The following is a 57671-nucleotide window of genomic DNA, read 5'->3' as shown; positions in this document are numbered from 1 at the left end:
AAAATGCCAGATTCTCTTCTATGTAAGGATTGGGCAGATAACTCACTGCCCCCTGACTGACTGTATAGCTTAATCCATTATAAAAAAGCAGCTGAGCAGTAGGTTTTCCATTCACCTGCGTTACCAGATGACGCTCATCCGGCACACCATCTCTGTGAAGGTCGATCACAACTTCAATGGTGGGATTTTCTTCCAGCACTTTTTCTATGGATGCCCTGGCATAATCATAAGCCTTACTCCTGTCCAGTGTTCCTCCCATCATATCAAAGGCATCTGTTATATGAATGACCTGGTATCCATATGTTTTTTCCAGAAGTTCAGTAAGATGATCTCCCACTCCCACGATGGTGTCCTCAGTCTGTCCTTCCCTTGAATCTGCAAAAGCCTCCTGGGAATGGGTATGATAGATCAGGATCTGGGGTACCGATGAATCCTTTTTAACGGACAGATCCTCCTTCAGAAAACGGGGCGCACTGATCTGCTGTGCATTCGTCTCCGTATTGGAATCTAATATAAAAAACTGGTTCATCACATAGTCAAAATCTGCCAGTTTCGCCTGAGACAAGTCAATCTGCGGATGTGGCAGTGCCACAGTCTCCTGTTCCTTCGCAGTATTTTCACCGGATCGGTTCTCCTCTGACGGAGGAGTCTCCGGTTCTGTGTCCCCCGGCTCCATAGCTTCCTGTTCTGAACCTCCCGGCTCTGTAATTTCTGGCTCAGCAACTTCCTGTTCTGCATTTCCCTTAACAGTCTCCTTTTCATTTTTTTTGCCGTCAGGAGATTTTTTCTCTGCATCTTCCGCTTCTTTCTTTTGAATTTCTTTTTTCTTTTGAAGCTCTTCATTCTTCTGAAGGGCTTCTTTCTTCTGAAGGGCTTCTTTCTTCTCCACTTCTTCCGCCTCGGCCATCAGCAGCGTCTCCTGCTCTTTTCGGTTCTCTGCTTCCACTTCTTCACCCAGATGCTCTGCGTTTTTTTCCTGCAAAAGCATCTCTGTTTCCCGGTCTCTGCCATTTTCCTTCTGCAGAGCTTTCTTTTCCAGAAAGCAATACAGCGGCAGCTGTCTGTAGATCTCACCATGCCTGAAAAAATCTCCCGGAAGGACAGCCACCACGCCCAGGAAGATCAGGCTCAAAACCACGCAGAAAGCCCTCTGGATATTCGTCACCCACGATCACCTCTTATGGTATTTTATGACCTGTCCTCTTCGATTAGACTATCGGAAAAAGCCAGATTCAGTCCCTCGGAAATGGTAAAGCTTAAATATCGTACCGTTTCATCCACATCCTTTGGTGTTACAAACATGGTGTAAAGCTTCGGCGAAATCATTTCTTCCAGAAACTCCTTCTGCTCATCCTCCTCCAGTGCCTCCAGAAGCTCTGCCATGGAATCATGGACAATAGTAGCCGCATCCACCACAGTCGGAACACCGATCCCGATCACACGGACCGAAAGATTTTCTTCATTCAGGCCTTCCCTGTGATTCCCCACGCCGGAGCCCGGACTAATCCCGGTATCCGTGATCTGGATCGTCCGGTTAAGTCTTGTCGTACTTCTGGCCGCCAGCGCATCTACGGCGATCACCAAATCCGGCTTTGTCTCAGAAACAACACCCCGAACAATTTCCAGAGTTTCCATTCCGGTCTGTGCCATCACACCCGGAACGATCCCGCTGATCTGATGCATTTTCATATGTTCATTGCTCTTCAGCCCATATTCCCGGATCACATGCCTTGTCATATGAAGATTGGAAACTGCACGAGGGCCAAGGGAATCCGCAGTAATCTCCTGATTTCCAAGGCCTACCACCAGGATCGACTGCTGCCGTCCGAGATCGATCAGCTCCCTCAAATGATGTGCCACCTCTTCCGAGATCTCCCTGTGATAATCCTCATCCGGAACGGAAAGATCCGGTGCCTCAATGGTAATATAGGTCCCCTGTGGTTTTCCCATGGTCCTGGCTCCGTTTTCCGTTGTGATCCGCACTACGGTAGTCCGAACATCCTTTTCCTCATCGTATCTTTCCCTGATCTCTACTCCACGTACTTCTACGTTTTCCGCCTGAAAGCGTTCCGTTGCTTCCAGCGCCAGGTCTGTTCTGATTCTGCTCCTTCCAGCCATACTCTCATCCTCTTTTTCTGTAAGATTGCAAAGACTTTTCCGCTGCTATCTGCAGCTTTACCGGTGTTTTCCCTTTCATTATTTCCCTTTTTCCCATAAATATGTATCATTTCCCCTTTCCCACACAGCATCTGGTATTTTTTGCATATTTTTTTGGAATTTTTGCAAAAAACATCTTGACATTCCTGTGCACGTATAATAATATATATAAGCATGTTTCATAGGAGCGCCCGTGTCTGTTCCTGTGAATGTAATTTAATATTATATTTTTAAGGAATCGGAGGTGTACGAATTGGCTAACATTAAATCCGCAAAGAAGAGAATCTTAGTTAACAGCACTAAGGCTGCAAGAAACAAAGCAATCCGTTCTGCAGTTAAGACTTCCATCAAGAAAGTTGAGACAGCAGTTGAGAATAAGGATAAGGCAGCTGCAGAGGTTGCTCTTAAGGACGCAATCTCCACAATCAGCAAAGCTACATCCAAGGGCGTTTATCACAAAAATAACTGCGCCAGAAAAATTTCCCGTCTTTCCAAAGCTGTCAACAGCATTGCGTAATAGACCACGGAATATTTTAGTTATAAGCTTATAAGTAAAAGGAAAGACAGTCGAACCGTCAGCGACTGTCTTTTTTGTATATAGATTTCTGCATTGACCAAAAGGAGTTTTTTATGATATCCCATCCCTTTCCCTACCGCATTATCCGCAGCAGTCGGAAAACCCTGGCGATCCAGGTCAGCGTTTCCGGTCAGGTAACTGTCCGCGCTCCACACACAATGCCAGATTCCACCATCCATCGTTTTCTCTCACAGAAAGAAAGCTGGATCCTGGAGCATCTCTCACACGCTGCCACTGATCCGGCACAGCCCCAGGCTGAAAACCCGCCTCTTTCAGAATTCCGCCGCAGTTATTATATGGAATCCGCCAGAAAAATATTCAAAAGAAAAACCGCAGCCTACGCCAGAAAAATGGGCGTAACCTACGGCCGTATCACGATCCGGGAACAAAAAACCCGCTGGGGAAGCTGCACCAGCGAAGGAAACCTGAATTTCAACTGGCGGCTGATCTTCGCCCCGGAAAAAGTCCTGGATTATGTTGTGGTACACGAACTTTCCCACAGAAAAGAAATGAATCATTCCCCTGCCTTTTATGCAGTGGTGGCATCTGTGATGCCGGAGTATAAAGCCTGCGAAAAATGGCTCAGGGACAACGGAGCGACCCTGTGGCAGAACCCGTCTCCGTAAAACTCAGGCTCTCACTGCTCTCGCCGAGCTGTACTTCACGATCAGAAGCTCCACGCTGAGCACATCTCCAAGTGTACCTGTCTTTACCGCCTCTTCCGCATCCACAAAATCCCGCACAGCATTCTCCAGCTCTTCCACAGTGTAGGATCTGGCACAGGATGCCAGATTCCGCACAACAAAAGAGGGTACTCCCAGTTTGGAAGCGATCTCGGTTTGAGAAAGACCCTCCTGTGACATTTTCTTGGTCAGGCAGATCTGACGAAACTGTTTCGCCAAAAGAAACAATATCCGCATCGGCGGTTCCCGAAGAGTCAGAAGGTCATAGTACAGATCCAGGGCCCGCTTCTGGTTCTTCTCCGTCACCGCACGCACCATATCAAAGATCTTATTGGTTGTCTGCGTGGTACAGACAGCCTGGATATCTGCAGCCGTCACAACATCTCTTCCGACCGTATAGGAGATCAGCTTTTCCAGCTCCATCCTTATATTTCCCATATCTGTTCCCGTCATGGTCAGCAGAAGCTCCACATCTCTCTGGGTGATCCTGCGGCCATTTTTTCCAAGGATCCCTGCTGCCCACCGCATAAGAGTCTTTTCATCCTGCTGTTTAAATTCCCCGATGCTGCCGCAGGCTTTTACCGCCTTGTACATACGGCTTCTTTTATCTACTTCAGACTCGCAGAACACCAGATACAGATAATCAGGCAGAGCTTTCATATAATCTGCCAGTTCCTCACATTTGTTCTTAAAGAATCCCGTATCCTCAAGAAGGACTACTCTTCGCTCTGCAAAAAAGGGCATGGTATCACAAAGACTCAAAAGCTCCCGGACATCGATCCCCTTCCCCTCATATCTGGTAAAATTCATGGTATCATCGTCCGGGTTCAGAGCCTTCACCAGATTTCTTTTATATTGTTGTTTCAGATAGGCTTCCTCACCGTAAAGGAGATATGCCTGCTTAAATTTTCCTGTTTTAATATCTTCCTGAATATTCTTCAATCTCTGTACCCCTGTCTGATTTTCTCTGTAATCCAGTTTATACGACAACTGCCGGAAATGCAACACCCAAGCAAAAATTTGACTTTCCACCGGATTCATGCTACTGTAAACAGGTACATATTCCGGCAGATCCGTTCTGTCAGCGAAATATGTGGAAGGGAGTGTTCCATTATGGAAAAAAGAAGAAACAGCAGAACAAGCAACCTGAAGAGCGCAACCACCAAGGCCAAAGCTACCGTGAAATCAACTGTAGAAAAGATTGAAAAAACACCTGCAGCTGAAAAAACCGTTAAAGCAGTCAAAAAGGCAACAGAGACTGTAGCAGCCAAGGCACCAGAAGTAGTAGAAGAAGTTAAGAACACTGTAAAAAATCATAAGATCAGCGGCATCACACTTGAAATTTTTGAGACATCCATCACAGTTGCCGACCTTGAGGCAGCTGTTAAGAAAGATGCAGAAGCAAAGGGCCTGAAAGGCAAAGAGCTCCACATCTATGTAAATGCAGAAGAAAGAGCAGCTTACTACACTGCTGACGGAGAGGGTTCCGACGATTACAGGATCGATCTGACCACTCTGTAAGCTCCGGCGGATCTGTTCCGCGATCGCTTACTATGCCGGTCTGTCTGTGACATTCCGGAAACGCAAAAAAGCCATGCACAGGACATTTTCATCCGGTCCCGCTGCATGACTTTTCTTTTTTATCTTTTACTGGATCTTTTTGATCCAGTCTCTGGAGCAGCCTACTGCAGCTCTCCAGCCTTTTACCATGGCATTTCGCTTCTCGTCATCGATCTCCGTGCGGAAAATACGTTCCACATCACGGCTTTCCAGTACTGCCTCCTTGCTTTCCCAGAATCCCACAGCAAGACCTGCCAGATATGCGGCACCAAGAGCAGTTGTCTCAATACATTCCGGACGTTCTACAGCCACATTACTGATATTGGCCTGGATCTGCAGGAGAAGGTTGTTTGCACTTGCTCCGCCGTCTACACGAAGAACTGCAAGGTCACTTCCTGCATCTTCCTTCATAACCTCCAGCACATCATTGACCTGATATGCAAGTGATTCCAAAGTCGCACGCACAATATGATACTTATTTACACCACGGGTCAGCCCCACGATCGTGCCGCGGGCATACTGATCCCAGTAGGGAGCTCCAAGTCCCGTAAACGCAGGCACGACGTAGCAGCCGTTTGCATCCGGTACCTTTCCCGCAAAATACTCGGTATCCGATGCGGAATCCACCAGATGAAGCTCATCACGAAGCCACTGGATCGCAGCACCAGCCACAAATACGGATCCCTCCAGAACATAAGTGATCTCTCCGTTAAGTCCCCATCCGATGGTCGTAACCAGCCCGTTATTGGAAAATACCGGTTTATCTCCTGCATTCATCAGAAGAAAGCCACCGGTTCCGTATGTATTCTTGGTTTCACCTTTCTCAAAGCAGGCCTGTCCGAACAGCGCCGCCTGCTGGTCCCCGGCAGCACCGGCTACCGGGATCCTTCCACCGAAAAAGGACGGATCTGTCTCACCATAAATCTCACTGGACTCTTTTACCTGCGGGAGCATGCATTTCGGAATATCAAGCTCCTCCAGGATCTCATCATCCCACTCCAGTGTATTGATATTGAACATCATCGTTCTGGATGCATTGGAATAATCTGTTACATGAACAGCTCCCTTGGTCAGCTTCCAGATCAGCCAGGTCTCCACGGTACCAAACAGAAGCTCTCCCTTCTCTGCTCTTTCGCGGGCACCCTCCACATTATCCAGGATCCATTTTACCTTGGTGGCAGAAAAATACGCATCAATAACAAGTCCTGTTTTCTGACGGAATTTTTCTTCCAGTCCCTTTGCTTTCAGACTGTCGCAGTATTCTGAAGTTCTTCTGCACTGCCATACGATGGCATGATAAACCGGCTGTCCCGTATTCTTATCCCAGACAATAGTGGTCTCTCTCTGATTGGTGATACCGATCGCTGCAATATCCTCTGCCGTTGCCTCGATCTGGTTCATAGCCTCTCTGGCAACAGAAAGCTGTGTGGACCAGATCTCACCTGCATCATGCTCTACCCATCCCGGTTTCGGAAAATGCTGGATAAACTCCTTCTGCGCCACACTGCGGATTCTTCCGCTTTCATCAAAAAGAATACAGCGGTTACTGGTCGTTCCGGAATCCAGCGCCATAACATATTTTGCCATATAAAAATCCTCCAATACATTTCTTGGCTGCGGCTCAATGCCTCTGCAGCCTCATAATTCCCATACCTTCTGATTTGTAGTGGAAACCGCTGCTGCTCCCGCACCCAGGGCTCCCATCACATCCTCCTTATCGGAGATCAAACCGCCTGCGATCACAGGCACCTTGCTTGTTTTACATATCTGTTTAAGAATCTTCGGCATCAGCCCCGGCAGAACCTCTACCACATCCGGCAGCTGCTCATGCTGATTTCCCAGATTCTCAATATTCTTGATCGCCATGGAATCAATAAGGAAAAAACGCAGAACTGTATACATTCCAAGCTTCTTCGCCCTGTTGATCATGGATGCTTTTGTTGAAATGATCCCATCTGCATGGATATTTTTACAAATATAATCCACAGAAACCTCTTTTGAGCTTAAACCTGTGATCAGGTCTATATGTGCCATCGCGATCTTCCCCGCCTGGTGGATCCGCTCCACAATTCCCCCAATAGAACGGATATCTCCATACAGGATAAAGATCACGGTAAGCTCCTCCCTGCCCAGACAGTTCTGAAGCCCCTGCTCATCCTTTACAGCCGCTATGATCGGGTTCGCCTCGATCGCGTCCAGAAATTCTTTGTTCATCTTCTCTCTTCCTCCGCAATGTTCACACAATATCATCCTATCTCCGCGCATTATTTGAAGATATTATTCTTATTGTATCAGTTTATTGCTTCAAAGACCAGACGCATTTGCCAAATATATCTGTTTTATTTCCGGCTGTATTACAATTCTCAGACAATCTTCTTCTCTGGCAAAAGAAGGGAAGCCCCTATGGACTTCCCTTCTGCAGATACATTATTTCTCAAACGGGAATTTGAACTGTGTAAGTCCGAATTCATCGCGAAGTCCGATAAACTCTTTCTGAACTGCCTCTGTCACCGGAACTCCCTTATCCTTACGATACATCCATACATCATATTCCTTCTCGCCTGCTGTGTAGATACGTTCCTGTCCAGGAGCCTTCTCGGAGCCTCTCAGGTCTCTCAGGATATCACCGCATGTTTTCTTGAATGCCTCTGCACCCATAAATGCCTCTGTGTCGATAGCAATAAAGAAATGTCCAAGATGATATGGACGGATCTTTCCTTCCTCATCCTTACCATCCAGAGCTTTCAGGAAGAGACCGGACTGAAGAGCAGCGGAAAGGATCTCAACAACAGTAGAGTATCCGTATCCCTTATATCCTCCGGTTGTCTCACCAAATCCACCGAGAGGAGCAAGTGCTGCCTGCTGGCTTCTGATCTTCTTAAGGATCTCTGCACTATCTGTAAGCTCCTCTCCTTCTCTGGAAATAACAAGACCCTTAGGAGTATCATGGTTAATACGTGCGTAGTATTCGATCTTGCCATTCTGGATAACAGATGTTGCACAGTCCAGTGTAAACGGGAACGGCTCATCTGTAGGCATACTAAATGTCAGTGGGTTGGTTCCAAGCATATTCTCAACACCAAATGTCGGTGCAACGGATGGTCTTGCGTTGGTACCGCTGATACCGATCATATTCTCTTTTGCTGCGAGACCTGTCCAATATCCTGCGATTCCATAATGGGAAGAGTTACGGACTGCAACCATACCCATGCCGTATTTATGTGCTTTTTCAATACACATGTCCATAGCCTTCTTGCTGGCTACCATTCCCATACCATCGTTGGCATCGAGAACTGCAGTTGTTGGTGTCTCTTTAAGGATATCGATCTTTGTTACTGGATTTAAGATTCCGGATTTGATACGGTCGATATAGATCGGTTTAAAGCGGTTGCAGCCATGGCTCTCGATTCCACGTCTGTCACTTTCCAGAAGTACATCAGCGCAAAGTCTTGCATCCTCTGTTGGAACTCCCATTTTCTCAAATACTGCAGTCATAAAATCGTCTGCAAGCTGCCAGGAAATAAAAGGTCTTGTTTCTTTCTCCATTGTAAAAATCCTCCATATACATTATTATAGTTTTTTTATTTTGCTTATATAGATCTGCAGCAGGACCCCCTCCTGCCGGAGATTTCAAATTTAGCCTGCCTCCTGTATGTACCTTACAGAAAGCGTCTTTGCATTACAGTTTCAATCCTCGTCTGCCACTGCTCTTCCTCTGTCCGGATAATTGGTGATGATGGAGTTTACTCCCCATTTCTTCATCCTTCTCATATCCTCTTCCTCGTTTACAGTCCAGACATTCACCCCGATCCCGTTCTGGGAACAGCTGCGTACATGTTCTTCCTTCAGGTATTCCAGATTCGGATGATAATACTGCACATCACAGGTTCTTGCATAAACCCCTGCATTATCCACGTATTTATCTACCAGAAAGCCTCCTGCAATAGTCTCATCACTCTGTCTGCACAGTACAATGGATGCGTTATTGAAAGAGGAAAGAATGATCCGATCCTCCAGACCATATTCGCAGATCATATCAATGACCTTCTCTTCCATACCACCATAATAATAAACACTGTTCTTCAGCTCGATGTTTGTGATCAGATCTTCCTCCTCTGCCATCCACTCCAAATACTCTCTCAGAGTCGGAATCTGAAGCCTGCCGAATTTTCCGGCAAACTTATCCGGATAACTGCAATCCAGTTTACACAGCTCAGCATATGTAAGATCATAGATATATCCGTTTCCATCTGTGGTACGGTCAACCTTCTCATCGTGCATGATCACCGGAACCAGATCCTTGGTCAGCTGTACATCAAGCTCGATCCCCTCGCAACCAGCCTCCACAGCTTTCTGAAACGCCAGCATTGTATTCTCCGGATATTCTCCGCTGAAACCACGATGTCCAAATACTTTCATTCTAATCATCCTCCATTCAATGCATCACATCGTTATGAGCATTTTTGCTAATTCATATTTCTGATTATATCATAGCATTTATTTATATTCAACATTTTTTATCGACTTTTGTGCATTTTTTTGTTATTTTTTAATTAATTATTCTTTTAAGCACTAATATTTTTTGTGCATTTTGTATATTTTGTTTCATGGCAAACAAAGCGATAAAAAAGCCTTTTCAGGTTTATTTTATTCGCTTTGTCTGCCGGAGGGCTGACATATTATAAGCATACAGTTTGCCATATATATATCCTTTGCAGATCACTGTATGATCTGCTTCACATTTCCTGTAGCCACGATATCCACGCCTGTGCCTGCTACATTCTCCAGGATCACGTCCCCGATCTGAACCGGCGCTTCCACACATACATCCCGCAGTGCTTCCACACAGTCAAAAATCTTTCCTTTCGGAATATCCTGTGCTGTCTTCACGGACACCACCGGCATACTTCCATTCTTCACACGAACGGTCGTTGTCACGATCCTGGTCGGATCTGTCACTTCCTTCACTGCATATTCCGCACCTTTTTTACAGGTATTTCCTGTGACGGAAATGATTTCTTTTCCATTCATTTCCACCAGAAGGGCGCATCCCATAGGACATCCGATACAAGTAAGATTCCTTTTTTCCATTTTCATCACTCCTCCACCTGGATCACAAGTTCATGTTTATCCTGTTTCTGTTTTCCTTCCAGAATGGAAAGAAGCTGCTCTTTTTTCAATTTGATCTGTTCCATCTCTCCGGGTGCTGCCACCTGTTTTTTTCTGGAAAAGATCCGTTCTCCATCCAGATATGCACGGATGTAACAATTTTTATATACATTTCCCACACGGAAGCGGACCAGCTGCTCCTCCGCCATATGACCGGTACGGATCTCAGACGGCACTGTATAGCGGACACCGTTTTTGGGCGAAAGCGTGATCTTTATCTCTTCCGGTATTTTGTCCTCTCCATTGTTGTTTATATAGAGAGCCGCATTTCTTCCTGCATTGCCGGCTTCCTCCGAAACAAAATCCACCAGGTCATGAACATGAAGAACATTTCCGCAGGCAAAAATACCTTCTACATTTGTCTCCAGACTTTCGTTTACCACCGGTCCGGAAGTCACATTGCTCAGCTTCACACCTGCCTGTCCGGAAAGCTCATTCTCCGGGATCAGACCAACAGAAAGAAGAAGCGTATCGCATTCAAAAAATTCCTCTGTACCGGGAATCGGGCGTCTGTTTTCATCTACCTCTGCAAGAGTGATTCCTTCCACACGCTCTTTTCCTTTTATGTCAACCACTGTATGGCTAAGCTTCAACGGGATCCCAAAGTCGTCCAGACACTGCACGATATTTCGCTTCAGGCCTCCGGAATATGGCATCAGTTCTGCCACTGCCTTAACCTCTGCGCCTTCCAGCGTCATACGTCTGGCCATGATCAGTCCGATATCACCGGATCCCAGGATCACTACTTTTTTTCCCGGCATAAATCCTTCCATGTTTACAAGGCGCTGTGCTGTTCCCGCTGAATAAATGCCTGCCGGTCGATATCCCGGAATGTTCAGTGCACCTCGCGGTCTCTCCCTGCAGCCCATGGCAAGGATCACAGCTTTTGCCCGGATCTGATACATTCCCTCCTGGCGGCTCATGGCAGTGATCACCTTATCCTGGCTGATATCCATGACCATGGTGTTCAGCCGGTACTCGATCTGCTGCTCTTTTACCATCCGGATAAAGCGTGCCGCATATTCCGGTCCTGTCAGCTCCTCCTGAAATGTATGAAGGCCAAATCCATTATGGATACACTGATTCAGGATCCCGCCCAGTTCCTTATCACGTTCCAGGATCAGGATACTCTCTGCTCCCTCTTTCTTTGCAGCCAGGGCTGCTGCCAGTCCTGCAGGGCCTCCGCCTATGATCACGATATCTCTCTTCACCATAATCTTATCACTCATGGTTCTCGCCCTCCTCTGCAATTTTCTTGTTGATTCCTTCGATCAGTCTGGAATCTCCGCCTGTTTTTGTGATCTCCTCCATGGAAATGCCAAGCTCCCGGCTGAGGATCTCCATTGTTCTGGGAGAGCAAAAGCCTGACTGACATCTTCCCATTCCTGCTCTTGTACGACGTTTTACTCCATCCAGAGATTTCGCTCCGAGAGGTCTTCGGATCGAATCCAGAATCTCTCCCTCAGAGATCATCTCACATCTGCAGATGATATTTCCATATTCCGGTGATCTTTTGATCAGCTCATTTCTTTCTTCCAGAGAAAACTCTGACGGATCCAGGATCCCTTTTCTCACCGGATCAAAATCCGGATTTACTTCCGGATGTAATTTTTCTTTTACGATGTCAGCAATCATACAGCCAATGGCCGGTGAGCTAGTAAGTCCCGGTGATGCAATTCCTGCACAATCGATAAATCCGGGTGCATCCTCCACCTCTTTGATCACAAAATCCATACCATCATCGACAGCACGGAGTCCCGCAAAGCTTGTGATCACCTTCCGCAGTGGAATATCCTTTACTGTTTTACCGGATTTGACGCTTACTGTCTCCATACCCTCCGAGGTAGTTGCTGTTTCCTCCCGATCCTCCAGATCCGTAGCTGTAGGTCCGATCAAAAGGTTTCCATGAACAGTCTGTGTTACCAGAACTCCTTTTCCGCTCTTGTTTGGAAGTGCAAAGATCGTATGATTCACATGTGTTCCTGCACTTTTATCAAGAAGCATATACTCACCCTTACGAGGAGTGATATGCATTTTTTTCTCACTTACCATATTATGAAAAACATCCGCATAGACACCGGCAGCATTGACGATACAGCCTGTCTCAAAATCACCCTTTGAGGTTTCCACAACAAAACCTTTTTCCTGTTTTCGAATGTTCTTTACTTCTGTGTCAAATTTAAATTCCACACCATTGTTATATGCATTCTCTGCCATTGCAATGTTCAGCTCAAAGGGACAGACAATTCCGGCTGTCGGTGCATACAGCGCTGCCAGCACCTGATCAGACAGATTCGGCTCCATGGCAAGTGCCTCTTCTCTGTCAAGGATCCTCAGTCCCTCTACTCCGTTTTTCAGTCCTCTTTCACGCAGCTTATGCAGCATGGCGATTCCATTCTCAGTTGTACAGACAGTCAGTGAACCAGTCTGTTTAAAAGGAAAATCCAGTTCCTTCGAAAGCTGTCCCATCATATTGCTGCCCTTCACATTCAGTTCCGCCATAAGGCTTCCCGGTTCTGCATCATAACCGGAATGAACGATTCCGCTGTTTGCCTTGGAAGTTCCACAGCATACATCCTCTTCTCGCTCCAGAACGCAGATTTTCAGCCGATATCTTGAAAGCTCTCTCGCCGCTGCCGCTCCGGAAACTCCTGCTCCGATAATGATCACATCATACATAGATCTGTTTCTCCTTTCCTGTTTGCGGATCTTCTGAACTGTCCCCGGCTTTCTCTGCGCCGGAAACAGCAGAATATCCGTTGCAACACAAGCATTGCCGTCCGCAGGTAAATATTCTGCGAGGAGTACTGCTTACGAACAGCAATCTTTCAAGTGAATATGCCATTATTTTTATGCCGTAACCCTTTGTAACCCTTGTAATCCTTTTGAAACATTAACATTTGCGCATAAAAATAGCCGGCATAAAAACACACTTATCCATGTGTCTTCATGCCGGTCTCTGTTCTCAATGGCATTCTCTGTATTCAGCAAGCTGAATCAGATTCCTTCTTCACTTTGTATTCATTGTATCAGACTATTCTTCATATTTCAAGTGCATTTTTCGTAAAATACATCGTTTTTTCTTTAACATGCTCTTAACTTTCTCAAAAACATGATAAGTTTCATTGTATTCCCGATTCCCGATCATATTTCCTCCACAGAAATAACTCCTTCCTGCTGTCTTACCTCACGAAATACAGTATGGCGTGCTTTCCATTTGGCAGCCTCCATTGTTGCCTGGATCACCACACTCTGTGTTTTGGATCTCTTTTTGATGATAACTACGTTGGAGATCAGGATATCCTCTTCCCGAAGCTTCTTTATGACCATACTCATCTTGTCTTCATTTTCAAACTCCATATATACGTCATAGGTATTGGAATGCTCTTCCACATAAACCTCTATATATTTCGCATATTTGAACACCAGAATAAGTCCCAGCGTGGTAAAAATCGCACCGCTGTAAAAACCGATCCCCACAGCAAGTCCGATGCACGCGGAAGTCCAAAGACTGGCTGCTGTCGTAAGACCGGATACATGTCTCTGTCCGGTCACGATGATGGTTCCCACTCCGAGAAAACCGATTCCGCTGACAACCTGTGCGCCAAGTCGTGCAGTATCTCCGATCCCTGCCCCATTAGAATATACATGGATAAAATCGCCCGTCATCATAACCAGAGTTGCCCCCATACAGACGATCATATGTGTTTTTACACCTGCCACACGCTTCTTCATTCCACGGTCAATACCGATCAGACATCCAAGAAACATCGCAAGAATCAGCCGAAACAGCGTCGATCCCATATTTAAAGTGTGCAAATAATCCGATATTGCATTACATGCTCCGAGAATTCCGCCCATAAATTTGCTCCTTTCCTGTTGTAACATTATTTTCTGCCGGTGATAACGCCAATGGCGCATCACTTCATTTTGCCCTGCACGAACGCCGCAGGCCACACTCACTCCATTCGAAAGCTGTCTAGTCAGCCGGACTCACTCCGTCCGTCTCACTACACAGTTTTTCATATGATCCTATACCCCGGATATACATGATCTGTAGTCTCACAGCATGTAAAACAGCAGGGATACCGGCGCCCGGCGGCGGTATCCCTATCTGTTGCTCTATCTACTGATCAGAGGGCATTCTGATTATTTAATAGACTCGTTATAGTTCTCGATTGCTTTGTTTACAGAAGCTGCAAGCTGATCAACAGCGTCCTGAGTTGTGAGCTTGCCATCATATACCTGCGGCATGATCTCATTGAATGTAAGACGGGCTTCTGTCTGTACGCCGGAGAGAACACCTGCTGTATTGCAGTTTACAGGAGAATCCTTCAGCTGGTTGATAGCTGTCTCGAAATTCGGGTTTTCTTTGAGGTAAGCCTTCATATCATCTGTCTCATAAGCTTTCTCGTTGATTGCAAAGTATCCTGTGCCCATGGACCATTTAGCCTGTACATCAGGAGTTGTGATGTACTCGATGAATTTCCATGCTGCATCTTCGTTAGCTTCGTTACCTGTATCTGTAAGCCACAGGGATCCACCACCGATGATAACACCGCCTTCATCATTCTGCTCGATTCTCGGGAGATATCCTGTACCAACTTCGAACGGAGAAGAATCAACTGCGTTTTTCAGGATAGCAGTAGACTCGATGATCATACCAACCTGTCCGGAGAAGAACGCTGTCTGCGTATCTGCTGTTGTTGTTCCGTAATCTTCGAAATATCCGGAATCATACAGCTTTTTCCACATGTCAAATACTTTCAGACCGCCGCCGTTGGAATCAAAATCAACAGCTGTAACTGCCTCTGTACGTCCATTGTCATTGTTTCCGTATGTTACGCCAAGTCCTGCAAGCTGCTGCTCAAAGAACCATCCGTAAATAGCCTGTGAATAACCAACCGGAGCTGCTCCGCTCTCTACGATCTTCTTGGCATCCTCAAGAACCTCATCATAAGTTGTCGGAGGAGTTTCAGGATCAAGTCCTGCTGCCTCAAATACGTCTTTGTTGTAATACAGCATAGGTGTGGATACGTTAAATGGCATTGCATACTGCTTGCCTTCTACGGTATAGTAGCTGCTGATAACATCCATAACGGAACTCTTATCATAGCCTGTGCTCTCAAATTTGTCTTCTACAGGAATGACAGCACCACTGTCATACATGAACTTTGTTCCTACGTCATACATCTGGCAAACATCCGGAAGACCGGAGTCACTCTGCATAGCAGCTTTCAGTTTTGTGATGGTATCATCATAGGTTCCCTGATACTCAGCTTTAATCTCGATCTCATCCTGGGATGCGTTGAAATCATCCACGATCTGCTGAAGCACCTCACCGTTTGTGCCGCCCATTGCATGCCAGAATGTAAGTGTTGTTTTCTCAGCTGCACTTACTGAGCACGGAGCTGCCAGAGATGCAGCCATGATTCCTCCTAAAAGAATCGCCATCCATTTTTTGTTGTTCATATAAAAACCCTCCTTTTATAATGGTCCGACCCGCCCCAATACAGGTCGGACAAATTAACATTTTTGCTACTTGCTCTTATGTGATTGGATCAACCCTTAACAGCACCTGCTGTCAGACCACTGATCATCTGCTTCTGGCCAATGATAAATACAAGGATCGACGGAATCAGGATAACCATAGCACCGGCCATAACCGGTCGGAAGTCTGTTGCCTCAGCACCCTGGAGCATACCAAGACCGATCTGAACTGTTCTCATATTTACACTGTCAGTTACAAGCAGTGGCCACAGATAGTAGTTCCAGCTCTGAAGGAATACATAGATGATCAGAGCACCCAGTGATGGTTTGATAAGCGGAACACCGATGGTATATAAGAACTTGAAATTTGTACATCCGTCAATCTCTGCCGCCTCATGGATCTCCTTCGGCAGTGTCAGGAATGCCTGACGCATGTTGAATACTGCAAAAGCTGCTGCTGCATTAGGAAGGATCAGCGCTGCGTATGTATTACGGATACCCCAGTCAGCAATAGTCAGGTAGTTTGCGATGATGATCGCCTGGCTCGGGATCATCATGGTTGCCAGCATAATATAGAACAGGACCTTTTTGCCTTTGAACTCCATCATTGCAAAAGCATATGCTGCAAGAGCACCTGTAACGACCTGAGCAAATGTGATAACACCGGATACGATCAGTGAGTTCTTAATGAAGGTAAAGAACGGTGCAAGCTGAAATGCTCTTGTGTAGTTCTCGATAGTCAGATGGGACGGCCAGAACTTTCCGCCGTAGATCTCCTTCAGATCCATCATACTAACATTGAAACAGTAGATAACAGGAACAATAATAATAATTGCAAAAATAATATTCAGCGCATACATCGCCACTTTTACATATGGTTTTTCTTTCATCAGTAGGTCACCTTCTTTTCCAGTCTAAACTGCAGTGCAGTCAGGATGATCAAAATAACAAACAGAATTACGGATTCTGAACAGGCCACACCGAAACGGCTGTTGATAAATGCCTCCTGGTAAATCTCATACACGATAACGTTGGTACTCTCTGCCGGTCCGCCCTGGGTCATCATCTTGAACTCTGCGTATGCCTGTACGGAGTTGATGACATTGATGATGAGAAGGAAGAACAGTGTCGGAGAGATTGACGGAATCGTTACATGACGGTGCTTCTGGAAGAAATTCGCTCCATCCAGGGCAACGCTCTCATAAAGCTCAGCCGGTACACTCTGGATCGCTGCAGTAAGGTAAATGAAATTCATACCGATCGCCATCCATACACTAACGATCGTAACTGCGATCAGTGCATATTTCTTATCTGTCAGCCATCCGATATGAGTTCCGAGCGCCCTGTTCAGGATACCCAGAGAGCTGTGGAAAATAAACATGAACACTACAGATGCCGCTGCTGCGGAAATAGCCATCGGAAGTGCATATACAGTACGGAAAAATCCCTTTGCCCTGATCTTCTCTGTACTGATGATCGCCAGTATAAAACCGAGCACAATAGAAAGGATAACTCGCATAACAGAGAATTTCAGTGTTGTCACCAAACTGTTAAGGAACGTTCCATCTGTAAAAATATTCGTATAGTTGTCAAGTCCTACATACTGTGCCACCTGACCAAGAGGTGTGGTTCTGGCAAAGCTCAGCTGGATCGTCTTAACGAACGGCCAGAATACAAACAGTATAAAAAGGATCATTACAGGAACCAGATAGAGATAGGGCTCCACTGTCCTGAAAAAAGATTTTTTACTTTTCATTGTATATCACCTGCTTTTCATAAATTTACGTACTACCGATCAGCTGCATCATCACGATATCTCTGTCCCCCTGACAGTGCTGATCATGTTGCTCATTACACATTCTGCTGAAAAACATTTCCGTTATATCTTCCAGCAATTACCCCAATACATTAAGCAAAACTCTCATTTACGTTCTGCTGTCAAAAATGCCCTCCCACTACCCTCCTTTGTATTTGCGCGTTTGTTATCTTTACCAACTTTTTACCAAATGATAACATATTTCTTGCATATAATCAACAGTTATTTCTCTATTTTTCAATATTTCTTTATTTATTTTATACAATTATCATTTAATAATAATTATTTTTTTATCTATTTTATACAATTTACCGTGCCTCAATAAGGCAATCCATTCTGATCACCTTCCATAAAAAAATAGATAAAAAAATCGGCAGAAAATAACGCATCCTTCGATGCATATCTTCTGCCGTTCTCTCTTCTCAATGGCATCATCTGTTTTTATACAAAACAGACACAATCTCAACTTGTTAATCCAGATTATACAGTAAAATCCACTATAAATCAAGACCAAACACGTATTTTTTATGCAAATCTTATAAATACTTTTTTCACAAGCAATCCATTTCATTACACGGAAATTGTTTTTAATTCACAGCTGTTGTGGAACAATTACACTTTTTTCTTCCTGTACCAGGATATTAAATACAAAACTATACCAAAAATTATCAAAAATGGAGCAACTGCCACCAAAACAGTTGTTAAAAGTATCACAATTAACGCTGCAATGGCGATCACGATTGCCTTCCCATACCATGTGCTCAGATCCAGTTTAAAGCTTCTTGCCTTTCCGGCACTGCTCTCCGTCCCATTATCCGCATAATCATCTGCACCGTAGCTCTCTTCAGAATAACCAGACTCATCATAAACAGCTGCACTGTCATCTGTATCGATCAAAGTCTTGGCGATCAGCCTGGGATCCCCCAGTTCTGCCAGAACATCTGATTCACTTCGACCGTTCCGGACCTGAGACTGAATGTAATCCTCATAATACCGCACATGAGCCGCAGCTCTCCCCTGGGTCATCTGTCCGGACAGCTGCCCCCGTAAAACCTCAAGAAACTCTCTTCTGCTCATAAATATGTCAAACCTTTCTTATGAAATATAATGAAAAAAACAAAACTCAAAACAACTCCAGAAACCTCACCTTGAAAACTTCTGCAAATTCTTTTTTATTACTCTCTTAAAATTTTTCTCATTATACCATAACCCATAAATTTAAATCAGAAACAAATCATAAAATTTTGATTAAAAAATAAAAAATCATAGTACAGCGCAAAGGGCGATTCATTTCCGGATGCCGCCAAAGCCGCATTCGGAAACGAATCGCCCTCCATGACGTTCGTTATGCCGTCAAAAATTACTCAACATGAACAGCCCCTGTACTCCTGATATTCATCGGATAGACATTTTCCCTTCCAACATACTGAGCCATATAGTCCACATACGCATCTGCGTTCTCGATCGGAAGCACGCACATGATAACTCCTGCAAAACCACCACCATGAACTCTGCAGATACCAGCACCGATCTTATTCAGAAACAGCTTGGTAAGCGCCAGACTCAACGTGATCTTCTGCTCCTTGCAATTCTGCAGAGAATAACAGTTCTGCAGCCACTCCCAGGAAGAATTACCGGACTCCTCAAGAAGACGCAGGAATCCCTCACCGTCTTTATTCTCAACAGCCTTCACAGCATCTGCAACACGTCTGTTCTCTTCATAAAAATGCATCGCACGAAGAACAGCACGGTCATTCGGAATATCCTTCACATGTGCCAGAAGATTCTCCATATTGGACTCACAGAGAAGCTCTACGCCCATAGCCTTCGCAGCCTCACGCATCTCCATAGGAATAGAAGAATATTCCTCACTGAGATCTGCATGGCCCTTACCGGTATTTACGATCACAAGTCTGCAGCCCATATCCTCAAAGGAAAATGCGATCTTCTCACAGCTGATATTCTCTTTATCAGAGAAATCCAGAAGGATCGGACCACCGGCAGCACAAGCCATCTGGTCCATCAGACCGGAAGCCTTTTTCCAGTAAACATTCTCAGCATACTGACCTGCTCTCGCATACTCGCCATACTCCAGCTTACCTTCATTAAAGAAATAATTGGTGATCGCACATACAAGCATCTCAAAGGAAGCAGAGGAGCTTACACCTGCAGCGGCAATAACCTTGGTAGAAACATAAGCGTCAAATCCACCGGTAGCATAGCCTTTTTTCTGCATATACTCCATAATACCTGCAACAAGAGCATCTGTACCTTTTGTATAGGTTTCTGTGCTGAGCTTGTCAAGATCAACAACTACTTCCTGTTTGTAACCCTCACTGATCATATGGATCACATTGGTTCCGTTTGGATAAGCAGCACCGATGGTATCCAGATCGATACTTGCAGCAATGATCTGACCGCCGTTATGATCCACATGGTTGCCAATGATCTCCGTACGGCCCGGAGCAGTAAAAAACTCTGCCTTGTCATGATGATATTTCTTCTCGAAATTTACAGCAAGATTGGTATAACGGGCGCTGCTTTCCTCTGTTTCACCATAGATTTTTTTCAGCACGTCTGCTGCCGGAATTTTAATTGTTCCCATTTTTTCTTCCTCCTGTTATATAGTTTACACCCCAGATCCGGAAGAACCTGAAAAAATCTTCCGCTCTGTCACGCTTCATGGTTACTGTTCACTCCGTTCTCAGCAACACACTTCGCAATGCGCGGAATATTACCAGTGAATAGTAACGCTTCATGTACTTTTATTATAACAGTTCCGTCTTTTCTGTCCATAACAATTTTGTGTAAAAACCGTATTATTTTGTGGTGATCCCGGAATATCCCTTTGCATTTTCTGCCTTTTCTGATAAAATAAATTTCACTATGAAAAGCAGATATACACTTCAGAATCCGCGCACAGAAGGAAGGAGGTAACACCTTGCAGATCATCACAGATCCCGCCGGAAAAGAACTGAAAAAACACGGAGACAGCTCCTTCCCATTCCTGGTAAGCTACGAGCGGCTTTCCGGCTATGAGACTGGTTCCTTTCTGTGGCACTGGCATCCGGAGATCGAGCTTACCTATATCGAAAAAGGCGAAATGCTCTACAAGATCAATCAGAATACCTTTCACCTGAAAGAGGGACAGGCAATCTTTGGCAATGCCAATGCCCTTCATGCCGGATATATGTATCAGGATCAGGACTGTCAGTATATCCCCATAACCTTTGACCCCAAACTGATCTACGGATTTTCGGGAAGCCTTCTTTTCCAGAAATATACAGAACCGATCCTCCGAAGCTTTTCCCTGTCCGCCGTACCGCTTGATCTATCCTGTAAATGGCATTCCGAGGCCATAAAAGATATCCGTGACATCATCGACCTGGACAGTAGCCGGGAACCCATGTATGAATTTGAGATCATCGCCAGACTGCAGCACTTCTGGAAGATCTTGTATGAAAATACGATCTCCCGGACAACTCTTCCATCCGGTCAGGATGAAGAAAACTACCGCCGCATCCGTCAGATCATGTCCTATATCGCAGAACACTACTCTGAAAAGATCCTCCTGAATGATGTTGCAGACCTGATCCACTTAAGTCCCAGCGAATGCAGCCGGCTTTTCAAAAAATGCATGAATATCACTCTCTTCGGATACATCCAGGAATACCGCATTGAACGCAGCCTGGAATATCTGGAAAATCCCTCCTGTTCTATCACAGAATCAGGACTGCTGTCCGGTTTTTCGGACTCTAATTATTACACAAAAGTCTTTACGAAAATCAAGGGCTGTACACCAAGACAGTACAGAAAAAATCAGGAGCTGTGACATGCTCCTGATCTTTAACCGTTCAGTGCTCCATACCTATGAAGCATAACAATATTTATCCGTGAAAATGGCTGTTATCTGAACAACTCTTTCATTGCCGGATACAGTTTGCGGAATTTCCGGTATTTTTCTTCATATTTTGCAACCAGCTCCGGTTCCGGTTCTACCGTATCTACTACCCTGACCAGCTTATTACAGATCGTTTCCACATCCGGGTATTCGCCGCAGCCTACTGCTGCCAGCATTGCACCGCCCATGGACGGGCCTTCCTCATTCTCCGGCACATCCACCTTCAGGTTCATCACATTTGCAATGATCTTTTTCCAGAGAGGGCTCTTAGCTCCGCCGCCGCAGATCTTGGTGCGCTCAATATGGATCCCGAGGCTTCTTGCAACCTCAAGGGAATCTCGAAGTCCGAAAGCAACTCCCTCCAGAACTGCCTGGGTCATATCTGCTCTCGTGGTATCCATGGACATTCCGAAAAATACGCCTCTTGCATCCGGGTTGTTATGCGGAGATCTCTCTCCCATCAAATATGGAAGGAAGAATACCTGATTCTCGCCAAGCTTTTGGATCGGTGCCTGCTCTGCCGCAAAATCCTTTGTCTTAAGGATCTCCTCTGACCACCATTTGTTGCAGGAAGCAGCACTTAACATGCATCCCATCAGATGATAGCTTCCATCTGCATGGTCAAAGGAATGCAGTGCATTGTTTTCATCTACTCCGAAATCTTTGCTGGAAATAAAGATCGTACCGGATGTTCCAAGGGAAATATTGCACTGGCCATCGCCAACCGTTCCTGTTCCCACAGCTGCCGCAGCATTGTCGCCTGCACCTGCTACAACCTTCACATCTTCTGAGAAGCCAAGCTCTTTTGCAACTTCCGCTTTCAGGTTTCCGACTACCTGCCAGCTCTCATACAGCTTCGGAAGCTGTTCCTCTGTGATATGGCAGATTTCAAGCATTTCCTTTGACCAGCAGCGGTTTTTCACATCCAGAAGAAGCATACCGGAAGCATCGGATACATCTGTGCAGAAGGATCCACTCAAGCGATAGGCAAGATAATCCTTCGGAAGCATGATCTTTATCACTTTTTTGAAATTCTCAGGTTCATGCTTCTGCATCCAGAGGATCTTTGGTGCAGTGAAGCCTGCAAATGCAATGTTTGCGGTATACTGAGAAAGTTTTTCCTTTCCGATAACCGTATTAAGATATTCCGTCTCCTCACCGGTACGGCCGTCATTCCAGAGAATCGCCGGACGGATCACATTGTCATCTTTATCCAGAGTTACAAGACCGTGCATCTGGCCGCCAAAACCGATTCCTGCTACTTCTTTGCGGTCAATCCCTTCTGTGAGCTCTTTGATCCCTTCCATGCTCTGGGCGAACCAGTCCTCCGGATTCTGCTCAGACCAGCCCGGATGGGGGAAGAACAGCGGATATTCTTTTGATACGATGTTGCAGATCTTTCCGGATCCTTCCATAAGAAGAAGCTTTACAGCGGAAGTTCCAAGATCAACGCCAATATAATACATAGTGATTTTTCCTCCTGTAAATACAGAAACCGCAGCTCTCAGTTCGCAGCGCCTGCACGCCTGAGAGCCCGCGGTTTCTGAATCATATTTAACCAAATCAAGAACGTCCCCTGCGGGGTTACGAAAAGTAATAAGCAGCGAGTGGGGACTTGCTTGTATCAGGCAGCACGTACGGATGATCTTACCTGCCTGTTTTAATTATCTCCAAGGATTCTCTGTCGGATATCTCACGCCTGCCGGCTGATTGTAACCGATCTCTTCAACCGGTACACCAATGTATTTGAACACCTCGAAGAGAGCTTTTCCGTGATGTCCGAATGCTACAGCACCGTGATGCGGGAATCCTCCCTCGATCAGCACGTGACGGTAGAAACGTCCCATCTCCGGAATTGCAAATACACCGATAGCACCGAAGGAACGTGTTGCAACCGGAAGAACCTCGCCGTGTGCGATATATGCACGAAGCTTGTTGTCCGCTGTACTCTGCAGACGATAGAAGGTGATATCTCCAGGCTTGATATCTCCCTCAAGAGTTCCGTTTGTAACCTCGATCGGAAGGGATCTTGCCATGATCATCTGATATTTCATCTCACAGAAGGACAGCTTGCTGGATGCTGTGTTTCCACAATGGAATCCCATAAAGGTATCCTGAAGTGTATAGTTGAATTTTCCTTCGATAGATTCTTTGTACATATCCTTCGGAACGGAGTTATTGATATCAAGAAGTGTAACGATATCATCACTTACTACCTGTCCGATAAACTCACTTAATGTACCATAGATATCAACCTCACAGGATACCGGAATGCCCTGTGCTGTCAGACGACTGTTTACATAACATGGAACAAATCCAAACTGTGTCTGGAATGCAGGCCAGCATTTTCCTGTCAGTGTTACATATTTACGATATCCTTTGTGATCTCTTACCCAGTCCTTCAGAGTCAGCTCGTACTGTGCAAGCTTCGGAAGAATCTCAGGTTTCTTGTTTCCCGCACCAAGCTCTTCTTCCATCTCTTTTACAATCGCCGGGATCCTTTCATCACCTTCATGCTTGTTGAATGCCTCGAAAAGATCCAGCTCTGAGTTCTCCTCGATCTCAACGCCAAGGTTGTAAAGCTGTTTGATCGGTGCATTGCAGGCAAGGAAGTTTGTAGGACGCGGTCCGAAGCTGATGATCTTCAGGTTGCTCAATCCCTCGATTGCTCTTGCGATAGGAAGGAATTCATGGATCATATCCGCGCAGTCCTCTGCATCACCTACCGGATACTCCGGAATATAGGCTTTTACATTACGAAGCTGCAGGTTGTAGCTTGCATTCAGCATACCGCAGTAAGCATCTCCACGTCCCTGGCAGAGATTATCCTGTGTTTCCTCAGCTGCTGCGATGAACATCTTCGGTCCCTCGAAATGCTTTGCAAGAAGGGTCTCAGAAATCTCCGGTCCGAAGTTTCCAAGATATACACAGAGTGCGTTACAGCCTGCTTTTTTGATATCCTCCAGAGCCTGGACCATATGGATCTCACTCTCTACGATACAGACCGGACATTCGTAGATATCCTTTGCATCGTATTTCTTTGTGTAAGCTTCTACAAGAGCTTTTCTCCTGTTTACGGAAAGACTTTCCGGAAAACAATCTCTGCTGACTGCAACGATTCCGATCTTAACTTCTGGCATGTTGTTCATAATCTTCATTCTCCTTTTTATATCCGGCAGATTTTCCACCGGTGATATTATTGTTCGTTTGTAACTATTCACTTCACCCAAAATCAGTCAAGTGTGATATTTTCACCCTTCAATCCGTTGAATGCGCCTTCGATCTTCGCATCCTCATGAGCGATAAGCCATTTATTTCTGGCTGTCATCAGACCGTCCTCTCCGTCCTCTGACATCGGAAAATCAATCTCTGTGTTGGTTCCTTTCGGAAGAACAACTACACACTGAAATCCACTCTCATTCACATGACACGGTGCATAGTGGAGCGTTGTGGCATAAACCTCGATCCCGGTTCCTGCCGGTACCAGAAATGCCTCCACCTTTGAGGTATCGTATGTAAGATCCTCTTCTATATCCTGCTGATGTCCGATAAGCAGTACAAGATCTGTCACTGCTACATTGATCTCGGAATTCCGATGATATTCCAGGGCATTCAGCTTTTTATTGTGACCATTGCAATATCCAATCTGGACAGGTAATCCACCAAACGCTCTGTTTTTCAGCTCTTTTTCCACATCGAGAGCTTCCAGCTCCTCTGCTGACGGAACATATACCACATCCTCCGGAACCGGTGTATGCTTCATCTCCTTCAGAAGCGGACCGAAATTGTATCCCTCCAGAACCTTTCCGTATCTGCGGAAAGCCGGATCTGTTACTTTCTGAATTTTCACGATTTAACCCTCCTTACAAAATTACTGTTTCACAGCTTCTCTGTATCTTCGTTTTGAACTGAAAAAAGCATACCACATCATGGTATGCTTTTCGCCGCTTTTCTTGACTCATTCATAGCACTTTTTTGACATTTTTATGATTCTGACGCTCCACTCTTCCCGGCAGGATCCCGTAACGCTTTACAAATTCCCTGGAAAAAGCCCTGCTGCTTGCAAACCCGTTGTCAAGTGCGATGGAGCTGATGGTATGATCTGTATTCAAAAGCTCCTTATAGGCGTATGCCATGCGGATATCCTGTAAATATGTCTTAAAATTGACCTTCGCATATTTCCGGAACATCCTTGACAGATATGCATCGGAATATCCGAACATGGCTGCAAGTCCGGAAAGCCTGAGATCCTCCTTGTAATGCTCCCGCATATAAGTGGTTATTTTTGACAAAGCATCCAATCTGCGGCTGATCTTCAGCGCATTCTCCTCCACCTCTGTTTCCCTGTATGCGGAAACCATAAGATAAAGGACTTCATAGAACACTGCCCTGATACGGAATTCGTACCCCGTTTCCCCGGATACGTACACCCGATACATCTCCCGGATCAGAGAAACCATCCGCCTGTCTGTTTCCTCAGACTCTTCGTTTCTGCTCCGAAAACGGATGAACCTCTGAGCGGTAAAATAATCCGAAAACTGCTTCAGCGGGATCTGCAGTACGATGGTCTCATTACGTACTGGCGCCTGAATAGAATGTACTTCATTGGAATTAATGATCAGAAACTCCCCTGCCTTCAGCGGATACTCTTTCTCATCGATATAGAAATAAAGGCTCCCCTCCATCACCGCAAAGATCTCGATCGAAGTATGCCAGTGTTTTTCCCTTACATAATTTCCGTTTCTTCCTTCAAAAAGAAAAAGCTTAAAAGGAAATCCTTCATTGGGAATGATCAATTCATGCTGAAACTCCATGCTCCTTCTCCCTTTCCTGCTGTCCGGTCTGGACCCGGCGCATCATACTTCCGTAAAAAGCCGCCAGGATCTGCTGAAATAACGTTCCGATCATAACCGGAAATAATGTTTCCGCCGGAAAATACGCTCCCGCGATCACCGCACCGGCACTGATGTTCCGCATTCCGGAACCATAGATCATGGAAACCGTTGCCGCTTTATCCTGCCTTGTAAGAATGGCAATGATCCAGCCGATGGCATATCCCCCTGCTGCCAGGACCAGGATCGCTGCTGCTACCTCCAGCCGTTCTCCGTTAAGATGCTTCATATAAGGAGAAACCTTGGAGGAATTGGAAGTTACCACAAAGATCAGGCACATTTTTGAAAAAGGCGCCAGCTTTTTCGGCCAGGTCTCCATAACCTTTCCATGGCTGACTTCATTAAGGCACATGGCAAGGACTGCCGGCAGAGCGATCATGAAAACCAGCTCCTTCATCATTCCCACAGTATCCATTTTTACGCTGGAGCCCACCAGGAGCTTCAATACTGACGGGATCAGAAAGGGAGCCAGGATCGTATCGATCACAACCAGCGAAAGTGACAGCGGACTGTTTCCATTATAAATGGACACCCACATCAAACTGATCACCGCTGCAGGTACGGAAAATTCCAGCACCATTCCTGTGATATAATTCATATTGCCCGGGAACAGAAGATGTCCCAGACCGCAGGCGGCCACCGGTCCCAGCACATGAAGGACCAGCAGCATCAGGATCAGCGGAAGCGGCCGCTTAAACACATCTGCCACATCACGGAATCTGGATTTCAGTGCGCCGATAAAGGTCATAAACGCAAAAGCATACGTCACATAGGGTACGCCATGCTTCGCAATATCCGGAAACAGTACCCCCGTAAGCAGACAAGCCGGCGTCACAAAAGCCATCCACTTCTCCATAAAGCTGTTAAATTTTTCCAGCATATCACACCTCTTGTTTATCTTTTTTTCTGTCTTTTTTTACAGTTTATCACAAAAAAACAGCGGTGCAAGAAAAAAATCCCCTGTTTTATAGCCGATTCCGGACAAATATGATATGATAGTATCCATCCAAAAGCAACCTGAAACCAGGGCGGACTACAGATAACCGCCAAAATGATCATTTTTTATGATCTGGAAAACGAGGCAAAAAATGATTTCTTTAATTATACCATGCTTCAATGAGGAAGAATCTCTTCCGCTTTTTTACCCGGAAGCCACTTCTGTCCTCAGGCAAATGAACTGTGATTATGAGCTGATCTTTGTGAATGACGGTTCCAGAGACAGAACCCTTGAGATTTTAAAAGAGCTTTCCGAAAAGGATCCTCATGTGATCTATCTTTCTTTTTCCAGAAACTTTGGAAAGGAAGCTGCCATGTATGCAGGCTTCTGCAATGCCGGCGGCGATTATGTAGCAGTGATGGACGCTGATCTTCAGGATCCGCCGTCCCTTCTTCCGGAAATGCTGGAGAAGCTGGAATCCGGAGAATATGACAGCGTTGCCACCAGACGTGTCAGCCGTGACGGAGAGCCACCTATCCGGAGCTTTTTTGCCCGGAAATTTTATCAGCTGATCAATAAGATCTCGGATGCAGATATTGTGGACGGTGCCAGAGACTTCCGTCTGATGAAACGCAGTATGGTGGATGCCATTGTCTCCATGAGTGAGTACAACCGCTTTTCCAAGGGAATATTCGGCTGGATCGGTTTCCGCACCTGCTGGCTCCCCTACAAAAATATCGAACGCGTAGCCGGTGAAACCAAATGGAACTTCTGGAAGCTGTTTAAATACGCAGTCAGCGGCATCATCAATTTCTCTCAGGTACCGCTGACCATCGCCTCCTGGTTCGGAACGACCATGACCGGTTTTTCCTTTCTGGTCCTGGTAGCCATCATCGTCCGAAAGCTGATCTTCGATGATCCGGTCCCAGGCTGGGCTTCCACCATCTGTGTCATCATCTTCATCGGCGGCCTGCAGCTTTTCTGCCTGGGTATCATGGGACAATACATAGCCAAAACCTATATGGAGGTCAAGCAGCGCCCCCATTACATCATAGCAGAGTCCAACAAAAAGGACTTTACACCCATACGTTGATTTTTATTCTGTCGGAAGCTCGACCACCTGATATTCGTGGCCCAGCGCCGGCAGGATTTTTTCTTTTACATCACTGGTCTTCATTAACAAAGTGGAAGTATTGATGCACGGATGGCATCCGAAATATTCTTCATCCAGGACTTCTTTATCAAGCACCAGATGTACCTTCTTTTCTCTGTCAAAGATCAGTCCCATCAGACTTAAGGATCCCGGGGTAATGTTCAGATATTCCTCCATCTGCTCTCCGTCTGCAAAGGAAAGTCTGGCTGTTCCGATCTGTTTGGACAGAAATTTTGTTTTAAATGGCTTCTCTCCAGGCATCAGCAGAAGATAGAAATCTGTTTTCTGACGGTTGCAGAGAAAAAGATTTTTGCATATCTGCGCTCCCAGAAGCTGATCCACTGCCTCGCAGGCCTCCATGGTCATCAGTGCTTCATGATCTGCTCTTTTATATTCAATCCCAAGACTGTCCAGAAAATCGTACACTGCGATTTCCTTCTCCAGACGCCCCTCTGTGTTCTCCGGTCTTCCTGTATAGATCGTTTTGTCAATTCTTGGTTCTTCCATGGTGTCTCCTCCGTTATTTTTACATTCTCATATGTGCAAGTCTTAGTCGCAGCATATTACGCTTTGCTGCTTCACCCGTAACCTGCCGATTTGTTTAATCATAGCACACCTGTAGCAAATAAGATACTCCGGATTTCCGTCTGACTATTGACGATATCAGCCTCGGATGCTATACTCTCAGGCAGAAAGGGAATGAAGTTCTCCCCCGATCTTTATCGAAACCGCCAATGAGCTGATGACTTCTGTGCAATGCACGGGGTTACCAGCTTTTTTTGATGGATTTTTAAGATCCGGGAGATTGAAAGGAGTTACTATGACAAAAGAAACTATCCAAAAAGAACATCGGATCCTGCAGCTGAAATATGCTGTCCTTGCAGTGGTGGTGGGAATCTGCGTCGGGATCGTAGATACCATCTTCGGCCGGGGCCTGCTGGCGATCTCTGATCTTCGCACCGCACACTGGCGATATCTGCTGCCCTTCCTGCCTCTGGCCGGACTTCTTATTGTGTGGATGTATCATCATTTCAGCACCTTAAGCTTAAAGGGCATGTCCCTGATCTTCGAAACCGGGCAGAAAAAAAGAGACCAGATTCCTCTGGCCCTTGTCCCTCTGGTAATGCTCGGCACCTGGATCACTCATCTCTTCGGAGGAAGTGCCGGCCGTGAAGGTGTTGCCGTGCAGATCGGTGCTACACTCTCTCACGAGGCAGGACGCAGGCTGCATATCCGGGAAAATAAGCCTGTCATGCTGATCACCGGTATGGCTGCCGGTTTTGGCGGTCTGTTCCAGACGCCATTAGCCGCTGTATTTTTTGCCATGGAGGTGATCGTTGCCGGATATCTTGAGTACGATGCGCTGCTGCCGGCACTTATCGCCGCATATACAGCCTCCTTCACCTCTCATTTCCTGGGACTGGAAAAATTTGCTGTGGATATCCAAGACACCTGGACTGTGACCGATCTCCGAAGCATGATCTCTCTCATTGCTCTCGGACTTGCCTTTGGTCTAGCAGGACGATGCTTTTCCGTACTTCTTCAGAAAGCAAAGAAATTATTCGGGGAAAAAATCTCAAATCCGCTGATCCGCATCGGTGTCCTGGCCATTCCACTGGCAGCTCTGCTGTTTGTGATCCACGGCGGACGCTACACAGGTCTTGGAACCAATCTCATCTCCGCTTCCTTTGCCGGAGAAACGATCTATGGATATGACTGGATTCTGAAGCTTCTGTTTACTGTATTTACACTTGCCATCGGTTTTCAGGGTGGCGAAGTAACGCCACTGTTCTCCATCGGCGCTTCCCTTGGAGTCGTCTTAGGTTCCATCCTCGGGATCCCTCCGATGATCTGTGGAGCACTTGGCTACGCCGCAGTATTCGGCAGCGCCACCAACACCCTCATCGCCCCGATCCTCATCGGCCTGGAAGTCTTCGGCACCCGAAATACCCTTCCCCTCATCCTGGTATGCATCCTCGCTTATCTGATCAACGGAAATCACTCCATTTATGGAGCACAACAGAAGGCACTTTGCAGGTTTAAGGAGTAGATATGTACATATTTTTTATTCGGTCATGGCTGACTCGGTTGTGACCGAATAAACATATAGAGGATTTTCATCTACACTTTCCGAAGAAATATCCTGATCCGGTGTTTCGCCACATCTGAATACCCATCCAGTCAATGCCAAATATCCCAAACCGGCTATTCCAAATGTGAATCCATCATCTTCAAAAATCCAACGATATGACAAAAATAAAATACAAAATAACAAAATTTTTTCAGGTATATTTTTTTTTCTTTTTCGGTTTATTATGATCCCCCCTAGTCGTCAGGCCTATACAACATCCGATATGCCCAGACAATCCAACAGATCTTTTTTCATTTTCTCATATTGTTTTTTATATCTCGAATATCTATATACCGGAAGGATTTCCAGGCGATTATAATAACGGTTATATATCGCTCCAAGACGGTATCGTCTTTTATACATCATTATCCCTGAATTATTCCGTACAATGCTCTTCAGAACACGATTATCATCTTCTACTTCCAGCACAAAGGAAAAATATATTTCCTTTTTTTCCTCTTTCGTTGTAATATATTGTTTCCAAAATTCTACAAAAGCTTTATTTAATTTTCCGATATCCGCTTCCTGAAACAGATCTGTTTTTACATATGCCAGAATATGTATCTCATCTGTTTTGTCATATCTGTAGAAAAAAGTTTTTCCATTTCGAGGAGCTTTATACGTATTTATATATTGATAAATTCCAAAACCTTTTTCCATTACATCAGAATGTATCTGTAAATCCCTGTAACACACCGGATTTTCATAATACATATTGATATTCTGGCACAGAAAACTGAATGGCGCCCAATTTCCTTCTTTATCTGTTGGATATTTATAATTCTTTTTATAAAATTTCACATAAAATATCCACATGCATGATCTTGCCATAATCATAAAAGCCAGCGAGATATTCAGAAGGATTTCTATCACTGTACTATTTATATCTGGATTTACATACTGCATCCCCAGATATGTAAAATACACTCCCAGCCACAGAATCATTATTTTTCGCAAAAACAAAAAACTTTTTAACTTTCCGTTTTTCCTGATAGGAAGAGCATATTTCGATTCCTTTTTGTCATTTAACATACCGTGTACATAAAATGGATTCTGACAGTTATAACTATCCGGCACATTATAAGGGGTTTTCCATCTTGACGGTATAATAACCGTAGGAATAAATAGAATATTTGAGATCATCAGGCTTACCAGAACCGCCAAAATTTCCATTACACCGACCGGCGCCAAATAGAAATAAAAAGATTTCAGTAATCCAGTAAACATCAGAGCATATACGCACAAATAAATAGATTTGCTCAACACGTCGATCATTTTTCTGTATAATTACCTCTTTCTTTTCTAATACATATTCTTTTAATCAAGTGATATTTTCTCTCCATTTACAGAAATCCAATAATCTTTCGGTTTGTGTTCCATGTATCCATAACATATCTTTTCATTTTTGTTATTTTCTGCTTCCAGAAATTTTGTTCCCACAGAATCCTTCACATCGGCTATTACATAATTATCATCATTCGGTACTACCAGTACATACCATTCCCCATTAATTTCTATCGTTGACATATCGATATTTATCTTTACATCTTGATACTCTCTGCCTGTACCATAAAATATAGAATCCGGCAATTTCCATTTCCCAGAACTTTCCGGAAAAATCTTTCCCTCTACTGTTCCTTCGTTATCCATGATAACATATGTAGAATTTTCTCCCTGCAGAATACGGATGATCTCAGCATTATCACCATATGCTTCCACGGCTTTCTCCACAGAACTGAAACTTCGGTGAGTATACACTGTATCGCAAACAAAGAGTCCGATTCCTAATATAACAATTGGTGCGACAACCTTAACTGGTGTCTTTTTTGATTTTCTTTTATAAGAAATAGCGATCACCAGATTAATAATAATTACCAGATATACAATTGGTTCTATCACTTTGATCAGCATATTTTTTCACATTCCCTTTACATACAGTCTACAGATCTATATCACGTCTTCCGATCACCCGCTTCAGTTCTTCTCTCATTTCTCTGTAAATATTTTTATATCTGGACTTACGGTCCGTACATTTTATTTTTATGATGTCATGTTTTTTCTCATACAAAACAGCCATACGACTTCGATGTTTATACATTCGTATTCCTGATCCGTCATAAAAAATCCTGCCTATAGCATCATTGATTCTCTCAGTCTGGATCACAAAGGTAAAACGTACATCTTTCTTTTTTTCTTCTCTGGTCAGCTCATTACACCAGAAAATCTCAAATGCATCATTCAGAAGCTGGATATGCATTTTCTCCATATCTGCTATATCAATGATCGCCCATAAGTTTACCTGTTGATTTTTTCTTTTCTGATAAAAACAGATTTGGTCATTCTCTTTTAATATATAATTTGCTTTTTTAGCATATCCACTTTTAAAAAGACATTCTTCAAACACCAGAGGCTGATTTTTCTCCGTTTCTTCTGTTGGATCAGGCAGTATCCTTCCTGCCAGTCCCTGCATTTCATATCCGATAAAGCTGAATGGCATCCAGATACCTTTTTTATTTCTCGGATAGCAGAAACTTTTCTTATAAATGTGGATATAATATGCCTCCACTACACCAAGGCTCATTATTATTCCCCAGTAAATCCAGAAAAATTCCAGTCTGATTTCCTGATATCTTCTATGTATTATATGATCAGAAATGAACCCTGCTGTCATCAGAAGAACATAACTCAAAAGCAAAATCTGTACTACAAAATATCCATTTATCCCGGAAAACCATTTCCTCTTCTTCATCATTTTTCGTACATACAGAGGATTCCTGTCATCATATAAATTTGCAAAAGGAAACCTTTCATTTCTTGCCCAAATTCTATCTGCCGATAATACAGCTTCTCCCATTGCCGCCAACACTAATGCCATTCTGATCTCCGGCATGATCTGGTAGCAAGCTGGTGTTAGAAGTAATGTTATCAGAAAAAAACGTTTTGTTTTTTCACTCAAGCGATATCTTCTCCCCATTTATAGAAATCCAATAATCTTTTGTTTTATGATATCTATTATTTTAATGACTACTTATTATTTTCCATCCAGTTCTGACCCAATCCTTCAAAAACCCGATTGGAACCATCTTCTGTCCATTTGCAGAAACCCAGTAGTCCTCTGGGTATTTTTTCAGATATCCATAGTAAACGTTTTCGCTTCCTTTTGCTTCGGAAAATTCTGTTCCTTCCGAATCGTATACATTCGTTATGGGAGATTTTATTCCCGGATATGGTGACACCACAACATACCATTCCCCATCAACTGCTACGGTAGATACGTCGACTATAATCCTGTCTCCTGTAAAACGCTTTGTGTCCTGAAACTCTGAATCTTCCGGAAGTTTCCAGCCGCTTTTTGTTTTTTCAAAAATCTGTGAGTCCATCACATCTCCATCATCCATAATAACCAATGCTGAAGTTTTTCCTTGCAATGTCGCCACGACATCTGACCGATCATCATAGGCTGTTACTGCTTCCTCAAGTGTATGGAAACTTTGTTCAGCCTCTTTGTTATTTTCGGACATCATAAATATGATGACCACAGACAAAACCGGAACCAGTATAAATATGGATATTTTTCGCGGGATTCTTTTCCTGGAATCCACGACTGCCACTATCATGAGCAACAGCAATAAGATTCCCCACGACCACCAGTTAGATAGTGAAATATTCATTTTTATGTCCTCTTTTTCCTACAATCTTGACGCTTCACAGATTAATCGCTACTTTATCTCCATCTACAGAAATCCAGTAATCGTCTGGTTTCGTTTTCAGATATCCATAATATACCGTTATATTCTCATATTCCGTTTTTAAAAATTCTGTTCCAGCCGAATCGTGAACCTCATTTATAGAATTCTCCCCCATAAGATAATGTGGAAGTATTACAATATACCATGCTCCATGTATTTCTATTGATCTCATATCAATATTGGCATCTTCTGAAGGATAGCTCATACTTTTTCTGAAAAATGCTGAATCCGGCAATTTCCATTTCTTTCCATTTTTGGGAAAAATCCTTCCTTCAATAGATCCATCTTCATCCATGATAACATATGTAGATTTCTCATCCTGCAAGGTTGCTATTGGCTTCGCCTTAATATCATATGCCCGAATCGCTTTATCCAGCGAGGTAAAATTTCGCTGCACAAATACTGCCTGAAACATGATAAATAACAAGCCAACCAAAAAAATTGGTCTGATGATAAAAAGAGGTACCTTTTTAGATTTTTTCTTGCATACGAGAGCAACTGCCAATGCAATAAACATTAATATTGTTATAACTCTTTCGAAAATGCTCAATATCAGATTCGCCATATGATTCCTTTCTCAAAAGGCTACTATAATCCAATTGAATAGTAGCCTTTTTGCTAATTATTAAGCCATAAATTTTACAAAGGCAGGCATTGCCACCATTAATTCAGGTATAAGTAAGCACCCTAATGCCGCTGCCAGAACCATCCATGAAATTTCTACTGATATTTCAGTTGTTGTTTCACTTTTATCGAATGTAACTGTATAATCTGTTGCCACTATAAGAGACCCTTTATTGTTAAGACCCACACTACCTCCTATAGTTTTCTTTTTTCCTATACTTAAACTTTGGGTTAATGTCCCCTGATTAATAGAAGTGCCTGAGTGTACAACACCTACATCCATAGAATAACCCCATTCAAAACTCTTACCATTAACATGATTTGCATATACCGTTACCATTTCTGAGTTGTGAGAAGTATTACGCGTCGATATGGTCTGAGTAACTTTAACCACTCCATCTACTAAAACTTCATCTACTTTACTGGTCTGATAACTTTCTGTTCCAACAAATGTTGCAACATGTTCCCTTACAAAATTATATACCTTAGCAACCGCTTTCTTCGTTTTTTTCCATTTAGATTTTAAAAAATGCACTATCTTTTTAAAGAAAGTTCCCTCTGGGTCGCTATTAGATACCGGATTATTTCCACAATAACAGAATACATTGCACATTGTGCTGTTAAATCCGGAAATATACGAATCCGCACTGATAAATCTCCGGATCTCCGGATCATAATACCGGTTCTTCAGATAGTACATTCCGGTTTCTTCGTCGTAGTAATAGCCTCTGTAGCGGAACGGGTTTGTTTTTCCGATGGTGCCGGTTTTGCTGCCGGTGATGCTCATGATTTTTCCCCAGCTGTTATACTTGTATTCTACTACAGTCTCTCCGGCGTCGTCAATCAGTGCAATGACATCATTCTGCAATAGTAAATTTTTCGTTACGGTTCCCTCCGACAGCTTTTCAATCTCCCACGTTCATGCTATACTGAACCTATCTCTGTCTGCCCGTTTCAGTCATGGGGCAGACTTATTTTTTTCCAGGAAAGGATTTATTTATGAAGCGTATCAAAAATATCGATCTGCTCCGTGCGGGGGCGATCCTCTACATTATGCTGTACCACTGCTACGTTCTGTCCGGGCAGCCATGGCAGTCACATACAGCCATCCACACACTTCTGACTCTTGGAGGTGAAGTAGGAGTTACACTGTTTTTCCTGTTAAGCGGATATGGGATCTATCTTTCCCTTTCTTCTTCGGAGGCGCGAGGCTGTCTCCCCGGCTGGCGGGCTTTTATGAAAAAGCGCTGTATCCGCATTATGCCCCAGTATTATGTATGTATCACGGTCCTTCTGATCTTTATGTCCACGCAGATGTTCAGCAATGAGGGACTTCGGCATATCCTGGCGTATTATACTTTTACGGAGAACTTTTCCCCGGTGACTCATGGTTCCATCAATGGTGCGCTGTGGACGATGGGCGTGATCTTTCAGTTTTATCTGATCGCCCCGTTCCTTTATAAGGCAGTCCGGAAAAACTGGCTCGTCTCTGCCATTGTGTCCATTGTTTTCACTGTTATCTGCCGGTTCGCCGTTGTCCGCTATCTCCACAATTCCGGGATTTCGGATAACTCTGTATATTTTGTATACGAGCGTCAGGTATTCTCTGCGCTGGATAATTTCGTGCTGGGAATGGCTGCTGCCGCTTTCTGGAAGCAGGTCGGAGATTGTATGCAGGATTACCGGCTGAAGCTTGGACTTCCGGTTTCTATTGCAAGCACCGCACTGATCCTGGTATGGATCTTTTATTACCACAGTCACGGGCTTTATGGCACCGCTCCCTCCGGTTATCCGGCACATTCCATCCTGGCGGTCCTGCTCAGTATACTGCTTGTAGGATTCTCCCTCCTGCCGGAAATGGATTTCAGATTTCTGCGTCCACTGTATTTCGTGGCACGGAACCAGTACGGGATCTATCTGTGGCATATGCCCATCATTATGATCCTGCAGGCCAACGCTCCATGGTTCAACACCATGAGTCAGCAGCGCTTCTGGCTGTTTTTGCCATGTATGGTTGTCATCACCTGCGTATTCGGCTATTTTGCAACCCGTTTTATCGATCATCCCGCTTCTGCGAAAAAGAAAGGATAACTTCCCATGAAAGACAGAACCGCCGTTAACCACAATATCCGCAAGCATTTTAATGAACTGATATACAACACAGCCCGTTACACAGAGATCGTGTTATCCATCGTGATCATTATCGTGATCGCACTGTCCGGACTGCGTTTGATCCTTACAACTGCCGGTACCTCCGTCATGGATATGGACACCGGATTTTTTACCAGTTTCCTGTCGCAGGCACTGTCCCTTGTAGTCGGTGTGGAGTTTGTAAAAATGCTCTGCCGCCATTCCGCCCAGACTGTTGTCGAAGTCCTGCTTTTTGCAACAGCAAGGCAGATGGTCGTGGAACATCTCGATCCTGTACAGACACTGATCGGGATCATCGGTATCGCCATTCTTTTTGCCGTCCGGAAATATCTGATGACGGACAGTGATGATATGACCCCACATCAGAAGAACGCTTCAGAAGAATCCTCAAAAAAAGCTTTCTCTTCTGAGTGTAAATGAGCATAATTACAGAAAAGCTCCAACTGTATCCCGATATTGATACAGTTGGAGCTTTTCTTATAAATTTTGCATTGGTATAAACTCTATACGATACTATTGTCTACGTCAGACCAACTGCATGCCCACAGCAGCTATCTCCAGATAATATACCCTGCATAGATCAGGTACATACACACCATGGAAATTCCCTCTTTCCGGCTGATCCTCTGCTTTGTGGCCGCATAGATCCACACGATCAGCGAGAACACGATAAGTATGACAATATCAATGATATTTTCCCGGATCAGTGCCACCGGATTGATGGCAGATGCAACTCCGAGAACCATCAGAATATTGAAAATATTGGAGCCTACCGCATTTCCCACAGCCATATCCACTTCGTTCTTTCTGGCTGCAACCACGGAAGTCACCAGCTCCGGAAGGGAAGTTCCGATAGAAACAATGGTCAGTCCCACCAGTGTCTGGCTCATTCCAAGATCAATGGCAATGCGGCTGGCAGCATCCACCGTAAGATCTCCGCCAAAGGCAATGGCAAGTGCGCCTCCCACAATAAAAAGGATGCTCTTCGGCCAGGAAAGGATGCCGATTTCTTCTTCCAGCTCTTCCATTCCTTCCATGTCCACATTTTTTCCTGCTGCCCTGGCCTTCATGGCACTTTGGATCATTACCACAATATAGCCTGCAAAAAATCCCAGCAGGATCATTCCGTCCAGATGACCAAGTCTCATTCCGATCGTATCTCCTGCTGCCAGGATTCCAAGCCCCAGAAGAAGGAGCGCACAGATCATGGAAAACGGAATATCCCTCCGGATGGTTTCCTTCTGTACCAGGATCGGCGTCAGGATGGAACAGACTCCAACAACTACCATCAGATTAAAAATATTGGAACCTACCACATTGCTGACCGCAAGCTCATTGTTATTGACCAGTGACGCCGTAACGCTGACTGCGGTTTCCGGCAGTGATGTTCCCATTGCCACAATAGTAAGTCCTATGATGATCGGCGGCACCTTCAGCCTTTTTGCGATACTGGAGCTTCCTTCTACAAAGAAATCCGCACCCTTCATCAGGAACACAAAGCCGATCACAAGAAAAACTAACACAAGGATCAGCGGTGAACTGTTTACCAGATTTTCCATTTTTCTTCTCACTTTCTGTTTTTATTTTCCATAACCAGAAGATTCATTTGTCGCCCGCCCTGCTGAAAAAATTCTTTCCGGCATTCTTTTGTTACATAAAAAAGACCCATGTATGCCCTGCTACAATAAAATATAACAAAGCATACATGAGTCTCATTCTTTAAGATTTGCCAGGTTTTTCAGAAAAAACCGGGTCTGTTGACAAATCACACTTACGTGCGAACTACTCCCTCATGGAATTAAAATTTTCAATTTTTTTCAATTTAACAGAATTGTTTTTAAAAGTCAACCCCTGGCCGGTGACTTTTCTTTACCGAAAGCACATATTTTATGTATCTTTATTGTTTTCCGCTTTCAGAAACAATCCCATTCAGAATCTGTAAGACTCCGTCTTCACTGTATGAAGGACATACTTCCCTGGCTGCTGCCTGCACTTCCGCTCTGGCATTGGCTACCGCATAGCTCCTTCCCGCTTTCTGAAGCATGGCGATATCGTTGAGGTTATCTCCAAATGTACAGGTTTCCTCCGGAGAAATTCCTAACTGTTGCTGGATAAATTCGACAGCTGTACTTTTTTCGCCCTCCGGCGGTGTACTGTCCATCCATTCTTTTCCGGCAGCCGCCAGCGTTACCTTATCCCTCCATGCCGGTGTAAAATACGGGGCACAAAGCTCCTCGCACCGTTCCGGGTGATAGACAGAGAATTTCAGCACCTGTTTTCCCTGAAGAGAAGAAAGATCATCCACTTTTCTCATATCATAACCATAGGAATCCCGCAGCCACAGGAACATCCTTCCATTCTCATTCTCCGCATAGCAGCACTCCGGTGTGGCAATAAAGCAGTCACATTCCGGCATTTTTTCTTTCACCATATGATGCATGCGTTTCCAAACCTCATCCGGAAGTGTATGTACCTTCAGGATCTTATCATTCTTCCGGATCACCGTACCGCCATCTGACACAAAATACACCAGATCCTTCACCGGCTCAAACAGCTTCCTCTCACTGTCATACTGCCGCCCGGAACACACCACAAAGGTGATTCCCAGCTCAGTCAGCTTCCGGATCACTGTCATATATTCCGGATTGATAGTCATGGTCCCATCTTTTACAAGAGTTCCGTCTACGTCTGTTGCGATCAGTTTTATCATGTTGTTTTTACTCCTCTCCCATCTGAAATACCAATATCCTCTCCCTGGGATTTTTTCCGTCGAAAAGATCCTGACAGTCGATCTCGTCCAGGAATTCCAGTTCCTCTACGGTCATCAGATATGAAATATATTCGTCAGATGGATAATAGAAAAACAGTAGCATTTCTCTTGTTTTTTCATACCAGGATTCCCGGATGCGTCCGATGACGCTTCTCAGTATTTCCACAGAAAAGGGATTGAAAAAATAAAATCTGTCTGCGGACTCCGGTACCTGAAAAAGGGCCGCATTCTCCAGTATAAATGATGTTTTTGTCCCGGAAACAGCCCGCTGCCTGTTTTCTTCTGCGGCTTTTGTCATACGTTCATCGTACTCCACGCCTGTAGTCCGGCATCTGACCTGCCACGCCAGAAAAAAATCCACTCTGCCTTTTCCACATCCATAGTCGATCAGATGATTCTTTTTCCCCAGATATCCACAATAAGCCAGCCGTTCCAGCACCCCGTACGGCGTTGGCTCGTATGGATAACAGTACTGATCCGATCTGGAATCGTCACGACCGGTGGTTTTGATCTTCAGCAGCTTATCATATTTTACTTCATTTTGATCCATGCTTCTGTTAATCTCCGTTCGCTACATCGGGCAGCTTCGTTTTTCCTCTTTATCCATATCTCCATGGACATACCTGGCATTGAACTCCATATTGATCTCACGGATTTCTTTCTTTCCGTCAATATAATCCTGATACATATCCGCAAGTCTCGCCATACAGCCATCACAGTTCGCGGAAATATTTCCAAGAGATTCCTCCACGATCTGTTTACGTTCCTCTTTTGTTGTATCTTTGATCAGATATCCTGGCATTGTTTTTTCCTCCTGATAGGTTCACCTGTGTTTCAGGTATTCTGTATTTTTGTTATTGTTCACTTTTTCTTTTGAAAAAAGCTGCTTGTATCAAACAAACAGCTTTACAAAAATTTTTCTTTTCTGTTTTTTTATTCTACTCTGGCCAAATGTCAGTGTCAACACAATTTTTCGCCTGTTTCCGAAACACAAAACAAAAGCCTCCGGAACAATTCCAGAGGCTTCATACGTGCGTTAGAGGATTCGAACCCCCGACCTTTTGGTCCGTAGCCAAACGCTCTATCCAGCTGAGCTAAACGCACATCTTTGTTGCTTTTCCTTTGTGATATTTTGTATCACCGCTGCAACAATATGTATGATACTCTAAGACCTATAAAATGTCAAGGGTTTTTTGAAACTTTTTTTGATTTTTTTTAAAAATATTTTTTATTGCTATTTTTGATGCAAAAGCAACAGTTTTTTAATTCCGCCTAAGTGCCTCGATCGGGCTCAGTTTCGCTGCCTTTTTCGCCGGATAGATTCCGAAGAACACACCTACTGCACAGGAGAACAGCGTAGCCGCCAGGATGGTTCCCGCACTGATTCCAGGTGTGATGGTCATTCCCATACTGCTGCTGATCACCGCACAGATCACATAGCCGCCTGCAATCCCCAGCACAATACCGATCAGCCCGCCTATGATCGTCAGGATCGCCGCCTCCGCAAGAAACTGTAACATAATAGACGAGGTTTTCGCTCCAAGGGATTTCCGGATACCGATCTCCCTGGTACGCTCTGTGACGGATACCAGCATGATGTTCATAACACCGATACCACCTACCAGAAGGGAAATGCCCGCAACAAAAGAGATAAACGCAGTCACCATACCAAGCATCTGATTCATGGATTTCATGACATCCTGGAAGCTCTGTACCTGGAAATACTCATCTCCGGCACACTGGTGACGTCTCTCAAGAAGATTTATGATCTTGTCTGCGACCGCCTGGGAATCCAGACTCTTATCCGCCTGAACTATGATCTGATAAAATTCTCCGCTGCTTCCGGTAAAGTCGTCCATAGCCGTATAAGGCACATTTATGGTCACCGGCATTCCATCGTAAGTATAGCTGACAAAGGTTCCGTTCTCTTTCTGTGTGGTGACTCCGCAGATGCGGAATGTCTTGGTCAGATCATAGCAGGTAATGTCCAATGTCATTCCCACTACATCATCCGTTCCGAAAATCCTTTTCGCATCGGCATCGGAGATCACGCAGACGTTTTTTCCCTCTTCGACCTCCTTCTGCCCGAAATAGCTTCCGTACTTCACAGAAGCATTATCCACCAGCTTGGCATCCTGGGCCTCCCCGGTCACTGTAAGATTAAAATCACCCTTTCCGGTTACGGTCTCGCCTGTATAGGAATCTGAAACATTAACACCTTCCACGCCATCCAGCTCCCGGACTGCATCAATATCTTCCGGCTCGATCCAGACCTGGTCTGCTATGGCATCATCACTGCAGTAAACAGCGATCTGGCCGCCGCCGATATCATTGATCTCGCTGTTCATCTGATTCTTCGTACCCTCACCGATGGACACAATGGCGATCACAGATGCGATACCGATGATGATCCCTAACATGGTGAGAAAGGATCTTCCCTTATTGGCCATGATATTATGGATCGCCATTTTGATATATTCATAAATATTACTCATTAGCAGTCTCCCCTGTCTCTGCTGCACTGTCACTGTCTGCCGCTGCTGCCTCTGCCTTCATTCCCTCTTCCAGGGAGCCCAGATCCTCGATGACCTCATCTCCGGCTTTAATGCCATCTGTGATCTCAACAGAGTCCTCGGAACTGATTCCTGTTGTGATATCCTGCTTCGTGATCACACCATCCTTCAGCACATAACAGAAGGAACCATCCTTGCCGATATTTACCACGCCTGCCGGAAGCGTTACCACATCCTCTGCCTTTTCTGCATAGATTTTTACCTTCGCATCTACTCCCAGAAAAATATCCTTGTCCGGCTTGTCGATGCTCACTGTGGCAGAGATCAGTGTGGAGCCCTTTTCGTTGGTTGTCGCAATGTGACTGATCTTAGTCACCTTGCCGGTATATTTCCTGTCCCCAATGGTGATGTCCGCATTCTGGCCTTCCTTTACCTTATCGTAGTCATACTTGGACACATTGATATCAACGCTGACCTTATCTGTATTCTGCAGGGTAAAAAGCTCCATTCCCTGTGTTGCCGCTGCGCCCTGCTGGACTGCTGATTTGGAAATGACGCCGTTAAAATCCGCCGAAATGCCTTTCTTTCCTTCTTCTACCAGTTCTTTCGCAGATTTTGCATCCAGCTCAGTAAGATTGTTGCTGACACGCATTTTTTCTTTCTCTTCTTCTGTAAGGCTGGCAGAATCCGCCTCTGCAATGGATTTCTGGGAAGCAAGGTCCGACTGCAGATCCGCCAGATCAGAGGTTGCCTGTTCGATCGCATTCTCAATGGCAGAAGTATCCACTGTACTTCCTGCAGAAGAAGCATCCGCAGATGCATGATCTGTCAGCCCCGGTGTTTCCTCTGAAGCTCCATCGGTAACAAAATCACCGGCTGCACTACTGCTGTAATCGGAATACTCCGGCATTTTCGGCTGGCTGGCCTTCTTATCCTCATAAGCTTCCTTTGCTTCCTGGCAGGCGATCTCTGCCTGACTTCTTGCTGCTTCCGCTTCATCTAGCGCCTGGGCATTCTCATCGCTCTGCTCTGCCTGCCACTGTGCAAAAGCCATCTGATACCTGGTATCTGCCTGATTATAAGCATTCTGTGCCGTTACATAATCGGAATTCAGCTGTCCCAGCTCCTGCTGGTACTGCGGAAGTGTCTCATTCTGATATGTAGTCAGCGCTTCTGAATACGCTCTCTGAGTCTCTGCATCCCTGGCAGCCTGGGCCTCTGCCTTTGCCTGGGTCTCCGCCTGGGCCTGTGCCTGCGCATCTGCCGCAGCCTGAGCCTGTACAGACGCCAGCTGTGATCTCAGGGAAGCCAGATAATTCTGCTGCTCCCTTACCTGCTGTTCCAGACTGGAAACCTTTGCTTTTGCGCTGTCTTGCTTCTGCCGGGCCTCATTGGATTTATTGATGGAATTTTTGTAATCATACTGTCCGGACTGTACATTCAGCTCTGCTTTCTGATTATCCCTCTCCAGATCCTTCACTTCAAACTCTATCAGCTTCGTTCCCTTTGAAACCGTATCGCCTTCTGCGAAGGATACGCTTTTGATCTGTGCGTTCACAGGAGAATAAAAGGTCTTCTGCTCATCACTGACAACGGTTCCGGTTGCATCTACGATCTCCTCCACATCTCCTGTCTCCGCTTTGGTAACAGCAACCTGCGGAATCTGTGATTCCCCGCGGCCTGCACCTGATGCCGCATAAATACCGCCTACCACAACAGCCACTGCTGCCACACCAATCACAATCTTTTTCCCTTTTTTCATTCTTAAGCCTCCTCGACAAATTCCTCATTGATCGTATCTGATTCAATTTTTCCATCCATGATCCGGACCACACGTCTGGCCTGAGCCGCGATCCCATTATCATGAGTGATCAGGATCAAGGTTTCTCCTGATCTGTGCATTCCCCTCAGGATTTCCATAATTTCCCTGCTGGATGCAGAGTCCAGATTTCCCGTTGGTTCATCTGCCAGGATCACCGGCGGCCTGGCTGCGATAGCTCTGGCAATAGCCACACGCTGCTGCTGTCCCCCTGACATTTCGTTTGGCTTATGATCCATACGTTTCTCAAGTCCGACTTTTTTAAGAGATTCCACAGCAAGCTTTCTTCTTGTTTTCCGGTCGATCCCACGATAGATCAGAGGAAGCTCCACGTTTTCCAGCGCCGTAAGATTTGCGATCAGATTAAAGCCCTGAAAGATAAAACCAATCTCCTTATTTCGTACCACCGAGAGATCATTATCCTTCATTGTGGATACATCTGTTCCATTCAGATAATATTTCCCGGAGGTGGGGACATCCAGACAGCCCAGCATGTTCATAAAAGTGGATTTTCCGGAACCGGACTGTCCGATAATAGCCACAAATTCACCCTTATGGATCTCCAGGTCCACATGATCCAGCGCCCGCACCTCATTTTCTCCGGGATTGTAAACCTTGCACAGATCTACTACCCGTACCAATGCATCTTCCATAATAAAATTACTCCTTGTAAAGTAAATCAGTCCCAGGCAAGCCCCTCCTCTGCTTATTGCTTTTTGCCATTGAAACAGAAAGCTTCCCTGATCAGGTTAAAAATACAGAGCGAAGTCTGCAGGGGATACTGCTGTTTCTCGTCGGAACGCTCCAAGCCAAAACAGCAGCAGGCAGACTGCTCTGTCATTTCCGGGAAAACCCCGCTCATTGATCTGTAACGAAAAGATTACCTGAATGTCTTCAGAACTGACACACATTTATACATCTGTTTATGCATCAAGTAAAAACGCCTTATATGCCTTGTATGCCTCATATACATCCGCCTTGCTGGTAACCTCCCACGGAGCATGCATACTCAGCACTGCCACGCCACTGTCGATAACCTCCATTCCGTAAAGTGCCGCAATATAAGCGATGGTTCCGCCTCCGCCAAAATCAACCTTTCCAAGCTCTGCTGTCTGGAAAGCAACATTGTGATCATCAAAAATCCTGCGAACTCTTGCAACGTACTCTGCATTGGCATCGTTGGAACCGGATTTTCCTCTTGCCCCGGTGAACTTGTTAAGGACGATACCGCGTCCAAGATATGCTGCATTCTTTTTCTCAAAAGCCTCACCATAGGCCGGATCATAGCCGGCACTTACATCGGAAGAAAGCATGCTGGAATTACGGAGAGCTCTTCTTAATGCAAGCTCGGAATAGCAGCCCATTCCGTCCAGAAGCTCTGCCACGCTGTTCTCAAAAAATCTGGACTGCATGCCTGTGGCACCAACGCTTCCGATCTCTTCCTTATCTACAAGGAGACAGCAGCCGGTACGCTTCGGTGTCTCCTCCATCTCCAGCATTGCCGCAAGGGATGTGTAAGCGCATACACGGTCATCCTGTCCATATGCTGCGATCATGCTGCGGTCAAGTCCACAGTCTCTTGCCTTTCCTGCCGGAACGATCTCCAGCTCTGCTGAAAGAAAGTCCTCTTCCTCAATACCATACTTCTCATTTAAAATCTTCAGCACATTCTGTTTTACCGCATCCTTTTTGGAATCATCCGGAAGCTCTGCAAGAGGTCTGCTGCCGATCAGGATATCCAGCATCTCACCCTCAATAACCTCTGCTGCCTTTTTCTGGAGCTGTTTTCCGGAAAGATGGATCAGAAGATCTGTGATGTAAAGTACCGGATCTTCCGCATCCTCACCAATGCTGATCTCCACAATGCTTCCGTCCTTCTTTGCAACAACACCATGCATGGCAAGAGGCAGTGTCACCCACTGGTATTTCTTTACACCACCATAATAATGGGTATCCAGATAAGCCAGATCCGTATCCTCGTACAGAGGATTCTGCTTGACATCCAGTCGCGGAGAGTCGATATGTGCACAGAGAATGCTCATACCTCCGGAAAGCTCTTCCGTTCCTACATGAAACAGAGCAACGATCTTCTTCATCCCTACCGCATAAACCTTGTCACCGGCCTTGATCTTCTCGCCTTTTTCAAGCTTCGACTCAAGAGATTCATATCCGGCAGCCTCTGCTTCCTTTACGATTTCTGCAACACATTCCCGTTCCGTTTTTCCTTTATCCAAAAATTCTCTGTAAGCCTTCGCAAGCTTCTCCATTTCTGTCTCTTCTGCTTCCTTATAAGAAAGCCACGCATTTCTTCTTTCCATTTTAGTGGTCCACCTTTCTTTATAGTTTCCGGCAGCTGCCGTTTCTCATCATATTATCTGCAATCTGTCTACTATTATAGGTCAAACATTTACGAATTTCCACCGCAATTCCCATTCTTTACAAAATCTTTATGATTCGTTATAGTAGTTCTTAAGAAATGGCCCTGTATCCAAAATTTTCAGGTATCTCACACACGGAAGGCTTTCTGTTTCACCGTAGACTTTACCTGTATGCTCCAACAGGGCAAAGGAGGAAACAACATGCAAGCATCTGCTCAGCTAAAAGAGCTTCTTCACAGCATCAACCGCAAAAGCTATCCTGCATACAAGTCTCTGCGGGGTGCATACCAGTTTGACCGTTATATTTTGTCCATTGACCACGTGCAGGGGGATCCTTTTGCCTCTCCCTCTCACATCAGTGTGAAGCTTTCCCACCGAGACACCGGATTTCCGGCAGAATATTATAAGGATTCCCTGACCCGCATCACACTGGGAGACTTTCTGAACCGCCAGTTTGAACAGCAGGTAAACCGTTATACCTTCCGTGCAAAGGGCTCCGGAAAAAGCGGCCTGATCTCAGTAAGCCACTGTGGTCAGGAGGTTCTTGCACGTACCGCCTGTGAAATAACGGAAAAAGGCATCACTGCCCGTTTTTTCATCGGTTTCCCGGCCAATGGCAGAACCATCAATTCCCCCGAACTGGAAAAAATCCTCTTCGATTTTCTTCCGGTCTGTGTTCACAAGGCATTTTTTTACCGGAATCTTGACCCGGAAGCGCTGAGAAAAGCCATCTGCCTTGCCGAAGATCAGGCATTTATCCGTCAGGAGCTGAAAAAACGTTCTCTGACTGCCTTTGTCAGTGACGGCGCTATCCTCCCCAGGGAAAGCGGCATCTCTTCACGCCCGATGAAAAATTCCGTTCCTTTTGTTTCTCCGGAAAGCCTGAGGGTTTCCATGGAGCTGCCCCACAGAGGAACCATCACAGGCATGGGCATTCCCTGCGGCATCACCTTGATCGTAGGTGGCGGCTACCATGGCAAATCCACCTTACTTAACGCACTGGAGCTGGGAATTTACGATCACATTTCCGGAGATGGTCGGGAGTATGTCATTACCGATCCTTCTGCCCAGAAGCTTCGCTCTGAGGACGGCCGTTTTATCAAAGATGTGGACATTTCTCTTTTTATCAACGATCTTCCAAATAAAAAAGACACCCTCTGCTTTTCTACAGAGGATGCCAGCGGCAGTACTTCACAGGCTGCCGGTATCGTGGAAAGTATGGAAGCAGGAAGTAAAGTCTTTCTCCTTGACGAGGATACCTCTGCCACCAACTTTATGGTCCGTGATTCCTTCATGCAGCGGGTGATCTGCCGGGAAAAGGAGCCCATCACTCCATTTCTGGAACGTGCGCGGGATCTCTATGAAAAGGCAGGGATCTCCACTATCCTGGTTGCCGGAAGCTCCGGAGCTTTTTTCCATATTGCGGATACTGTGATCCAGATGGATAATTATCATCCGGTGGACATCACAGCAGTCACCAAAAAGCTCTGTCAGGAATATCCTCTCTCAGACATTGAGGCCCCTGCATTCCGCCTTCCGGAAAGCCATCGCATCATGACCAGGGCCAAAGTGGCTCCATCCCGCCACAGCCGTCCCGGACAGCCGGAAAGACTGAAAACCAAGGTTCACGGCAAAGATGGCTTTTCTCTTGGAAAAACCGAAGTGGATCTCCGCTATGTAGAGCAGCTGATCGACTCCGAGCAAACTGCATCCCTGGCGTTGCTTCTGAAATATGCCTGCGAACATCTCATTGACAGAAAACGTACTCTGCCGGAGATCATCACTTATCTGGATACTCAGCTGAAAAGGCAGGGATTGTCCTTCTTCTCGGAAGGCTCTTATATTCCATGCGGTTATGCCATGCCCAGGATCCAGGAAATATATTCCTGCTTTAACCGCTATCGTAGGCCGTAGCTGTGCCTGAAACTGTATATCCAATAAATCTCAGACAACAAAAAAACGCTGCCGATGAACATTGGAAATCTTTATCTCCTCTGTCATTCGGCAGTTTTTTTCTGCAATGCAAAACCACCGTCCTGTCGGCTCTGTCTTGCCAATGGAACGGTGGTTTATCTTCATACATATTTTAGGGAAAGGAAAGAGTTTTTCTTAAGAGCTTCTGTTCTCTTAAGATGTTTATATCATACAGGATAAATGTGAGAGAAATTTGTACAATTTCTAATAAATTTATAAAATTTATTAACGAAGTCTAATCATTTTCCAAAATAATCCTGCTGATCATTATTTACCATGGTCTTCCGGAAAAACCCAAAATATTACAGCCGTTTCTTTCGCTTTTTAGTCGTGTCTCTGCTCTTTGTTATCATATGTCTCACAGAATCTGGCAGCAAAAGCCGGCGGCTCCTGATGCGCATACAAATGAGAAATGTCTCCAAAAGAGCTCATACGGAAGGACGCGATTCCTTTTCGCCTCTCCTCTGTAACAATGGTGCTCACCGATGACGGCGCCGCACAGAAATTCTGCAGCATCACCAGCGGAGAGATACTGAGAAGATAGCTGATGAGTACACAGCTTACACCGAAATGGCAGAAAAACACAAGCGTATCTTCATTGGCTTTTTCTGCTCTGTAATAATGTCCTTCCCGCACATAGCCATGCTCTGCCAGAACTTTATCAAAATTCTGTGTGACCCAGTCATACTCTTCTTTCATTTTTCCCTCTCGCAGGATGTCATTATCCCACCAGCGGTCAAAGCTGTAGAAATTTTCGATCTTCGTCCAGTCCTGGGGAAGCCAGTCCCAGGGAATGATCTTTTCCCCATGAAGATCCGGTCTTCTGATCTTTACGTCGAATTCTCTCAGCCACTTGCATTCTGTAGCTGTTCTTCCGTTTTTCTTCAGTGTGCAGGATGCGGTATCCTTTGCTCTTCCAAGCGGAGAAACATAAAAATCCCTGACATCAAGAGCTGCGATCTTTTCAGAAAGAAATTCCGCTTCCTTCCAGCCCTTTTCGGTCAGGGAATCTATTGTGTAATCCGGGTCTCCATGTCGTATAAAAAGTAATTTCATCTTTTGGTATCCTCCATTTCATAACCTGGATTTCCATTATATTCTTATTTTTTCAGTTGTCAATTCCTGATAGCTTCTGCTGCAGGGATCAAACCTGATCCGCGGTTTCTCCATGGAGCACAGCTTGCTGCTCCCTCAGCTCATAAACTGCCTTTTTCAATGCCTGAAAGCTCTCCTCACTGATTATGTGCTCGATCCTGCAGGCATCATGAATCGCTGTTTTTTCCTGGACTCCCAGTATCATCAGCCAGGAAGAGATCAGCTGATGACGTTCATATACCTTATCGGCAATCTTATGTCCGTCCTCTGTCAGACGGATATCTCCGTTGTCGGCTACTGTGATGAGATTTTTCTGGCGAAGATTCTTCATGGCAACACTGACACTCGGTTTCTTAAAGCCCATCTCTGCCGCGATATCCACAGCTCTTACAAGAGAGCTCCTGTTTCCAAGGATCAGGATCGTTTCCAAATAATCTTCAGATGATTCATTTGATCTCACGTTATTTACACCTCCCTCGGTTTGTTAAAACTAACCAAGTTAATCATAACATACTTTAGGAGAATGAGCAATGGTTTTTACTGCTTTCTGTTTAGTTCTGCCTCAATTGCCAGAAGGCACTGGCTGGAACATATCTGCAGAATTCTGGAAATTTCCAGGAGTTTTTCCCTGGAGCAGTTTCCCCGGAGCAGTTCACAATATCCCTGAAATTTCATCTGTACCAGGATATGTACCAGCTCGTGATCAACTTCTTGTCCACATTCCTTTTGAAAACGTTCATTAAGGATCTGCTCCATTTTCGTACAGGCATCCTCACGGAAATTCACATATCTGGTACCTTCAGCTCCATCTATAAGGATTTTTGCGATGTCCCTGTTTTCCCAGATAAATTCCATAAGTATCCTGTCATATTCTTCCGGATGCAGTTGTTTTTCCTGATCCGTAAAGTCTCCCATGATCCGCTTCAGATCCTCTACCGTCTCTTCCACGATTTCTTCAAAAAGAGCTGCTTTACTTTCAAAAAAGAAATATAGCGCTCCCGTAGTCACATCTGCTTTTTTGCAGATCGCACGAAGAGAAGCCTTCAGAAATCCCCTGTCTCTGAATTCTTCCTTCCCCGCTTCCAGAAGTCTGCTCCGCACAGCATTTTCTGATTTTTCCATATTTTACGCACTCCATCATTTTTCCTGCATTCCGCTTTGCAGGAAAATTCCGCTTATTTCTGACCAGCTGTTAATTTTTTAGCAATCTGATCTTACTGATATTTTACCTTAAATCGCTGAAAAAAGAAAGTATTTTGTACCCCGTGTCAATCTGTCATCGGGGAATCTCCACGGTCTGTAACGATTTCATAGCCTACAGACTCCACACGTCTGGTAAGGCACCCTCTGCACTCTGCTGCTTCCTCGCCTGTACAGATCTTGTTATCATAAAGCTCATACTGTTTACGGTTCTTCACCGGAGAAAGATTGGGCATTACTACATTTGCACCCGCCTGAAAACCCTTTTCCCTGCCTCTGGGGTCCAGGGTCCCCAGTGCTGTGGTTGCCGGAAGAAGTACCTGTGGAAGCAGGATCCGGATGACAGACAACAGAAACAGGGTCAGATCCACACTTCCTGCCGGTTCCTCTGCAAATTTCGTATCATGGTGCGGGACAAATGGTCCGATCCCCACCATATGCGGATTCAGGTCTTTAAGAAAAACAAGGTCTTCCGCCAGATACTCCAGCGTCTGTCCCGGCGCACCTACCATAAATCCGGCACCTATCTGATATCCCAGTTCCTTCAGGGTATAAAGACACTGTTTACGGTTTGCAAGACTTAAACTCTCCGGATGAAGATAACGATAATGTTCCTCACTGGCCGTCTCATGACGGAGTAAATAGCGGTCTGCTCCGGCATCTTTAAATCTCTGATAGCTTTCTTTTGATTTCTCCCCAATGGATAGCGTGATCGCACAGTCCGGATATCCCTGTTTGATGGACCGGATGATGTCAACCATCCGGTCATCATTAAACCATGGGTCTTCCCCTCCCTGGAGCACAAATGTCCGAAATCCCAGCTCATAGCCATTCTCGCAGCACTGCAGGATTTCTTCCTTCGTAAGGCGGTAACGGCTGGCATTCCTGTTAGAACGGCGGATCCCGCAGTAATAGCAGTCATTTCTGCAGTAATTGGTAAATTCTATCAGACCTCTTGTATATATTTTATTTCCAAAATATTTTTTCTGTATACGGACAGCCTCTTCCCGAAGCAGACGAACCGCATCCGGATCCTGGTATAAGTGCAGAAGTTCCGGATATTCTTCCTTTGTCAGCTGTCCTTCTTTTATAAATTTTTCAACGATCCCCATACTTTATCTGTCCTTCTCTTTTATTTACAAAACTATCTGTAAAAAATATTTTATCACAAAAAAACAGATATTGCACAATATAAGTATACATGCAATATCTGTTCTTACAGAATGGTTACTGTTCATTCCGTTCTCAGTAACACAGAATGATCCAATTTTTATTTAATAAGATCCTTTACAACCTCACCGGCAATGATCAGTCCCACTACGGAAGGCACAAAGGCATTACTTCCCGGTACCTGACGTCTCTGAGTACATTTTCTTTCTGTTCCCGGAGGACAGATGCAATGAGACTTGCAGCTGATCGCCATATCATCAATTGGAGTTATTGGCTTCTCCTGTGAGTAAACCACCTTCAGTTTTTTGATTCCTCTTTTTTTCAGTTCACGGCGCATGACCTTTGCAAGGGGACAGACGGACGTTTTATAAATATCTGTCACTATAAAACCTGTTGGATCCATCTTATTTCCGGCCCCCATAGAGCTGATGATCGGTGTTCCTGAAGCCTTTGCCTGCTCTACGAGCATCAGCTTTCCGGTTACAGTGTCGATTGCATCGACTACATAATCATACTGGGAAAAATCAAAGGAATCTGCTGTCTCCGGCACATAAAATGTTTTGTGGATATTTACAACTGCATCCGGATTAATTTCAAGAATACGTTCTCTGGCCACGTCAACTTTATATTTCCCTACGGTCTTTCTTGTTGCGTAAATCTGGCGATTGATATTGGTGAGGCATACTTTATCATCATCAATGAGATCCAGGGTACCTACGCCACTTCTGACCAGTGCTTCCACCGTATATCCGCCAACACCGCCAATTCCGAATACTGCGACTCTGGAATTTTTCAGCTTTTCCATTCCTTCTTTTCCGATTAATAATTCTGTTCTTGAAAACTGATTCAGCATTTTCTGACTTCTCCTTATATTCTTTCCATATATATTTATACTGACAACGGATATATTTTTTATATCTGTCCGATTTGTTTTACAACTGTCAGGATTCTATCATGGGAAAATAGCCTTGTCAATATCCCTACCAATAAGCTAGGAATATTTTCCCGTTTTCATCAATAAATTTTATGATACAAAAAAAGATCCCTAAAAAGGAATCTTACTGATACTGCGGGTAGCCGGACTTGAACCGGCACGGAGTTGCCCCCGAGAGATTTTAAGTCTCTTGTGTCTGCCTATTCCACCATACCCGCATATTCAATTAATTTGTTCAAAAATGGGGCCTATAGGGCTCGAACCTATGACCCTCTGCTTGTAAGGCAGATGCTCTCCCAGCTGAGCTAAGACCCCAAATATGAACGACCCAGAAGAGACTCGAACTCTCGACCTCCGCCGTGACAGGGCGGCGCTCTAACCAACTGAGCCACTGGGCCATACAAAATATAAAACTTTTAAAATGGACCTTCGGGGACTCGAACCCAGGACCGACCGGTTATGAGCCGGTTGCTCTAACCAACTGAGCTAAAGGTCCAAAAAGCCGATGATCGGACTCGAACCGATAACCTGCTGATTACAAATCAGCTGCTCTGCCAATTGAGCCACATCGGCGTATTAAACACCAAATGTTGAATCGAGTCAATGAATATCCAGTTTAGTTTTAAGTGACTCCAAGGGGATTTGAACCCCTGTTACCGCCGTGAAAGGGCGGTGTCTTAACCGCTTGACCATGGAGCCATATTTCTTTTTTATGTTTCGCTGTTTTGTATTTCCCTCAGCGACGAGTTAAATAATACCATACCTTTTTTATAATTGCAAGCTTTTTTTTGAAAAATTTCAAATTTTTTTACAAAGCCGGAAAACAGGCCGAAAAGCCTTATAATATGGGCTTTCCAAGGGTTTGTATTTTCTTTCTCAAACCCTACCCGGAAAAATTTTTTCTGTTTTTTTCAAACATTGACATTATTTTTTCTCTGTATATAATTGAAAGTATGATGACTTAAAAAATCATATGAAAGGATGACAATAATGAAAGTTTTATTACTCAACGGCAGTCCTCGCAAAGAAGGCTGCACTTATACAGCTCTTACAGAGATCGCAGAAACCTTAAAGAAGAACGGTGTGGAGGCAGAAATCTTCCAGGCCGGGGATCCTTCTCAGGAAAACGTTGCTGCCGCAGCTGCCATTATGAAAGAGGCTGACGCCCTTATTGTTGGTTCTCCGGTTTACTGGGCTTCTCCTTCCGGACAGATCATCGAATTCATGGATAAATTCGCTTCCAAGGCCGGAAAGGATATGATCCACAAGCCTGCCGCAGCTGTTGCTTCCGCAAGACGTGCCGGTACTACTGCTACTCTGGATGTTCTGATCAAATACTTTACCTATCATCAGATGCCTGTCGTGTCCGGAAACTACTGGACAATGGTTCACGGCAATACCCCGGATGACGTCAGAAAAGACGCTGAAGGCCTCCAGATCATGCGTACGTTAGGCAATAACATGGCATGGCTGTTAAGATGTATTGAAGCCGGTAAAAAGGCCGGTATCGACGCTCCGGAGACAGAGCAGAAGATCATGACTAATTTCATTCGATAAGCCAGAATTTCTCTGTCATAGCTTTATAAATTTATTGATTATCTCTAACAGTCAATATTTCTATTTGTAGTTACAAAAATAAACGTGCAGATATAAATGTATCTTATTTATATCTGCACGTTTTTACATCCTTATCCTGTCACAGATCAAGCATAAAAAAATCCCGTAACCTTTACATTTACAGGAAATAAAAAAACTCCCCCTGTTGGACTCGAACCAACGACACTGCGGTTAACAGCCGCATGCTCTACCGACTGAGCTAAGGAGGATTACTTAAATATTTAATTAAGGTTTGTACCTTAAAAACTACATACATGCTTGTTGATCGTTAATCAAACTCTTTGAATCAATTCTTAACCTGCGTTTCTTGGTCAAGCCCTCACCCGATTAGTAACAGTCAGCTCCATGTGTTACCACACTTCCACCTCTGCCCTATCTACCTCGTCGTCTTCAAGGGGGTTTACTTCACTAAGAATGGGATATCTCATCTTGAGGGGGGCTTCACGCTTAGATGCCTTCAGCGTTTATCCCTTCCGGACTTGGCTACCCGGCCATGGCTTTGGCAAGCCAACCGGTCCACCAGCGGTCCGTCCATCCCGGTCCTCTCGTACTAAGGACAGCTCCTCTCAGATATCCTGCGCCCACGCCGGATAGGGACCGAACTGTCTCACGACGTTCTGAACCCAGCTCGCGTACCGCTTTAATGGGCGAACAGCCCAACCCTTGGGACCTACTACAGCCCCAGGATGCGATGAGCCGACATCGAGGTGCCAAACCACTCCGTCGATGTGAACTCTTGGGAGTGATAAGCCTGTTATCCCCAGGGTAGCTTTTATCCGTTGAGCGATGGCATTCCCACTTAATACCACCGGATCACTAAGCCCTACTTTCGTACCTGCTCCACCCGTCGGTGTCGCAGTCAAGCTCCCTTCTGCCTTTGCACTCTTCGAATGGTTTCCGTCCATTCTGAGGGAACCTTTGGGCGCCTCCGATACCCTTTCGGAGGCGACCGCCCCAGTCAAACTCCCCGCCTGGCATTGTCCCACCGCCGGTTCACGGCGGCTGGTTAGAAGCCCAATATCACAAGGGTGGTATCCCAACAGCGGCTCCGCGGCAACTGACGCTACCGTTTCTCAGCCTCCCACCTATCCTGTACATGCAACACCGGACCCCAGTGCCAAACTGGAGTAAAGCTCCATGGGGTCTTTCCGTCCTGGCGCGGGTAGCCAGCATCTTCACTGGCACTTCAATTTCACCGGATGTATTGCCGAGACAGCGCTCAAATCATTACGCCTTTCGTGCGGGTCGGAACTTACCCGACAAGGAATTTCGCTACCTTAGGACCGTTATAGTTACGGCCGCCGTTTACTGGGGCTTAAATTCAAAGCTTCGACTTACGTCTAACCTCTCCTCTTAACCTTCCAGCACCGGGCAGGCGTCAGCCCATATACCTCACCTTTCGGTTTCGCATAGACCTGTGTTTTTGCTAAACAGTTGCTTGAGCCTATTCTCTGCGGCCTGCTCTCGCAGGCACCCCTTCTCCCTAAGTTACGGGGCCATTTTGCCGAGTTCCTTGGCAATACTTCTTCCGCCGGCCTTAGGATTCTCTCCTCATCCACCTGTGTCGGTTTACGGTACGGGTACAATATGAACGATAGCGGCTTTTCTTGACGCATGGCTCACGGGCTTCGCTACTAATCTTCGCTCCACATCACGTCTTCCCATTGCATGGCGGATTTTCCTACCATACTGGTACCTCGCTTGTACCGGGCTTTCCATTCCCGGCTCCCGCTCTCCTTACGTGTCCCCACAGTTCTGTCATACTGCAGTACAGGAATATCAACCTGTTGTCCATCGGCTACGGCTCTCGCCCTCACCTTAGGTCCCGACTCACCCAGGGCAGATCAGCTTTACCCTGGAAACCTTGGATATTCGGCCTAGAGGATTCCCACCTCTATCTCGCTACTCATTCCGGCATTCTCTCTTCCATGCAGTCCACAGCTCCTTCCGGTACTGCTTCTTCCCGCATGCAATGCTCCTCTACCAATCTTTTCAGATTCCTTAGTTTCGGTGGCGCGTTTCAGCCCCGGACATTTTCGGCGCAGGACCTCTCGACCAGTGAGCTATTACGCACTCTTTGAATGTATGGCTGCTTCTGAGCCAACATCCTGGTTGTCTTCGAAATCCCACATCCTTTTCCACTTAACGCGCACTTTGGGACCTTAACTGTAGGTCTGGGCTCTTTCCCTTTTGACCGCCCAACTTATCTCGTGCAGTCTGACTCCCGGTGATATCTACACGGCATTCGGAGTTTGATATTCTTCGGTAGGCTTTGACGCCCCCTAGGAAATTCAGTGCTCTACCTCCGCAAGACTCACACCGAGGCTAGCCCTAAAGCTATTTCGAGGAGAACCAGCTATCTCCGGGTTCGATTGGAATTTCTCCCCTATCCACACCTCATCCCCACCCTTTTCAACGGATGTGGGTTCGGTCCTCCACTACCTCTTACGGCAGCTTCAACCTGGACATGGATAGATCACCCGGTTTCGGGTCTACTCCTACTGACTCTGGCCCTGTTAAGACTTGGTTTCCCTACGGCTCCACACCTGAAGTGCTTAACCTTGCCAGTAAGCGTAACTCGCCGGACCGTTCTACAAAAAGTACGCGGTCGTGCTCATATGGCACTTCCACAGCTTGTAGACACAGGGTTTCAGGTTCTCTTTCACTCCCCTCCCGGGGTCCTTTTCACCTTTCCTTCACAGTACTATGCGCTATCGGTCACTAAGTAGTATTTAGCCTTAGGGGGTGGTCCCCCTTACTTCCCACAAGGTTCCTCGTGTCTCGTGGTACTCCGGATCCTGCTCAGTCAGCTCTGCTTTCACGTACGGGGCTTTCACCCTCTCCGGCCGGCTTTCCCAAAACCGTTCTGTTAACTTCGCTGAATCTTAAATGCAGTCCATGACCCCGGCATGCACGCACACCGGTTTAGGCTCCTCCGCGTTCGCTCGCCGCTACTTACGGAATCGATGTTTCTTTCTTTTCCTCCGGGTACTTAGATGTTTCAGTTCCCCGGGTTCCCTTCCATACGTTATGGATTGGCGTATGGATGCATGAGGTCTGCTCATGCGGGTTTCCCCATTCAGACATCTCCGGATCACGGGATATTTGCTCCTCCCCGAAGCTTTTCGCAGCTTATCACGTCTTTCATCGGCTCTTAGTGCCAAGGCATCCGCCCTGTGCCCTTATTGCTTGACCTTTCGCTTCATCACCC

51 protein-coding genes, 8 tRNA genes, 1 rRNA gene and 1 riboswitch (1 of these 61 only partly in view) are annotated in these 57671 nt (G+C 45.3%); of the genes, 10 read left to right on the top strand and 50 right to left on the bottom strand.

The features are described 5' to 3' along the window. Nucleotides 1-1165 carry the 5' portion of a stage II sporulation protein P gene (locus CCC70_RS02360; protein WP_270389563.1) on the bottom strand. 215 nt of this gene lie to the left of the window's left edge, so 1165 of the gene's 1380 nt are visible here — the first part of the coding sequence; it begins with the start codon at nt 1163-1165; its stop codon lies beyond the left edge, outside the window. Nucleotides 1166-1188: 23 nt separating this feature from the next. Next, nucleotides 1189-2118, bottom strand: coding sequence for a GPR endopeptidase (gene gpr / locus CCC70_RS02355; protein WP_015527438.1), 930 nt, complete (start codon nt 2116-2118; stop codon nt 1189-1191). Between the two features lie 292 nt (nt 2119-2410). Here gpr and rpsT point away from each other — a divergent pair, with 292 nt between their 5' ends. Both rpsT and CCC70_RS02345 read left to right on the top strand, forming a co-directional pair. Further along, nucleotides 2411-2674 carry a 30S ribosomal protein S20 gene (rpsT, locus tag CCC70_RS02350; protein ID WP_022426951.1) on the top strand — a complete coding sequence of 88 codons (264 nt, stop codon included), beginning with the start codon at nt 2411-2413 and terminating at the stop codon, nt 2672-2674. Between the two features lie 113 nt (nt 2675-2787). Beyond that, nucleotides 2788-3360, top strand: a complete 573-nt coding sequence (locus CCC70_RS02345; RefSeq protein WP_278603290.1) for a M48 family metallopeptidase — start codon at nt 2788-2790, stop codon at nt 3358-3360. A 3-nt stretch (nt 3361-3363) separates the two neighbouring features. Here CCC70_RS02345 and holA read toward each other — a convergent pair whose 3' ends face one another. Further along, nucleotides 3364-4359, bottom strand: a complete 996-nt coding sequence (gene holA / locus CCC70_RS02340) for a DNA polymerase III subunit delta (RefSeq protein WP_022426949.1) — start codon at nt 4357-4359, stop codon at nt 3364-3366. 171 nt (nt 4360-4530) lie between these two features. Between holA and CCC70_RS02335 the strand changes: the two genes are divergently transcribed. Then, nucleotides 4531-4938 (top strand): DUF6465 family protein, encoded by a 408-nt coding sequence (locus CCC70_RS02335; RefSeq protein ID WP_015527442.1) that lies wholly within the window; start codon nt 4531-4533, stop codon nt 4936-4938. A 126-nt stretch (nt 4939-5064) separates the two neighbouring features. Here CCC70_RS02335 and glpK read toward each other — a convergent pair whose 3' ends face one another. The 13 genes from glpK to CCC70_RS02270 all read right to left on the bottom strand — a co-directional run bounded on the left by glpK (nt 5065) and on the right by CCC70_RS02270 (nt 20048). Continuing rightward, the gene (glpK, locus tag CCC70_RS02330) at nt 5065-6564 is read right to left on the bottom strand and encodes a glycerol kinase GlpK (RefSeq protein WP_022426947.1); all 1500 of its coding nucleotides are present in this window, start codon (nt 6562-6564) and stop codon (nt 5065-5067) included. 51 nt (nt 6565-6615) lie between these two features. Continuing rightward, complete coding sequence (locus CCC70_RS02325; RefSeq protein WP_015527444.1) at nt 6616-7191, bottom strand: glycerol-3-phosphate responsive antiterminator; 576 nt, start codon at nt 7189-7191, stop codon at nt 6616-6618. A gap of 213 nt (nt 7192-7404) precedes the next feature. After that, a complete protein-coding gene (locus CCC70_RS02320; protein ID WP_015527445.1) occupies nt 7405-8523 on the bottom strand; it encodes an Ldh family oxidoreductase in 1119 nt (372 codons plus the stop codon). Nucleotides 8524-8664: 141 nt separating this feature from the next. Next, nucleotides 8665-9396 carry a glycerophosphodiester phosphodiesterase gene (locus tag CCC70_RS02315; protein WP_186582410.1) on the bottom strand — a complete coding sequence of 244 codons (732 nt, stop codon included), beginning with the start codon at nt 9394-9396 and terminating at the stop codon, nt 8665-8667. A gap of 300 nt (nt 9397-9696) precedes the next feature. Further along, complete coding sequence (locus CCC70_RS02310; protein WP_244791228.1) at nt 9697-10068, bottom strand: DUF1667 domain-containing protein; 372 nt, start codon at nt 10066-10068, stop codon at nt 9697-9699. Between the two features lie 5 nt (nt 10069-10073). Further along, on the bottom strand, nt 10074-11360 hold the full coding sequence (locus CCC70_RS02305) for an NAD(P)/FAD-dependent oxidoreductase (protein WP_186582413.1): 1287 nt from the start codon (nt 11358-11360) through the stop codon (nt 10074-10076). Between the two features lie 7 nt (nt 11361-11367). After that, on the bottom strand, nt 11368-12825 hold the full coding sequence (locus CCC70_RS02300) for an NAD(P)/FAD-dependent oxidoreductase (RefSeq protein ID WP_287084174.1): 1458 nt from the start codon (nt 12823-12825) through the stop codon (nt 11368-11370). Between the two features lie 465 nt (nt 12826-13290). Next, nucleotides 13291-14007, bottom strand: coding sequence for an MgtC/SapB family protein (locus CCC70_RS02295; protein WP_015527451.1), 717 nt, complete (start codon nt 14005-14007; stop codon nt 13291-13293). A 288-nt stretch (nt 14008-14295) separates the two neighbouring features. Next, nucleotides 14296-15618: an ABC transporter substrate-binding protein gene (locus CCC70_RS02290; RefSeq protein WP_186582407.1), complete on the bottom strand. Its 1323-nt coding sequence runs from the start codon at nt 15616-15618 to the stop codon at nt 14296-14298. A gap of 89 nt (nt 15619-15707) precedes the next feature. Further along, on the bottom strand, nt 15708-16526 hold the full coding sequence (locus CCC70_RS02285; protein WP_021651865.1) for a carbohydrate ABC transporter permease: 819 nt from the start codon (nt 16524-16526) through the stop codon (nt 15708-15710). Beyond that, complete coding sequence (locus CCC70_RS02280) at nt 16526-17392, bottom strand: carbohydrate ABC transporter permease (RefSeq protein WP_022426943.1); 867 nt, start codon at nt 17390-17392, stop codon at nt 16526-16528. The genes CCC70_RS02285 and CCC70_RS02280 overlap by 1 nt, the downstream gene beginning before the upstream one ends. Before the next feature lie 672 nt (nt 17393-18064). Further along, the gene (locus CCC70_RS02275) at nt 18065-18529 is read right to left on the bottom strand and encodes a DUF1700 domain-containing protein (protein WP_022426942.1); all 465 of its coding nucleotides are present in this window, start codon (nt 18527-18529) and stop codon (nt 18065-18067) included. A 283-nt stretch (nt 18530-18812) separates the two neighbouring features. Further along, nucleotides 18813-20048, bottom strand: a complete 1236-nt coding sequence (locus CCC70_RS02270) for a galactokinase (protein WP_118608689.1) — start codon at nt 20046-20048, stop codon at nt 18813-18815. Between the two features lie 345 nt (nt 20049-20393). On the opposite strand from CCC70_RS02270, the gene CCC70_RS02265 reads away from it, so the two are divergent. Then, nucleotides 20394-21284 (top strand): AraC family transcriptional regulator, encoded by an 891-nt coding sequence (locus CCC70_RS02265; RefSeq protein WP_173753950.1) that lies wholly within the window; start codon nt 20394-20396, stop codon nt 21282-21284. Nucleotides 21285-21358: 74 nt separating this feature from the next. Here CCC70_RS02265 and xylB read toward each other — a convergent pair whose 3' ends face one another. From xylB to CCC70_RS02240, 5 genes are all read right to left on the bottom strand, one after another. Then, entirely contained in the window at nt 21359-22819 is a 1461-nt protein-coding gene (gene xylB / locus CCC70_RS02260; protein WP_186582406.1) for a xylulokinase, read from the bottom strand. A gap of 198 nt (nt 22820-23017) precedes the next feature. After that, entirely contained in the window at nt 23018-24502 is a 1485-nt protein-coding gene (locus CCC70_RS02255) for an L-fucose/L-arabinose isomerase family protein (RefSeq protein WP_110102823.1), read from the bottom strand. A gap of 83 nt (nt 24503-24585) precedes the next feature. Continuing rightward, a complete protein-coding gene (locus CCC70_RS02250) occupies nt 24586-25203 on the bottom strand; it encodes a DUF4867 family protein (RefSeq protein WP_114002067.1) in 618 nt (205 codons plus the stop codon). Nucleotides 25204-25315: 112 nt separating this feature from the next. After that, a complete protein-coding gene (locus CCC70_RS02245) occupies nt 25316-26167 on the bottom strand; it encodes an AraC family transcriptional regulator (protein WP_118608656.1) in 852 nt (283 codons plus the stop codon). After that, nucleotides 26151-27125, bottom strand: a complete 975-nt coding sequence (locus CCC70_RS02240; protein ID WP_186582405.1) for a bile acid:sodium symporter family protein — start codon at nt 27123-27125, stop codon at nt 26151-26153. Before CCC70_RS02240 ends, CCC70_RS02245 begins: the two co-directional genes overlap by 17 nt. Before the next feature lie 208 nt (nt 27126-27333). On the opposite strand from CCC70_RS02240, the gene CCC70_RS02235 reads away from it, so the two are divergent. After that, nucleotides 27334-28275: a glycosyltransferase family 2 protein gene (locus CCC70_RS02235; protein WP_015527465.1), complete on the top strand. Its 942-nt coding sequence runs from the start codon at nt 27334-27336 to the stop codon at nt 28273-28275. A gap of 3 nt (nt 28276-28278) precedes the next feature. Here CCC70_RS02235 and CCC70_RS02230 read toward each other — a convergent pair whose 3' ends face one another. After that, nucleotides 28279-28842, bottom strand: coding sequence for a prolyl-tRNA synthetase associated domain-containing protein (locus tag CCC70_RS02230; protein ID WP_173753955.1), 564 nt, complete (start codon nt 28840-28842; stop codon nt 28279-28281). Nucleotides 28843-29021: 179 nt separating this feature from the next. Continuing rightward, nucleotides 29022-29094: riboswitch (Fluoride riboswitch) on the top strand. Between the two features lie 61 nt (nt 29095-29155). Between CCC70_RS02230 and CCC70_RS02225 the strand changes: the two genes are divergently transcribed. Then, nucleotides 29156-30385, top strand: coding sequence for a chloride channel protein (locus CCC70_RS02225; RefSeq protein ID WP_270389582.1), 1230 nt, complete (start codon nt 29156-29158; stop codon nt 30383-30385). 288 nt (nt 30386-30673) lie between these two features. Here CCC70_RS02225 and CCC70_RS02220 read toward each other — a convergent pair whose 3' ends face one another. The 6 genes from CCC70_RS02220 to CCC70_RS02195 form a co-directional block, all read right to left on the bottom strand. Then, nucleotides 30674-31267, bottom strand: coding sequence for a hypothetical protein (locus tag CCC70_RS02220; RefSeq protein ID WP_287084173.1), 594 nt, complete (start codon nt 31265-31267; stop codon nt 30674-30676). A gap of 516 nt (nt 31268-31783) precedes the next feature. After that, nucleotides 31784-32377, bottom strand: a complete 594-nt coding sequence (locus tag CCC70_RS02215; RefSeq protein ID WP_110102830.1) for a hypothetical protein — start codon at nt 32375-32377, stop codon at nt 31784-31786. A gap of 28 nt (nt 32378-32405) precedes the next feature. Further along, nucleotides 32406-33341, bottom strand: coding sequence for a hypothetical protein (locus CCC70_RS02210; protein WP_287084172.1), 936 nt, complete (start codon nt 33339-33341; stop codon nt 32406-32408). 142 nt (nt 33342-33483) lie between these two features. Then, the gene (locus tag CCC70_RS02205; protein ID WP_147417241.1) at nt 33484-34137 is read right to left on the bottom strand and encodes a hypothetical protein; all 654 of its coding nucleotides are present in this window, start codon (nt 34135-34137) and stop codon (nt 33484-33486) included. Between the two features lie 34 nt (nt 34138-34171). After that, nucleotides 34172-34780: a hypothetical protein gene (locus tag CCC70_RS02200; protein WP_147417242.1), complete on the bottom strand. Its 609-nt coding sequence runs from the start codon at nt 34778-34780 to the stop codon at nt 34172-34174. A gap of 60 nt (nt 34781-34840) precedes the next feature. After that, nucleotides 34841-35707: an RHS repeat-associated core domain-containing protein gene (locus tag CCC70_RS02195; RefSeq protein WP_287084171.1), complete on the bottom strand. Its 867-nt coding sequence runs from the start codon at nt 35705-35707 to the stop codon at nt 34841-34843. Nucleotides 35708-35838: 131 nt separating this feature from the next. Between CCC70_RS02195 and CCC70_RS02190 the strand changes: the two genes are divergently transcribed. After that, entirely contained in the window at nt 35839-36930 is a 1092-nt protein-coding gene (locus CCC70_RS02190) for an acyltransferase family protein (protein ID WP_287084170.1), read from the top strand. Nucleotides 36931-36936: 6 nt separating this feature from the next. Continuing rightward, the gene (locus CCC70_RS02185; RefSeq protein WP_118369359.1) at nt 36937-37410 is read left to right on the top strand and encodes a transporter; all 474 of its coding nucleotides are present in this window, start codon (nt 36937-36939) and stop codon (nt 37408-37410) included. Between the two features lie 131 nt (nt 37411-37541). Here the strand turns inward: CCC70_RS02185 and CCC70_RS02180 are convergent, their stop codons facing one another. The 9 genes from CCC70_RS02180 to CCC70_RS02140 all read right to left on the bottom strand — a co-directional run bounded on the left by CCC70_RS02180 (nt 37542) and on the right by CCC70_RS02140 (nt 46410). Then, nucleotides 37542-38549, bottom strand: coding sequence for a calcium/sodium antiporter (locus CCC70_RS02180; RefSeq protein ID WP_022427049.1), 1008 nt, complete (start codon nt 38547-38549; stop codon nt 37542-37544). Between the two features lie 338 nt (nt 38550-38887). Beyond that, nucleotides 38888-39700 carry a Cof-type HAD-IIB family hydrolase gene (locus CCC70_RS02175; protein ID WP_118369361.1) on the bottom strand — a complete coding sequence of 271 codons (813 nt, stop codon included), beginning with the start codon at nt 39698-39700 and terminating at the stop codon, nt 38888-38890. A gap of 7 nt (nt 39701-39707) precedes the next feature. Then, nucleotides 39708-40310, bottom strand: coding sequence for a class I SAM-dependent methyltransferase (locus CCC70_RS02170; RefSeq protein ID WP_022427051.1), 603 nt, complete (start codon nt 40308-40310; stop codon nt 39708-39710). Between the two features lie 21 nt (nt 40311-40331). Continuing rightward, nucleotides 40332-40562: a hypothetical protein gene (locus tag CCC70_RS02165; protein ID WP_015527478.1), complete on the bottom strand. Its 231-nt coding sequence runs from the start codon at nt 40560-40562 to the stop codon at nt 40332-40334. Nucleotides 40563-40790: 228 nt separating this feature from the next. Further along, nucleotides 40791-40864: transfer RNA gene (locus CCC70_RS02160), tRNA-Arg, on the bottom strand. A 158-nt stretch (nt 40865-41022) separates the two neighbouring features. Beyond that, nucleotides 41023-42255: an ABC transporter permease gene (locus tag CCC70_RS02155; RefSeq protein ID WP_287084169.1), complete on the bottom strand. Its 1233-nt coding sequence runs from the start codon at nt 42253-42255 to the stop codon at nt 41023-41025. Next, complete coding sequence (locus CCC70_RS02150; RefSeq protein ID WP_287084168.1) at nt 42248-44035, bottom strand: efflux RND transporter periplasmic adaptor subunit; 1788 nt, start codon at nt 44033-44035, stop codon at nt 42248-42250. Before CCC70_RS02150 ends, CCC70_RS02155 begins: the two co-directional genes overlap by 8 nt. A 2-nt stretch (nt 44036-44037) precedes the next feature. Continuing rightward, complete coding sequence (locus tag CCC70_RS02145; RefSeq protein WP_287084167.1) at nt 44038-44745, bottom strand: ABC transporter ATP-binding protein; 708 nt, start codon at nt 44743-44745, stop codon at nt 44038-44040. A 270-nt stretch (nt 44746-45015) separates the two neighbouring features. After that, nucleotides 45016-46410, bottom strand: coding sequence for an aminopeptidase (locus CCC70_RS02140; protein ID WP_022427054.1), 1395 nt, complete (start codon nt 46408-46410; stop codon nt 45016-45018). Between the two features lie 261 nt (nt 46411-46671). Here CCC70_RS02140 and CCC70_RS02135 point away from each other — a divergent pair, with 261 nt between their 5' ends. Continuing rightward, nucleotides 46672-48384, top strand: a complete 1713-nt coding sequence (locus tag CCC70_RS02135; protein ID WP_287084166.1) for an ABC-ATPase domain-containing protein — start codon at nt 46672-46674, stop codon at nt 48382-48384. 384 nt (nt 48385-48768) lie between these two features. On the opposite strand, the gene CCC70_RS02130 is transcribed toward CCC70_RS02135, so the two are convergent. From CCC70_RS02130 to CCC70_RS02080, 11 genes are all read right to left on the bottom strand, one after another. Then, entirely contained in the window at nt 48769-49500 is a 732-nt protein-coding gene (locus tag CCC70_RS02130) for a histidine phosphatase family protein (RefSeq protein WP_021650251.1), read from the bottom strand. 88 nt (nt 49501-49588) lie between these two features. Beyond that, nucleotides 49589-49999 (bottom strand): metal-dependent transcriptional regulator, encoded by a 411-nt coding sequence (locus CCC70_RS02125; protein ID WP_021650250.1) that lies wholly within the window; start codon nt 49997-49999, stop codon nt 49589-49591. A gap of 77 nt (nt 50000-50076) precedes the next feature. Next, nucleotides 50077-50661 carry a TetR/AcrR family transcriptional regulator gene (locus CCC70_RS02120; RefSeq protein WP_227589098.1) on the bottom strand — a complete coding sequence of 195 codons (585 nt, stop codon included), beginning with the start codon at nt 50659-50661 and terminating at the stop codon, nt 50077-50079. Between the two features lie 146 nt (nt 50662-50807). Next, entirely contained in the window at nt 50808-51851 is a 1044-nt protein-coding gene (hydE, locus tag CCC70_RS02115; protein WP_092071903.1) for a [FeFe] hydrogenase H-cluster radical SAM maturase HydE, read from the bottom strand. Between the two features lie 158 nt (nt 51852-52009). Next, nucleotides 52010-52762: a tRNA threonylcarbamoyladenosine dehydratase gene (locus CCC70_RS02110; protein WP_118609250.1), complete on the bottom strand. Its 753-nt coding sequence runs from the start codon at nt 52760-52762 to the stop codon at nt 52010-52012. Between the two features lie 215 nt (nt 52763-52977). Next, nucleotides 52978-53061 (bottom strand) — tRNA-Leu (locus CCC70_RS02105). A gap of 24 nt (nt 53062-53085) precedes the next feature. Next, a tRNA-Val gene (locus tag CCC70_RS02100) sits at nt 53086-53158 on the bottom strand. 9 nt (nt 53159-53167) lie between these two features. Continuing rightward, nucleotides 53168-53241: transfer RNA gene (locus CCC70_RS02095), tRNA-Asp, on the bottom strand. A 24-nt stretch (nt 53242-53265) separates the two neighbouring features. Further along, nucleotides 53266-53339: transfer RNA gene (locus CCC70_RS02090), tRNA-Ile, on the bottom strand. Nucleotides 53340-53343: 4 nt separating this feature from the next. Next, nucleotides 53344-53416: transfer RNA gene (locus tag CCC70_RS02085), tRNA-Thr, on the bottom strand. 54 nt (nt 53417-53470) lie between these two features. After that, nucleotides 53471-53542, bottom strand: a tRNA-Glu gene (locus CCC70_RS02080). Nucleotides 53543-53833: 291 nt separating this feature from the next. Here CCC70_RS02080 and CCC70_RS02075 point away from each other — a divergent pair. After that, nucleotides 53834-54400 (top strand): flavodoxin family protein, encoded by a 567-nt coding sequence (locus tag CCC70_RS02075; RefSeq protein ID WP_270389625.1) that lies wholly within the window; start codon nt 53834-53836, stop codon nt 54398-54400. A 196-nt stretch (nt 54401-54596) separates the two neighbouring features. On the opposite strand, the gene CCC70_RS02070 is transcribed toward CCC70_RS02075, so the two are convergent. Further along, a tRNA-Asn gene (locus tag CCC70_RS02070) sits at nt 54597-54669 on the bottom strand. 98 nt (nt 54670-54767) lie between these two features. After that, nucleotides 54768-57655 (bottom strand): 23S ribosomal RNA (locus CCC70_RS02065). Between the last annotated feature and the right edge of the window lie 16 nt (nt 57656-57671).

This window comes from Blautia sp. LMAG:89, assembly GCF_008679485.1.
GTDB classification, from domain to species: Bacteria; Bacillota; Clostridia; order Lachnospirales; family Lachnospiraceae; genus Blautia_A; species Blautia_A fusiformis.
Note: the sequence above shows the minus strand (reverse complement) of the source record. Positions and strands in the feature narration are given on the sequence as shown.

Bases quoted from the DNA above. Each gene is read 5' to 3' on its own strand.
- CCC70_RS02290 (WP_186582407.1), bottom strand. From the start codon at position 15,618: ATGAACAACAAAAAATGGATGGCGATTCTTTTAGGAGGAATCATGGCT.
- CCC70_RS02130 (WP_021650251.1), bottom strand. From the start codon at position 49,500: ATGAAATTACTTTTTATACGACATGGAGACCCGGATTACACAATAGAT.
- CCC70_RS02215 (WP_110102830.1), bottom strand. From the start codon at position 32,377: ATGCTGATCAAAGTGATAGAACCAATTGTATATCTGGTAATTATTATT.
- CCC70_RS02245 (WP_118608656.1), bottom strand. From the start codon at position 26,167: ATGGAGTTTCAGCATGAATTGATCATTCCCAATGAAGGATTTCCTTTT.
- CCC70_RS02145 (WP_287084167.1), bottom strand. From the start codon at position 44,745: ATGGAAGATGCATTGGTACGGGTAGTAGATCTGTGCAAGGTTTACAAT.
- CCC70_RS02210 (WP_287084172.1), bottom strand. From the start codon at position 33,341: ATGGCATTAGTGTTGGCGGCAATGGGAGAAGCTGTATTATCGGCAGAT.
- CCC70_RS02075 (WP_270389625.1), top strand. From the start codon at position 53,834: ATGAAAGTTTTATTACTCAACGGCAGTCCTCGCAAAGAAGGCTGCACT.
- CCC70_RS02150 (WP_287084168.1), bottom strand. From the start codon at position 44,035: ATGAAAAAAGGGAAAAAGATTGTGATTGGTGTGGCAGCAGTGGCTGTT.
- hydE (WP_092071903.1), bottom strand. From the start codon at position 51,851: ATGGGGATCGTTGAAAAATTTATAAAAGAAGGACAGCTGACAAAGGAA.
- CCC70_RS02300 (WP_287084174.1), bottom strand. From the start codon at position 12,825: ATGTATGATGTGATCATTATCGGAGCAGGAGTTTCCGGAGCGGCAGCG.
- CCC70_RS02325 (WP_015527444.1), bottom strand. From the start codon at position 7,191: ATGAACAAAGAATTTCTGGACGCGATCGAGGCGAACCCGATCATAGCG.
- CCC70_RS02110 (WP_118609250.1), bottom strand. From the start codon at position 52,762: ATGCTGAATCAGTTTTCAAGAACAGAATTATTAATCGGAAAAGAAGGA.
- CCC70_RS02190 (WP_287084170.1), top strand. From the start codon at position 35,839: ATGAAGCGTATCAAAAATATCGATCTGCTCCGTGCGGGGGCGATCCTC.
- CCC70_RS02180 (WP_022427049.1), bottom strand. From the start codon at position 38,549: ATGGAAAATCTGGTAAACAGTTCACCGCTGATCCTTGTGTTAGTTTTT.
- CCC70_RS02165 (WP_015527478.1), bottom strand. From the start codon at position 40,562: ATGCCAGGATATCTGATCAAAGATACAACAAAAGAGGAACGTAAACAG.
- CCC70_RS02240 (WP_186582405.1), bottom strand. From the start codon at position 27,125: ATGCTGGAAAAATTTAACAGCTTTATGGAGAAGTGGATGGCTTTTGTG.
- CCC70_RS02285 (WP_021651865.1), bottom strand. From the start codon at position 16,526: ATGAAAGAAAAACCATATGTAAAAGTGGCGATGTATGCGCTGAATATT.
- CCC70_RS02140 (WP_022427054.1), bottom strand. From the start codon at position 46,410: ATGGAAAGAAGAAATGCGTGGCTTTCTTATAAGGAAGCAGAAGAGACA.
- CCC70_RS02205 (WP_147417241.1), bottom strand. From the start codon at position 34,137: ATGAATATTTCACTATCTAACTGGTGGTCGTGGGGAATCTTATTGCTG.
- CCC70_RS02315 (WP_186582410.1), bottom strand. From the start codon at position 9,396: ATGAAAGTATTTGGACATCGTGGTTTCAGCGGAGAATATCCGGAGAAT.
- CCC70_RS02185 (WP_118369359.1), top strand. From the start codon at position 36,937: ATGAAAGACAGAACCGCCGTTAACCACAATATCCGCAAGCATTTTAAT.
- CCC70_RS02155 (WP_287084169.1), bottom strand. From the start codon at position 42,255: ATGAGTAATATTTATGAATATATCAAAATGGCGATCCATAATATCATG.
- glpK (WP_022426947.1), bottom strand. From the start codon at position 6,564: ATGGCAAAATATGTTATGGCGCTGGATTCCGGAACGACCAGTAACCGC.
- CCC70_RS02135 (WP_287084166.1), top strand. From the start codon at position 46,672: ATGCAAGCATCTGCTCAGCTAAAAGAGCTTCTTCACAGCATCAACCGC.
- CCC70_RS02200 (WP_147417242.1), bottom strand. From the start codon at position 34,780: ATGGCGAATCTGATATTGAGCATTTTCGAAAGAGTTATAACAATATTA.
- CCC70_RS02170 (WP_022427051.1), bottom strand. From the start codon at position 40,310: ATGGATCAAAATGAAGTAAAATATGATAAGCTGCTGAAGATCAAAACC.
- CCC70_RS02320 (WP_015527445.1), bottom strand. From the start codon at position 8,523: ATGGAGAAAGAAACAAGACCTTTTATTTCCTGGCAGCTTGCAGACGAT.
- CCC70_RS02345 (WP_278603290.1), top strand. From the start codon at position 2,788: ATGATATCCCATCCCTTTCCCTACCGCATTATCCGCAGCAGTCGGAAA.
- CCC70_RS02310 (WP_244791228.1), bottom strand. From the start codon at position 10,068: ATGGAAAAAAGGAATCTTACTTGTATCGGATGTCCTATGGGATGCGCC.
- CCC70_RS02175 (WP_118369361.1), bottom strand. From the start codon at position 39,700: ATGATAAAACTGATCGCAACAGACGTAGACGGAACTCTTGTAAAAGAT.
- CCC70_RS02305 (WP_186582413.1), bottom strand. From the start codon at position 11,360: ATGGTGAAGAGAGATATCGTGATCATAGGCGGAGGCCCTGCAGGACTG.
- CCC70_RS02255 (WP_110102823.1), bottom strand. From the start codon at position 24,502: ATGAACAACATGCCAGAAGTTAAGATCGGAATCGTTGCAGTCAGCAGA.
- CCC70_RS02235 (WP_015527465.1), top strand. From the start codon at position 27,334: ATGATTTCTTTAATTATACCATGCTTCAATGAGGAAGAATCTCTTCCG.
- CCC70_RS02280 (WP_022426943.1), bottom strand. From the start codon at position 17,392: ATGAAAAGTAAAAAATCTTTTTTCAGGACAGTGGAGCCCTATCTCTAT.
- gpr (WP_015527438.1), bottom strand. From the start codon at position 2,118: ATGGCTGGAAGGAGCAGAATCAGAACAGACCTGGCGCTGGAAGCAACG.
- CCC70_RS02120 (WP_227589098.1), bottom strand. From the start codon at position 50,661: ATGGAAAAATCAGAAAATGCTGTGCGGAGCAGACTTCTGGAAGCGGGG.
- CCC70_RS02335 (WP_015527442.1), top strand. From the start codon at position 4,531: ATGGAAAAAAGAAGAAACAGCAGAACAAGCAACCTGAAGAGCGCAACC.
- CCC70_RS02275 (WP_022426942.1), bottom strand. From the start codon at position 18,529: ATGAGCAGAAGAGAGTTTCTTGAGGTTTTACGGGGGCAGCTGTCCGGA.
- xylB (WP_186582406.1), bottom strand. From the start codon at position 22,819: ATGTATTATATTGGCGTTGATCTTGGAACTTCCGCTGTAAAGCTTCTT.
- CCC70_RS02225 (WP_270389582.1), top strand. From the start codon at position 29,156: ATGACAAAAGAAACTATCCAAAAAGAACATCGGATCCTGCAGCTGAAA.
- CCC70_RS02230 (WP_173753955.1), bottom strand. From the start codon at position 28,842: ATGGAAGAACCAAGAATTGACAAAACGATCTATACAGGAAGACCGGAG.
- CCC70_RS02295 (WP_015527451.1), bottom strand. From the start codon at position 14,007: ATGGGCGGAATTCTCGGAGCATGTAATGCAATATCGGATTATTTGCAC.